We start from the raw sequence: 55,914 nt of genomic DNA, 5'->3' as shown, positions 1-55,914 counted from the left end.
CGACGACAGCGCCCTGGCGAACTCGGCCGCGGCGCCCTCGGTCACCGGGATCCGCGCTGCCCGCAGGCGCATCGTCAGCGCAATGGAGAAGGCCGCCAGGTCGATCCCCCTTGCCAGTGCCGGTTCGGCCATGACCACGGCTCAATGTCGCCACAGGAATCGAATGGCCAGCCCGACCACGAGACCGGCCAGCAGCGCCGCCGCGAGTGGGAGCAGCCGCTTCGCGAGGGCCGGTCCGGCCAACCCGAGCAGGTCGAGCGGCTCGGGCTCATGGGCCGGTTCCGGCGCCGCGACGAGCGCACCGGGTGCCTCCTCTGCCTGCGCCGCCGTCTCCGGCTCGCTTGCCTGCTCCCCCGCGGCCAGCTTGGCCTCGAGCGAGGCGGCGAACTGGTTCATCATCTTCTCCGACACCTGTGCGATGACGCCGCTGCCGAACTGCGCCAGCTTCCCGACCACCTTCATGTCGGTGTCGACGGTCACCCTCGTCGCGTCGCCCTCCTCGACCAGCCGCGCGGTGATGGTGGCGGAGGCGTTGCCCGCGCCCCGCGAATCCCGGCCGTTGGCCTCGATCACGGCTCGATGCGCCGCTCGGTCGGTTTCCCTGAACGCCGCCCGGCCGGAGAACTCGCTCGTCACGGGGCCGACCTTGACCTTCATCTTGCCCAGGTACGCGTCGCCGTCGCGCCCCGTCAGCTGCGCACCCGGGAGCAGAGGCGCGACCACATCGAGATCGGTCAGGGTGTCCCAGGCCGTCTCGATCGGCGCGTGCACCGTGAACTGATTTTCCAGCTTCATCGCCCTTGACCTCTCATGTGGTGACATCGGGTGCCGCGCACGGCGTGGCCCGATCGCGTTCGTTGTGGTCGAGCAGCGCGACGATCGAGTCCCGGTCGTCCGGGGTCTTGGCGATCGCACCGAGGCTCGTGACCGCCTCGGCGCGGCCGAGTTCGGTCGCGCCCAGTGCCGCGAGCGCCGACACCCAGTCGATCGACTCGGCCAGACCGGGCGGCTTGTCGAGGTCGAGCCCGCGGGCTTCGCCGACGAACTCGGTGACCTGTTTGATCAGCGCTGTGTTCGCCTCCGGTACGGTGCGCCGCAGGATCGCCACCGCGCGTTCGGGTTTCGGATACTCGATCCAGTGGTAGAGGCAGCGCCTGCGGAGCGCGTCGTGCAGATCGCGGCTGCGGTTGGAGGTGAGGACCACCACGGGCGGTCGCTCCGCGGCGAAGGTCCCGAGCTCCGGCACCGTGACGGACGACTCGCCGAGGAACTCGAGCAGCAATGCCTCGAATTCGTCATCGGCACGGTCGATCTCGTCGACCAGGAGCACGGGTGCCCCTGCGCCCCTGTGCCGCACGCACTGCAGAATCGGGCGCGGCAGCAGGAACTCCTCGGTGAACAGATCCGACTCGTCCAGCCGGCCGGCGCGCGACTCGGCCATCCGGATCGCGAGCAGCTGCCGTTGGTAGTTCCAGTCGTACAGGGCCTCACCGGCACCGAGCCCCTCGTAGCACTGGAGCCGGATCAGCGTGGTGTCGAGCGCGGCGGCGAGCGCCTTCGCCGCGGTCGTCTTACCCACTCCCGGCTCGCCTTCGAGCAACAGTGGCCGCCCGAGCGCCAGTGCCAGGTAGATCGCCGACGCCGTGCCCTCGTCCAGCAGGTAGTCCTGCGCGTCGAAGCGCCCGACGACGTCGGCGAGATCGGCGAACCCGGGCCGGCTCATGGCTCACCGAGAATCCTGCGCCTGCAGCGCCAGGTAGTCGTCCCAGGTGTCGACATCGAGCGGGATCTCGGCATCGACCGGCACCTCCAACACCGGGATCCGGCCCGATTCGAGCAGTTTCCACACCCCCTTGTCGCCGTGCAGCCCCCGCAGCTCGGGAAAGATACTGCGACCGAACCAGAGCGGGTGCCCGCGGCCGTCCCGGTATCGGCAGACCGCACTCGCGTCCGACGTCGCGACGTCGAGCAGTGCCGCGACCGTCGCCGACCGGACCCCGGGTTGGTCGCCGAGCATCAGGACGATGCCCCGCGCGTTCGGGTCGACCTCGTCCAGCGCGCGCGAGATCGTCGAGGCGCAGCCGGAACCGAAGTCGGGGTTGTGCACGACCTGTACCCCGGACAGGTCGACGGCGGCCTCCACCTCGGCCGCCGCCCCGCCGAGGGCCACCAGCACCTGGTCGAGGCGGCACTCGCGCGCGACCCGCAGCACCGCCGCCAGTAGCGGGGCGCCCCGGTACTCCAGCAGCTGCTTGGGCCTGCCGAGGCGGGCCGATCCCCCGGCCGCGAGGACGATGCCGGTGACCGTCACGGGGACCGCTCCCGCGCGTACTGGTCGCGGCACCCGGCGCTGCAGAACCAGTAGGTCTGCCCGTCGAGCTCGACCCGCGGGGTGTCCGCGCGGACCGTCACCGTCATGCCACAGTTCGGATCGGTGACCGTGTCCTGCGCCGCGGCGGCGAGTGCGGCGTCCAGAGCCGGGCTTCGGCGGGCCAGCTCGCCGAGCCGAATGCCATGCACGATCTGCGCGAGGATCGACAACGCGATCTCGGCAGGGGTGCGCGCGCCGATGGGCAACCCGGCCGGGGTGTGGACCCTGGCCCGCTCCGCCTCGTCGAGTTCGAGCTGATCCAGCACGCTCGCGCCGCGGATCCTGCTGGCGACCAGCCCGATGTATCCCACGCCGGCGTCGAGCGCGGACCTGATGGACTCCGCCTCGTTCCCCCCGAGTCCGACGATCACCGCCGCCACCGCGTCGCCGGGCCTGCCGCCCTCCTCGACCCGCTCGATCTGGAACCCCAGCATCCGGGCCAGCTCGGCGACCGCGTCCGCGGCGGGGTTGGTGCCCATCAGATACAGCCGCGCGGCGGGCAGTCGCGGCGCGAGGAAGATCTCCAGTGCGCCCCCGGACAGGCACGGGTTGACGACGACCGTCGCCCCCGGCGCCTCCGGGAACTGGGCCTGGCCGTCCGGCAGCACCCGCAGCAGCACGCTCTCCTCGGACTGCAGGGCATCGAGCGCGGCCCTGCGCACCGAACTCTCGGCGCACTGACCGCCGACGAAACCCTCGATGGTGCCGTCCGGCAGCACGATCGCCTCGTCGCCGGTGTGCGCGGAAGTCGGCGGCTCGGCCCGCACCACGGTCGCGTGCACGAACGGTTGCCTGCGGTCGATCAGCTCGGCGATCCGCGCGTTCGTCTCCATGCCCGCACCCTCCTGCGCTGTGCTGGGTCCTGCCCGGTCTCCGGCCGCGGGCTAGATCGGTGGTGCCGCTCTGCCCTGCATCGCCTCCCACACCCGCGAGGGTGTCAGCGGCATGTCGGCGTGCCGGACGCCGAACGGCTTCAGCGCGTCTACCACGGCGTTCACGACGGCGGGCGGCGAACCCACGGTCGCCGACTCGCCGACACCCTTGGCGCCGATCGGATGGTGCGGCGACGGCGTCACCGTGAAACCGGTCTCGAGGTGGGGCACCTCGAGCGCCGTCGGGATCAGGTAGTCCATCAGCGAGCCACCCAGGCAGTTCCCGTCCTCGTCGAACGCCATGATCTCCATCAGCGCCATCCCGATCCCGTCGGTGATGCCGCCGTGCACCTGTCCCTCGATGATCATCGGGTTGATCCGGGTGCCGCAGTCGTCCACCGCGAGGAACCTGCGCACTTTTACCTCGGCGGTGCCGGGATCGATGTCGACGACGCAGAAATACGATCCGTACGGGTAGGTGAGATTCTCGGGGTTGTAACAGATCTGGGCTTCGAGCCCGCCCTCGAGACCCTCCGGCAGGTCGCCGGCACCGTACGACCGCATCGCGATGTCCTGGATCGTCACCGCCGTCGTCGGATCGCCCTTCACGTGGAAGGAACCCTTCTCCCATTCGAGGTCGGCCACGGACACCTCGAGCATGCCCGACGCGATGATCTTCGCCTTGTCCCGCACCTTCCGCGCGACCAGCGCCGCGGCCGCCCCGGACACCGGCGTCGACCGGCTGCCATAGGTGCCGAGGCCGAACGGGGTGTTGTCGGTGTCGCCGTGCACCACGTCGATGTCGTCCGGCGGGATGCCGAGCTCCTCCGCGACGATCTGCGCGAAGGTCGTCTCGTGCCCCTGCCCCTGGCTCTGCACCGACAGCCGAACCACGGCCTTGCCTGTCGGGTGCACGCGGAGTTCGCAACCGTCCGCCATGCCGAGCCCGAGGATGTCCATGTGCTTGCGGGGCCCGGCACCGACCGCCTCCGTGAAGAAGGACATGCCGATGCCCATCAGCTCGCCCCGCTCACGCTTCTCGGCCTGCTCCCGGCGCAGGTCGGCGTAGCCGATCATGTCCATGGCCTTGCGCATGGTCACCTCGTAGTCGCCCGAGTCGTAGACCCAGCCGGTCTTCGAGGTGTAGGGGAACTGGTCCGGCTTGAGCAGGTTCTTCAGCCGCAGCTCGGCGGGATCCATGTCGAGGTCGTACGCGAGGCAATCGACTAGTCGCTCAACGAGATACACCGCCTCGGTGATCCGGAACGAGCAGGCATACGCCACCCCACCCGGAGCCTTGTCGGTGTAGACGGCGGTCATCTTGCAGTAGGCGGCCTCGAGGTCGTAGCTGCCCGTGAACACCCCGAAGAAACCGGCCGGGTACTTCACCGGAGCCGCGGTGCCGTTGAAGGCGCCGTGGTCGGCGAGCACGTTCGTCCGGATCGCGAGGATCTTGCCCTCCCTGGTGGCGGCGATCTCGCCCTGCATGATGTAGTCCCGCGCGAACCCGGTGCTCATCAGGTTCTCGCTGCGGTCCTCCATCCACTTGACCGGCTTCCCGGTCACCAGCGAGGCGACGATGGCGCACACGTATCCGGGGTAGATCGGCACCTTGTTGCCGAACCCACCGCCGATGTCCGGCGAGACGACCCGGATCTTGTGCTCGGGCAGCCCGGCCACCAGTGCATACAGGGTCCGGTGGGCGTGCGGCGCCTGGGAGGTGGACCAGAGCGTCAGTTTGCCGTTGACCGCGTCGAAATCCGCTACGGCGCCACAGGTTTCCATCGGCGCCGGGTGCACGCGGGGGTAGACGATCTCCTGGGTGGTGATCACCTCCGCCCTGGCGAACGCCTCCTCCGTCGCCTTCGGATCGCCCGCCTCCCAGTCGAAGACGTGGTTGTCGGTCTTGCCCTCGAGGTCGGTTCGGATCACCGGGGCGTCGGGCGCGAGCGCCTTGCGGGCGTCGATCACCGGATCGAGGATGTCGTATTCGACGTCGATCAGCTCGAGCGCATCACGCGCCGAGTACCGGTCCTCGGCGATGACGCACGCCACCTCCTGCCCCTGGAAACGCACCTTGTCGGTGGCGAGGACCGCCTGCACGTCGTTGGAGAGGGTCGGCATCCAGGCCAGTCCCTGCTCGGCCAGGTCGGCGCCGGTGATGACCGCCTTCACCTTCGGATGCGCCTGCGCCGCCGTCGTGTCCACGCGCACGATGCGTGCGTGTGCGACGGGCGACCGCAGGATGGCCAGGTGCAGCATGCCGGGAAGCACGATGTCGTCGACATAGTTCCCGCGGCCGCGGATGAAGCGGGGATCCTCCTTGCGGAGCATCCGCCCGTACCCGACCGGCTTCTTGTTGTTGTCGAAGTGTTCGTTGTCCGACTCGTCCGTCACTGGTCCGGTCGGTGGATGGTCGACGGTGGTCATGATGCACCTCCGGCGTGCTCGCTGACGCGCGGCGGTGAGGAGGTCTCGGGCTGCGCCGCGGTGGGACCGGTGCCGCGCTCCGGTTCCGGTTCGCGGGCCGCGCCCTCTTCGTGCGCCGCGGCCCACTGCACGGAACGGACGATCGTGGTGTACCCGGTGCACCGGCAGATCTGTCCGGAGATCGCCTCGCGAATGGCCTGCTCGTCCGGATGCGGGGTGCTGTCGAGCAGGGCCCTTGCGGTCATCATCATGCCGGGGGTGCAGAAGCCGCACTGCAGGCCGTGACATTCCATGAAGCCCTGCTGGACCGGGTCGAGTTCGCCGTCGCGTTCGAGGCCCTCGACGGTGCGCACCTCGTGCCCGGCGGCCATCGCGGCCAGCATCGTGCAGGACTTCACGGGCTCGCCGTCCACCAGCACCACGCAGGTGCCGCAGTTGCTGGTGTCGCAGCCCCAGTGGGTTCCGGTCAGCCGCAGCTGATCTCGCAGGAAGTGCACCAGGAGCATTCGGGGTTCGACGTCCTCCGTGACCTCACTGCCGTTGACGGTCATCGTCACCTGCATGTCTTTCGTCCTTCCCTGGTCCCCCGACCTGTCCTCGCTAGTGGACCCGTCCGGCAGCCGTGCGCAGCGCGCGGCGGGTCAGTTCCTTGGCCAGGTGCCGCTTGTACTCCGCGGTACCCCGCTGGTCGGTGACCGGTTCGCAGTGCCGGGACGCCAGATCGCCTGCATAGAGCGCGACCTCGTCGGTACACGGCTTGCCGATGAGGAACTCGTACACCTCGCCGAATCCGGACGGGTCGGCATTCACCGCGGTGAGACCGATCCTCGCCTCTACGACGACCGGGCCGTCCAGCCACACCGCGGCGCCCGCCGCCGCGATCGCCCAATCCCCTACGCGTCTTTCCACTTTCGCGTAGGCATTCGACCCGTGATCACGGAAGGGGATCCGGATCTCGGTGAGGATCTCGTTGTCCGCCGCGGCGGTCTCGTACGGCCCGAGGTGGAACTCGGACATGGCGATCGAGCGCTCACCGCGCTGCCCCTGCAGTACGCAGGTCGCGTCGAGCACCTCGCACACCGTGCTGAGGTCCTCGGCCGGGTCCGCCTGACAGAGCGATCCGCCGATGGTGCCGCGGTTGCGCACCACCGGGTCGGCGATCACCCGCTCGGCGTCCCGGAAGATCGGCCACAGCGCGGCCAGCTCCGCGGACTCGAGCAGTTCCCGGTGTCGCACCATCGCACCGATCCGCACGCCCGACGGCTCCACCGTGATGTGACCCAGCTCGTCGTGCAGCGGGTTGATGTCGATGAGGTACTCGGGGTTCGCCAGCCGCAGCTTCATCATCGGGAGCAGGCTGTGGCCGCCGGCCACCAGTCGGGCCTCGCTCCCCAGCCGTTCGAGCAGTCCGATCGCGTCGACCACGCTCGTCGCTCGCTCGTATTCAAAGGGTCCAGGGACCTGCATCTGATCCACCTCGCATCGCATGGGGACAAATCCAGACTCGACCGGTCCACCGGGGGTGTCAAGCGCCCCGAGCGATCAGCGCAAACGATCCGCACACGACTCGTGCAGGCACCGGTCAGGAGGTCTCGTCGTGGTGGATCCGGCCCTCGATCGCGGTCAGCCGTTCGCCGCCCCCACCCCAGCGCAGCTCGATGATCTCGGCGGCGATGGACACCGCGGTCTCCTCAGGCGTGCGGGCCCCGATGTCGAGTCCGATCGGGCTCGACAGCCGCGCCAGCTCCGCCTCGCCGAGCCCGGCCTCGCGCAGGCGGTGGAGCCGATCGCGGTGGGTACGCCGCGACCCCATCGCCCCGACATAGGCGACCTCGGGCAGCCGGAGCGCGAGCGCCAGCAGCGGGACGTCGAACTTGGGGTCGTGGGTGAGCACGCAGATCACGGTGCGCCCGTCGATCGCCTCGGCGTCGATCTGCGACTGCAGGTAGCGGTGCGGCCAGTCCACGACCACCTCGTCCGCGGTCGGGAAGCGGGCGTGGGTGGCGAACACCGCCCTGGCGTCGCACACCGTGACGCGATAGCCGAGGAAGGCTCCCTGATGCGCCACCGCCGCGGCGAAGTCGATGGCGCCGAAGACGAGCATGCGTGGACTCGGGGCATGACTCGCGACGAACACGCGCATTCCCTCGCCCCGCCGCTGGCCGTCGGGGCCGTAGGTGAGCACCCCGGTCCGTCCCGCCGCGAGCAGACCTCGGGCGTCATCGCCGATTGCGGCGTCGGCGCGCGCCGAACCGACCGTTCCACCGATCCCGTCCGGCCGCACGATCATCCGGCGACCGACCCACGCGGTCTGTGGGTGGTCGATCACGGTCGCCACGGCCACCGGGCGTTCGTGCTCGATGTCCTCGGCGACCTCGGCGAGCTCGGGGAAGGTGCGGCGGGAGACCGGCTCGACGTAGACGTCGAGAATGCCGCCGCAGGTCAGCCCCACCGCGAAGGCATCATCATCGGTGACGCCATATCGCTCGAGCTCCGGCCTGCCGGACTCGACCACGTCCCGGGCGAGCTCGTAGACGGCGCCCTCCACACAGCCACCCGAGACCGAGCCGGCCACGGTGCCGTCGGGGGCGACCACCATCGCCGCGCCAGGGGGCCTCGGTGCCGACCTGAAGGTCTGCACCACCGTGCCGACACCCGCGGTCCCACCCGCACGCCAGATCGCCATCAGTTCGGTGAGGACATCGCGCATCAGACGTCACCCCCCCGCGTGGCACAGCTGGTTGCGGGCGCCCTGGGTGGTTCCCATGGCTGGACGCTACGCCGAATGCGCTCGATAGAGTGTGGCTTCCTGGACGGTGGACGAGGCGGGGGCATTGAGCACACTGGATCCGGCTCGGCGGCGGCACGACGAACTCGAGTCCAGGCGCGGCAGCCCCACCTTCTTACTGTGGCTCTGCTTCCGGTTCGCGGTGTTCGTGGCCTGCGCGGCGCTGCTGGGGTACGGCCTGGCCTGTGTCGCCGACATCTTCCGGCACGCCGTCATCGACACCGCGTTCGCCGACGAGGCCCGGTTCGACGAGGCTCCGACGTGGCTCTGGTGGCCGTTCGGGGCGGCCTTCGGCTACGTCCTGTTCGGAGTCGGGATGTCCGACGACCTCGCGACCTTCCTGGGGCGCCACCGCTGCCCCGGCCTCATGGCCGCGGCCGGCTGGGCGGGAATCACCCTCGGCTTCTCGGTGTCCACCCTGAACTGGTGGCCACCGGCGCAGGTCGGCGCGGCCATCGACCCGGTCACCATGACCGAGACGCCGTGGAGCCCGCTCGCCTGGGTGGGCTACTACACCGAGATCTGGATTCCCCTGCTCCTGCTGGTGACGACCGGAGCGGCGGTGTCGCGGACCGTGTCCGGGTTCCGCAGGCAGAACGTCCAACTCAGGGAGCGTGACCGGCTGTTGGAACGCGGGCTACGGGTGCCGGGCATCGTCGCCGACGTCAACGTGCTCGTCGACAGCCCTCAGGAGGACGGCTCGGTGTCGATCGCGGGTATCGACGCGACGGTGACGTTCACCGACGCCCAGGGCGTCACACGGTGGGTCACGCGAAGGGTTCCGAGCCTGCACCGGGCACCGGACCAGGGCACGACACAGGTCCTGTTCGACCCGGAACGCCCTGGCGACGAGGGCTCGATATTCGTCGCTTTCCACCGGGACCCGGCGACCAGCGACTGGATTCCGTTCGACTGGCCCTAGGTGGCGTCGGCGTCGTACGGGGGACGCTCGCCGGAGGCGAGGGGTGTCGATTCGCGTTGCACCGTAGGGGGCAGGCCGGTGCTGGCGGGCCCGCCGCTGCTCTGCGGCTTCGCGTCGAAGTTCCCGGTCAGGATCGAGTCGTCGCCGTCGAGCAGATGCTTGGTGATCATCGAGCGCGGCGTCATCCCCCGCAGCTGCTGCAGATCGGAGAGCGGCTTGCGCAGGTCCTCGAACTCGGGACCGAGCTCGTCCTTGAGCTGCTGCGTCGCGCCGCCCGCGTAGTCACGGACCTGGCGCAGCGACTTCGTCACCCACGAGACGGCACCGGGCAACCGCTCGGGTCCGAGGATCACGAGCGCCGCGACGAGTAGGACCATGAACTCGCCCCAGCCAATGTTGCCAAACACCGGGTCAGCCTACGTGCCCGCGGCGATCCGCGCCGCTATCGGTGCCGAATTCACATCGCATACCGCTGCCCTCCGAGGGAACCACTCAGTCCGAAGCGGGTGTGACCTGGACTTCGACCGTCCGGCCCGCCCGCACCAGTTGCACCGGGACCGGCTGGCCGACGGCCTGCTGGTGCACCGCGACCACCAGCTCGTCCGCGCTGGTCACGTCGCGGTCACCGACCTTGACGATGACGTCGCCCTCGATGATCCCGGCCTGCTGCGCGGGCCCGCCGTCCTTGACGTTGGCCACCTCGGCGCCACTGGTCTGCTCGTTGGTCACCGACCGCGCGTTCACGCCGATCTCGGGGTGATGCATGGCTCCGGTCCGGATCAGTTCCTGCGCGACCGCGGTGACGTCGTCGACGGGGATGGCGAACCCCAGGCCAACCGATCCCCCGCTCTCGCTTCGGATGGCGGAGTTGATCCCGATCACCCGGCCCTCGCGGTCCACCAACGGTCCACCGGAGTTGCCGGGGTTGATCGCGGCATCGGTCTGGACCGCATCGATGACCGCATCGGTGTCGGTGCCCTCGCCGGACAGCCGGACCGGGCGGTGCAGCGCGCTGACGATCCCGCTGGTGACCGTCTTGCTCAGACCCAGCGGCGATCCGACCGCCACCACGTCGTCGCCGACCTTCAGGTCCGCGGACCGGCCGAGCTCGGCGACGGTCAGGTTTCCGACATCCACCCTGAGCACCGCGAGGTCGGTCTTCGTGTCGCGACCCACGACGCGCGCTGGCGCCTTGGTGCCGTCCGCGAAGACGACGCGGAGCGTCGCCGCGTCGGGGTTCGTCGCGGCCATCGAGATCACGTGGTTGTTGGTGACGATGTAGCCCTCGCCGTTGATCACGACACCCGAGCCGGTGCCGGACTGCTCACCGAGCGCGACCTGGATGGACACCACCGACGGGAGCACCGCCTCGGCGACCTTCGCGACCTGGCCGAGTTCGGCGTCGTCGCCGCTCGACTGCGTCAGCTCGACCCGCTGGCTGGTCAGTGCGCCGACGTTCTCGGCCGTGACCCGGCCGATGATGCCGCCGACCAGGCCGATCGCCAACGCGACGCCTGCCAGCGCGGCCAGTGCCCGCGGCGCGATGCGCTCGCCGAGCAGGACGTCGCGGATGCCGAGTGCGGGCGCGGGCGGCAGGTCCCCGGCCGCGGGGGCATCGAGGGCGGGCGAACCGAGCCGTGCCGGTGCGTCCGGGTCCCGCCACGGATCGGCAGGCGCCTCGTCCGCCGCCTCCTCGGAGTCGCTCGCGGACGGATCGCGCTGGATCGAATCGGTTTCGCCTGCCGGACGGCCGAAGGCCTCGGCGAGCACCGGGTCGGGACGCCGAACGGCGACCTTCGGATCCGCGGTGCGGTCCGTGCCGGGCGCGAAGGAGGAGTCGACGCCGTCGGGCCGTCCGAAGGCGTCGGCGGCCGCGGGGTCGACGGTGGGACGGTAGAGCGGTCGCGGCGCCAGCCGGGGCGGTGCCGAATCCTGTTCGGCTGCTGCATCCAGCGCGCCTGCGGCCGGGGATGTGGGATCCGAGTTCACGCGGCTGTGTACCCCTCGTTGGCGTCAGTCACGGATCCCAGTATCACCGACGCGGTGCGTGGCATCATCACCGACGCGGTGGCGACTAGCGGCGCCTGCGCCACGACGACGCGAACGAGTACGACGTGACCATCGCCGCGAGCACGGCGCCTGCCTTGCCGTCGGCACGCCGGAAGCCGGATCGCTCGGCGAAGCGACGACCGCGGCCCTGTGCTGTTGCGTCGGCGTCCGGGAGCGGGTTGCACATCGGGATCTGGCTCAGAATGCCGAGAAGCGAACTGGGCATGCTGATCTCCGAGGCCTCACGGAGCGCGCCGCGCGCGTGGTGCTGGGCGTCGACCTCGGCAGCGCACTCCGGACACATCGACAGGTGCTGCGCGGCCCGCAGGTAGGCGTTCATCTGCAGCTCGCCGTCGACGTACGCCGCGATCGCCTCACTGGCCAGATGCTCGGTAGAGCTGAAGCGGCGCGGTTTCCGAGCCTGCGTCATCCAACCCTCCTGCACGGTCATGCGAATGTCATCTTCCCTGTCCCCGACACCGCGGTCAGATATTCCTTCAGCGCCTGCCGTCCACGGTGGATTCGGCTGCGTACGGTACCGAGCTTGACTCCCAGTGTGGCACCGATCTCCTCGTATGACAGGCCTTCGACGTCACAGAGCACCACAGCGGCACGGAACTCGGGCGCGAGCGAGTCCAGCGCGGACTGCAACTCCGGATCGAGCCGGGCGTCGTGATAGATCTGCTCGGGGTTCGGACGGTCGGACGGGACCCGCTCGTAGTCCTCGGGCAGCGCCTCCATCTTGATCCGGTTGCGGCGCCGCACCATGTCGAGGAACAGGTTCGTGGTGATCCGGTGCAACCACCCCTCGAAGGTGCCCGCCTGGTAGTTCGAGAGCGACCGGAACACCCGGATGAAGGTCTCCTGGGTGAGGTCCTCGGCGTCCTGGGCGTTGCCCGAGAGCCGGTAGGCCAGCCTGTACACCCGGTCGCCGTGCTCACGGACGAGCTCGTCCCATGACGGCATGCTGGTCTGATCGCCGGTGGCGTCAAAGGCGGCGGTGCCGCTCAGATCGGCGGCGTCGGGGCCGCCCGTCGGCACCGACTCGGTGAATTCCGCATCGAAGGCGGGTACGGCGTTGACCATCGAGATTGTGGAAACCTCCTGCTAAGGACAGCTGGTGAGCGAGCACAGGACGATACGAATAAAAGGCACAACCCCCACAATGTCGGGTTTGTTCCCTTCTCGCCGGGTTCGTCCGGTACCCCCTTCCTGGGCGGTCAGCGATCTCGTGTGCCCCTACCTTTTCCGATCCAAATGTGTGAGATGTGTGAGCAACCTGAGGTTCAGCTGAGAATCTGCGGGTCAGCGGCCAAAATCACGTGCGCGCCTCGACTCCACCGCAGCGTGTCGGCTATAACCTCGGATTCGTGCACAACAACGCCGAGCAGCTGCTGGCTCACACCGAGGAATCGGTCCTGGAGGACGCGGTCCTCACGCTCGCACGCGAACGGGCGGAGGATCTCGGCGCGACCCCGGTTCCTCCGTCCGTCGGCGCGCTGTTGAGCCTGTTCACCCAGATGCTCGACGCCAAGACCGTGGTCGAGATCGGGACCGGCGCGGGGGTGAGCGGGTTGTGGTTGCTCGACGGCATGCGTGCCGACGGGGTGCTCACCACCATCGACACCGAACCCGAGCACCAGCGGGCCGCCAAGGACGCGTTCCGGTCCGGCGAGATCGCGCCCGGCCGAACCCGGCTCATCAACGGCTGGGGCCTGGACGTGCTGCCCCGCCTCGCCGACGCCGCCTACGACCTGGTGTTCGTGGACACCTCGCCCGCCGACCACCCGCAGTTCGTCGCCGAGGGGGTTCGACTGCTCCGGCCCGGAGGGGTGATCGTGCTGCACAACGCGCTGCTCGGTGGGCGCGTGGCCGACCCGAACCAGCGCGACGCGACCACCCTGGCCGTGCGCGCGGCCGCCAGGGCGATCGCGGAGGACGACCGCCTGACGAAGGTGCTCCTGCCGGTCGGCGACGGCCTGCTCTGCGCGTCGCGTTCGGAGTAGCGCCACCCGCTCGCACCTGCGTCGGCGAATTTTTACGGCCTCTTGACGGGAGACCTCTTGCCGCACGACTGAACGAGTGTTTAATCTACTAAACATGCGTTCAGCAATGGCCGACTCTTCCACCCCCGACCGGGACATGACCGCCCGTGCACGGATCCGCGACACGGCGATCCGGGTCTTCGGCGAGCAGGGTTTCGTCACCGGGGTCCGCGCCATCGCGACCGCAGCCGGGGTCTCCCCCGGACTGGTGAACCACCATTTCGGCTCCAAGGACGGACTGCGCGCCGAGTGCGACGCGCACGTTCTCGAGATCATCCGGGAGCAGAAGGCTCAGGCCATGTCGACGCCCGGTCCTGCGGGCGCGATCGCGGCGCTGAGCGAACTCGAGCAGTACGCGCCCGTCGTCGCGTACATGGTGCGCAGCTTCCAGGCAGGCGGCCGGCTCGCGGAGTCCCTCTTCGAACACATGGTGGCCGACACCGAGGAGTACCTCGCGATCGGCGTGCGCTCCGGCAAGCTGCGGGCCAGCCGCGACCCGAAGGCGCGGGCGCGGTACCTCACCCTCAACAACGTCGGCGCGCTGCTGCTCTACCTGCAGATACGGGCGGACCGGGAGGGGACGCTCGACTACGCCACGGCCATCCGCGACCTGTCGGACGAGATCACCCTGCCCGCCCTCGAGATGTATGCCGAGGGGATCTTCACCGACTCCTCGCTGCTCGACGCGTTCCTGGCCACCGAGGCCGACGACCCCACCACCCATCCCGACACGGAATCCCCGACCGAGGAGATGCCATGACGACCCCACTGATCGACGTTCGCGACCTGGTCAAGACCTTCGGCCAGACCCGCGCCCTCGACGGCCTCGACCTGCAGGTCGCACCCGGCGAGGTGCACGGCTTCCTCGGCCCCAACGGCGCGGGCAAATCGACAACCATCCGGGTGCTGCTCGGCAGCCTGCGGGCCACCGCGGGCAGCGCAACGGTTCTTGGCCGCGACCCGTGGCGCGACGCCGTCACCCTGCACCGCGACCTGGCCTACGTACCGGGCGATGTCACCCTGTGGCCGTCGCTGACCGGCGGCGAGACCATCGACATGCTGGCCCGGATGCGCGGCGGCATCGACGAAGCCAGGCGCTCCGAGCTCATCGAGCGCTTCGACCTCGATCCACGCAAGAAGTCGCGCACCTACTCGAAGGGCAACCGGCAGAAGGTGTCCCTGATCTCGGCGTTGTCGTCCAACGCCCGGCTGCTCCTGCTCGACGAGCCGACCTCCGGCCTGGACCCGCTGATGGAACAGGTATTCCGCGAGAGTGTCGCCGAGGCGGCCCGTCGCGGCGTCACCGTGCTGCTGTCCAGCCACATCCTGTCCGAGGTGGAGGCACTGTGCGATCGGGTGACCATCATCCGCGCGGGCAAGACGGTGGAGAGCGGCTCGCTGTCGTCGATGCGACACCTGAGCCGCACCTCGATCAGCGCCGAGCTGACGGGCGACCCGGGCGACCTCAGCCGGCTCGCGGGTGTCGAGGACGTCTCGATCGACGATCACACCCTCCATTGCCAGGTCGACAGCGAGCACCTGGGTGAGCTGATCCGCGTGCTCGGCGATGCCGGGGTGCGCAGCCTGGTCAGCAAGCCACCGACGCTCGAGGAACTGTTCCTGCGCCACTATCAGGTCGAGGGACCCGAGCACACCGGGGAGAAGGTGTCGGCATGAGCACCGCGACGGTCGCGGGCCCCCGGCATCCGGCCGCGGCGGTCCCGCGCGGGACATCGAATTTCACCGGAACCCTCGGCTTCGTCCGGCTCTTCCTGCGGCGGGACCGGATCGTGCTGCCGCTGTGGGTACTGCTCCTCTCGTTGCCGTTGGCGCCCGTCTACATGGGCAGCATCGAGAGCATCTACCCCACCGAGGCGGACCGTGCGGCCTTCGCGGCCACCATCATGGGAAGCCCGGCGCAACGCGCCATGTACGGCGAGATCTACAACGACAGCCTGGGCGCCGTCGGCATCTGGAAAGCCGGGATGTTCTACACGCTGATCGCGATCGCGGTGATCCTCACCGTCATCCGGCACACCAGGGCGGAGGAGGAGAGCGGTCGGACGGAACTGCTCGATTCGACCGTCGTCGGCCGGTACGCCGGCCTGACCGCCGCGTTGCTGGTGGCCTTCGGCGCGTCGATCGCGACCGGGCTGATCGGCTCGGTGGGACTGCTCACCACCGACGTGCCACACGCGGGCTCGATCGCGTTCGGGCTCGCGCTGGCGGCGTCGGGGATCGTGTTCACCGCCGTTGCCGCCGTGGCGGCCCAGCTGAGCACCAGCGCCCGCACCGCCCGTGGCATCGCCTTTGCCGTGCTGGGCACCGCCTTCGCGCTCCGTGCCGTCGGCGACGCCGGCCCGTCCGCGCTGTCCTGGCTGTCGCCGCTGGGCTGGTCGCTGCAGGTGCGCCCGTACGCGGGCGACCGCTGGTGGGTGCTCCTGCTGCACCTGACCACGGCGATCGCGCTGACCGCGGCGGCCTATGCACTGCTGCGCAGGCGGGACGTCGGCGCCGGGTTGATCGCCGAGCGTCTGGGCTCGCCCACCGCGACGCGGTCGCTGAGCGGCCCGTTCGGCCTGTCCTGGCGGCTGCAGCGCGGCACGCTGATCGCCTGGACCATCGGGATCAGCCTGTACGCCCTGCTGATCGGCAGCGTCGTACACGGGATCGGCGACGAACTCGGTGGCAGCGACGCGGTCCTGGAGATCATCAGCCGGATCGGCGGAACGCAGGCACTCGAGGACGCGTTCATCACGATCTCGTTCACCATGCTCGCCGTCGGCGCCGCGGCGCTCGCGATCTCCTCGGCGCTGCGACTCCACGGCGAGGAGACCGCGCAGCGCGCCGAGTCCGTGACTTGCGGCGCAGTCGGCCGGACCCGATGGGCCGCAAGCCATATCGTCTTCGCAGTCGCGGGCCCGGCCGTCGCCCTGCTCGCCGCCGGGCTGGTGGCCGGGCTGACCTACGGAATCGCGGCGGGCGATATCGGAGGGAAGCTACCCCGGGTGCTTGCCACCGGGCTCGTGCAGTTGCCCGCGGTCTGGATGCTGGCGGCGATCACGGTGCTGCTCTTCGGACTGGTTCCGCGTTTCACCCCGGTGGCGTGGGGAGTGCTGGTGACCTTCGTCGCCCTCTTCCTGCTCGGCTCCATCTCCGGCGTCCCGCAGTGGGTGCAGGGCCTCCAACCCTTCAGCCACACACCCAAGTTGCCCGGCGCGGAATTCGAGGCCACCCCGCTGGTGTGGCTCCTGGTGATCGATGCGGCGCTGCTCGTCGCCGGCCTGATCGCGTTCCGACGGCGCGACCTCCGGCAGTAGGTTCGCCCGGCTCCCGGCTCCCGGGGCCCGCCGGAGCCGCACCGTTACCCCGAGATGGACAGTTGACCAACTTCCGGTCAACTGTCCATCGCGCGGGCCGGATCCGGGGCAGCATGAGACCTCGTGATCTGCTCAGACCGCCCCCGACCGGAGTCGGGGGGCTTCGCCCCCGCCGACTGCGACTACCCACGCCTCGCCCTGCCGCACGCCTGGGTGGAGCGTGCGCTGTGCCGCGCCGAGCACCCCGATCAGATGTTCGTTCGCGGCGCCGCCCAACGCGAGGCGGCCGCCGCGTGCCGCCGGTGCCCCGTCATCGTCCAGTGCGGCGCCGAGGCCCTCGACAACCGCGTGGAGTTCGGTGTCTGGGGCGGGATGACCGAGCGTCAGCGCCGGGCACTGCTCAAGCGCCACCCGAACGTCGAGTCCTGGGCCGAGTTGATGAGGTCCACCGAGCCGGTGCGCGCGACCGCCGGCTAGATCCGGGTGGCCCTCGCCGACGGCGACGACGCCACCGGGATGGACCAGTTTCGCGAGATCTTCGACGAGTCAGCGCGATATCGACCGAACGTCGGGGCCGCTGCGTACGATCAAATCATCTCGCTGGAACACCTCTCGGAGGCCGACGTGAGCGGACTTGGTATCGATCTCGGAACCACCAACACTGTCGTCGGCACCCCCGAAGACGGCATCGTCCTGAACGAGCCATCGTTCATGCTGGTTCGAGAAAAGGAACCGCACCACGCTCTCTCGATCGGTATCGACGCGCGGGACCTGGTCGGCCGCAATCCCGTGGGGGTCACGCCCGTTCGTCCGATGCGCGATGGGGTGATCGTCGACCTCGAGTCGGCCAGGGCATTCGTCACGGCCGTCATCAAGCGCGCGGCCCCGAGCAGGCACTACGGTCTGCGGCCGAAGGGCGTCTTCGCTGTTCCTGCGGGCGCCACCTCGCTCGAGCGTCGGGCACTGCTCGAGGTCGGGCACGAGGCCGGTCTGCGCAAGGTCGGGCTTATCCCGGAGCCGGTCGCGGGGGCACTCGGCTGCGGGATCAACCCGCTCGAACCCCGCGCCCACCTCGTCGTCGACATCGGCGGCGGCACTTCGGAAGTCACCGCATTCTGTTTCGGTGGCATGCTCTCGCATCGCAGTTGCCGACTCGCGGGGGATGAACTGACCAACGCGCTGTCTCACTACCTGCGGACCGAGCACAACATCATCGTCGGCGAGCTCACCGCCGAGCGGGTGAAGGTCGGTGCGCCCGAGACTGCCGAGGGGCAGTCGCTCGTCGTCGAGGGCCGCGACGCCGTGACCGGCCGGGCACGTCTGGTCACACTCGAGACCGAGGAGATCGTGGATGCGCTGCGGCCGACCGCAATTGGGATCGTGCAGACACTGGCCGAGTGCCTGGAGGACATTCCCGCGCAGGCGATCGGTGACGTGATGTCGGAGGGACTCCTGGTGCTCGGCGGTGGGTCGCTTCTGCGCGGCCTGTCGCAGCTGCTCGAAGAGTCCTTCGGGCTCCCGGTGAAGACGGCCGAGCGCCCGCTGACCTGTGTCGCCGAAGGTGCGACTGCTTGTCTCGACCACCCCGAAGTCGTTGCCGCCTACAGCGACTGATCAGCGCACATCAGGAGCATCCCCGCGGTGGATCGGGGATCAGCGGTTCGGCACCGCCCGGGGTTGCGCGAGGTAACGCTCGAGGAGTTTCTTGGCGACGGGCCCGGATGTCGCCGATCCGAAACCACCGCCACGGACCAGCACCGAGACCACGATCTCGGGAGCGTCGAAGGGCACCACCGCGGAGAACCAGGCATTGAGGCCCTTTCCTGGCGCCGACGGATCCTCCGCCGTTCCGGTCTTGGCGCCCGCCGCGACCGGCAAGGTGGCCAGCTGCCCGGCGGTACCGGCTGCGGCGGATGCCCGCATCCCCGCTCGCACGGGGCCGAGTTGGTCCGCGAAGGACAGTCGACGAGGCTCCGCGGTGGGAATGGGCAAGGCGTCCGGCCCGTACGCCGCGGCGAGCTGCGGTGTCACCGTCGAGCCCGTGGCGATGCCCGACGTCCAGCGCGCCAACTGCACCGGAGTCGCGCTGACGGTGCCCTGACCGATACCCATCAGCAGGGTCGACCCCGGATACCAGGTTCCCCCGATGCTGGCGACGTTCTCCGGTGTGCCAAGGAAACCCGCGGACTCGCCCGGCAGGTCGATCCCCGATTCCTCACCCACCCCGAGCTCCGTAGCGGTCGCCGCGATTCGCTCGGGGCCGAGGAGCTCGGCGAGCTGGTAGAAGTAGACGTTATCCGACCACTGGATCGCCCCGATCAAACTGTTCGGTCCCATCGGCTGCCAGTTCGCGAATGTGTGCCCTCCATAGGTGTATGACGCACCGCCTGCGAGTACGGCGTCCGGCGACAGCACGTTGTACTTCGCATTCGCCGCCGCGACGACGATCTTGAAGGTCGAGCCCGGCGGGGCCGCGGACTGGGCGGCGTGGTTGAGCATCCGTCCCGGCCCGGGCCCCTCGGTTTGTGCCGCCAGCGCGACCGTGTCGACCGGAGGGCCGTAGAGGTTGTTGTCGAATCCGGGCACGCTGGCCAGCGTCAACACCGCCCCGGTGCGGGCGTCCATCACGATCGCCGCGCCCATGTCGCCCCCGCTGGTGCGCACCGCGTCGGTCAGCGCGTCGGTCGCGAGCCGCTGCAGCCCCATGTCGAGGTGCAACCGCAGGTCGTGTCCTCGCACCGGGTCCACCCGCTCGCCGGTGGCCACCAGACGCCCAGAGGGAGCGACGTACATGCACTGCCTGCCGTCGGTGCCGCGGAGCAGCGCGTCGTACCGCTTTTCGAGTCCCGCTTTGCCGACCCGTGATCCGAGGGCAAGTTGTGGCCAGCGTTCCATGTCCTGCGGGTCCGCGAGCCCGACGTGCCCGAGGATGGATGCCAGCGATGCTCCGTCCGTGTAGTGCCTGCGCCCGGTCGGGTACACGAGCACCCACGGGATCTGGGCGTCCACGATTCGCCGAGCCTGCTCGGGCGTCACCCGTCCAAGAACGACCTCCAACTCGTCGCCGCCGCTCTCCAGGGTCGCCGCCAGCTGTTCCGGCGCGACGCCGAGCAGCGCGGCCAGTTCGGCGCGCACGGGCCCGTCGTCGCGATCGAACATTCGGGCAACCACCGCAACGGCGTATTCGGGGACGTTGTACGCGAGCGGCTCGCCGTTGCGGTCGAGGATGTGACCCCGCTCGGCGGGTAGGCGGATGCAACGCTCCATCTGCCGGTCGCTCATCGCGCGAAACTCCACACCCCGGCCGCTCTGCAGCTGCCACGCGAACACCGACAGCACGAGGAGCATCGCCGTGACCGTGACGGCGCCTGCCGACACTCCTCGGGGTAGGCGGCGCCGTCTGGACTCGGTGGCCCACAGGGGACGCGTGACGCCGTCGCGGCGGATCGCGAGCACCAGCCCGATCGCAACGAATCCGAGGATTGCGGCCGTGCCCCCGTAGCTGAACAGCGGGATCGGCATGCCGGTGTGTGGCAGAAGCGACAGGCTCTGAGCGATCGAGACCACGGCCTGCACTCCGAACAGCCCACCGATCCCGGCTGCGACGAGGGCAGCTTCCCGGGTCCGCGCCGTTCGGGCGGCCAGCGCGGCTCGCCACACGATGACCATCGTGGCGATCACGACTGCCAGACCGGCGAACAGACCCCATCCGTACACGAGGCTCGCGAAGGCGAGGTCGTGCTCCGATTCGGGAAGGTACTCGGCCCTCAGGTCGTAGAACGGTTCACGCCCCAGACCGAACCAGCCGCCGCTGCCGATCGCGATGTCCGCCTGCAACGCAGCCCAACCCGACCCCTGCGGGTCGGCGTTGCTCGAGAGGAACACGTGAATGCGCTCGAGCTGGTAGGGCCGGAGAAACAGCACGGCAAGGGGCAACGAAGCGATCCCGAGCGCGAACAGCGGGAGCAGTGGCAGCAGCGGCACCCTGGCCAGGATCAGCATGAGTATCACGGTCGAGGCGAGCACCACGGCGGTCGACAGGTCGGGCTGCAGCGCGACCAGGCCGATCGGCACACTCGAGATCAACAGGGTCGCTGCGAACCGGCCGAGGGTGTACCCACCCGCCAAGATCGCCGCGGGGACAAGTACCAGTGCCAACTTGGCGAGCTCGGAGGGTTGAACGGTGAACAGGCCGAAGTTCAGCCAGCGCTGGGCACCCTTGGTCGCGACCCCGATGAGTGGCACCGCCGCGAGCAGGACAACCGAGGCGGCGAACAACGTCCAGCCGAATCGTCGGAGGTTGCTGGGCCGCAGGCGCGAGATCGCGTACATCGCACCGAGGCCGACGGCGGCGAAGAGTGCGTGGCGCACCGCGTCCGTCGACTTCCCTGTCGAGATCAGGTTGAGCAGGCCGAGAACGACGAGGGTGATCGCCGCCCCGACGAGCCAGGGATCGGATTCTCGTTGGTGCGCCTGCATGCGACCACGCCTCAGCAGGTTGCGTTCTCGGCGGGCACGAATGCCGGCTCCGACGCGGCTGCCGCCGGGGCGCTGGTCAGCCCGGCGACGGCGAGCGCGGGGGCGTGCGGCAGGACGACGCTTGCGATGCCGTACACCTGCTGCCCACCCGGCGGCACGGGCATCGTGACGTCATTGCCCGGATGGACGGCTCCGGAGCATCGGTCGTACACGCTCACGTGCCAGGTCACCGCTTCGACGTTCGCCGCGGGATCGACGTGGACGTCGACCCGCATGGTGCACGGTTGTCCCGTCGAGCATTCGCCGTTGGCGAAGGTGGCGGTGACCCGGGTGATCGGCCCCGCGCTGCCAGGAAGACCGGTACGAACCGGACCCGCCTCGGCGGTTCCTTGCGCGGTCGGCGAGGTCTCCTGGTCGGCTTCGGGCGCGGGTGGCGGCGGCGAGACCGGACTGATGTGATTCTGCTCCGACGGATTCACCGGATGGAGAACGGTATCCCAGCCCCGGCGCAGCTCCGACCACGCACCGGGCGCTACCCACACTGCCCCGACGAGCAACAGGATCGTTATCAGGCCGAGCACACCCCGGCGACGCGACAGCCGTCTCCGTCGCCGATGCCACGGATTCCCGATGGGTGGATACCAGCCCTTCGGGGCGAGCGACGATCCGACCGCCGGGGCCGGCAGGCTCTGCGAGTTCGCGCGGTCCGTGACCACCCGATCGTCCGAGAGCGTCCGTCCCCTTGTCGCCGAGACGAGCTCCGCGAGCTGACACCGCGTCCTTCCCACCGTGGAGGGGTCGAGCGACGGTGCGACCGCGCCGCGAACCCCGCGGGCCAGGTCGGCCAGATCTGTTGTTCGGTCGATAGATTCGTCCAGCCGGTCGGCGAGCGCGCGATCACGACAGTTCGTCGCGATGCTTCGAAGCAGACTCGCCACCGCATCCTGCACGTCGTGCCAGGACGCCGCACTCCCGGTGCGATCGATCGCGAGCTGTCCCCGGTCGGATACCGTCACCGCCTGGTCGCGGAGGATCGGGTAGCCGTCCCGGCTCCGCACCAGCTCGAGCTGATCGATCACATCGGTGACGAGAAGCGCGGCCTGCGCAGGTTTCAACGTCGCAATCGCGAGCAGCCCGCGGAGAACGATGCGACCGCCGCCTGCCTCGATGTCGATTCGCTGCACCGGCTCGAGGCGGGGTTGCGCCGGCTCGCTTCTGCTCACGGAGAGCCCCAGCACTGCTTCGCTCATCGCGCGTCCCGAAACTCTGGGCCCCCGCGCGCGTGTACGACTGACCGGTACGGGTGGCCGGCGGATCTTGGGTTAGGGCGTACTCGCTGTCGAAATCTATTCTGTCTCTGAGCATTCCATTAGACCAGGCAGACGGGGTTCATGGATTGCGGACGAAGATCTCGTTACTCACCCGAGACGCCGCGGCGAACCGGCGCATCGAACCGTTACCCGACCAGGACGACGCGATTGGGAGAGATGCCCTAGATCCAGACGCCCTTGCCGATCGCGACGACACCACCGGGGCTGATCGCGAACCGCTGCCGGTCGCGCTCGAGGTCGACGCCGATGATCTCGCCCTCGCCGACCACCACGTTCTTGTCCAGGATCGCGTGCCGCACCACCGCGCCCTTGCCGACGCGCACGCCCGGCATCAACACGCTGCCCTCGACGGTGGCGCCGTCGTCGACCATCACGTTGGAGCTGAGCACGGAGTTGCGCACGGTCGCGGCGGACAGGATGCAGCCGGCGCCCACCACCGATTCCTGGGCGAGCCCACCCTGCACGAACTTGGCGGGCGCCAGGTTCTCCGCCGCGCCGCGGATCGGCCAGCGCCGGTTGTAGAGGTTGAACACCGGGTGCACGGACACCAGGTCCATGTGTGCCTCGTAGAACGCGTCGAGGGTGCCGACGTCCCGCCAGTACCCCCGGTCCCGGTCGGTGGCGCCGGGCACCACGTTGTCCTTGAAGTCGTAGACATTGGCCATCCCCGCGGCGACCAGCGCCGGGATGATGTCGCCGCCCATGTCGTGGTCGGAGTCCGAGTTCTCCGAGTCGGCGCGGATGGCGTCCACCAGCACCTTCGTGGTGAACACGTAGTTGCCCATCGACGCGAACGTCGCGTTCGGGTCGTCCGGGGTGCCGGGCGGATGCGCCGGCTTCTCCAGGAACTGGGTGATCCGGCCCGACTCGTCGCTGTCGATGCAGCCGAACGCGAACGCCTCGCTGCGCGGCACCCGGATCCCGGCCACGGTGACCCCCGCGCCCGAGTCGATGTGGTGCTGGACCATCTGCTCGGGATCCATCCGGTACACATGGTCGGCGCCGAACACCACGATGTACTCGGGGTCCTCGTCGTAGACCAGGTTGAGCGACTGGAAGATCGCGTCCGCGCTGCCGGTGTACCAGCGCGGGCCGAGCCGCTGCTGTGCCGGGACAGGGGTGATGTACTCCCCCGCAAAACCCGACAGCCGCCACGTCTGCGAGATGTGGCGGTCGAGGGAATGCGACTTGTACTGGGTCAGCACACAGATCCGGAGATAGCCGGCGTTGACCAGGTTGCTGAGTACGAAGTCGATCAGGCGGTAGGCCCCGCCGAACGGCACCGCCGGCTTGGCCCGGTCAGCGGTCAAGGGGTACAGACGTTTCCCTTCGCCTCCGGCGAGCACGATTCCGAGCACATGCGGCTGGCTCCTCACCCTGTCAACCTATCGGCCGCGCCTGACCCCCGCCAGCGGTAGCCCCAAGTCGGCTCGGCGGCTACGTTTATCGCGTGCGGGTTGCGATGATGACCAGGGAGTACCCCCCGGAGATCTACGGGGGCGCGGGGGTCCACGTCACCGAGCTCGTGGCCCAGCTCACGCGGCTCTGCGATGTCGAGGTGCACTGCATGGGCGAGCCCCGCGAGGGCGCCATCGTGCACCGGCCCGATCCCGCTCTGGCCGGCTCCAATCCCGCGCTGACCATGCTGTCGGCGCAGCTGCGGATGGCGCAGGCGGCGGGCGCGGCCGACGTGGTGCACTCACACACCTGGTACACCGGCCTGGCGGGTCACCTCGCAGGCGAGCTCTACGGGGTGCCGCACATCATGACCGCGCACTCGCTCGAGCCCCGGCGCCCGTGGAAGGCCGAGCAGCTCGGCGGCGGCTACCGCATCTCCTCCTGGTCCGAACGCAACGCGGTCGAGTACGCCGACGCCATCATCGCTGTCAGCGCCGGCATGCGCCTCGACCTGCTCGACGCCTATCCCTTCGTCAATCCGGATCGAGTGCACGTGGTGCGCAACGGGATTGACACCGATGTCTGGTACCCGGACTTCGGCGGCGAACGCCCGACCTCGGTCCTGCGCAATCTGGGCGTCGACCCGGACGCTCCCATCGCGGCGTTCGTCGGCCGGATCACCCGGCAGAAGGGGGTCGGCCACCTGATCGCGGCGGCCCACGACTTCGACCCGGACGTGCAGCTGGTGCTGTGCGCCGGCGCGCCCGACACCGCGGAGATCGCCGAGGAGACCGAGCGGGCGGTCGCGAAGCTGTCCGAGGCACGGCGCAACGTGTTCTGGGTCAGGGAGATGTTGCCCACCGCGCAGGTCCGGGAGATCCTGTCCGCGGCAACGGTGTTCGTGTGCCCCTCGGTGTACGAGCCGCTCGGCATCGTGAACCTGGAGGCGATGGCCACCGAGACCGCGGTGGTGGCCTCGGACGTCGGCGGCATTCCCGAGGTGGTCGAGGACGGCGTGACCGGGACGCTGGTGCACTACAACTCCTACGAGCCGGAGGCGTTCGAGCATGCGCTGGCCACGGCGGTCAACACCGTCGCCTCCGACCGCGACCGCGCGGCCGCGATGGGCCGGGCGGGCCGGGCACGGGCGATCGCCGAGTTCTCCTGGGAGGAGATCGCCAAGCAGACCCTCGCGGTCTACCAGGCCGCGAGCGAGGGCTACACCGGGCGTCGGCCCGCCGCAGGGACCGGGCGGTAGCTACTGATCGTGACAGAGGCCGTCACCGTCGAGGTCTCGGGCAGCCGGGCGATACGCTGCGCTCGCGCCTCGTCGCCGAGGTGACGCGCCGACGGGCCCATCGCGATCAGGCTGTCGACATCGGTGCGCGAGAGTGTCATCGGGTACTCGACGGCGACCCGGTCGGCCCGCTCGAAGTACCCGGACATGCTGGCGCCGAGGCGCACCGTCTTGTTCTCGTCCACCCGAACCAGGCCGAGCAGGTCCACGAGTTCACGCAGGTGCCGATCCGTCGGGGTCAGCACGATCAGCGTTCCGTCCGGCCGCAGCACCCGGCGCAATTCCGCGGCGTTGCGCGGGGCGAAGATCGACAGCACATGGCTGAGGGCGTGCGCGCGGACCGGCAGCTGGGTCCAGATGTCGGCGACCACCGAGCCCGCCCGGGGATGGCTGCGGGCGAGCCATCGCGCGGCGGCCTTGGAGACGTCGACACCGATACCCCGCGCGGCGGGCAGCGCGTCGAGGACGGCGGCGAGGTAATGCCCGGTGCCCGCGCCGACCTCGAGCACCGCCGGGTCCACCGGGACATCGGTGGCGCACGCGCGCGCCACCGCGTCCATCAGCGGGTCGAAATGCTGGCTGTCGAGGAATCGAGCACGGGCCGCGATCATCTCGGCGCTGTCGCCGGTGAACTTCGCGGCCCCGGACAGCAGGCTGACGTAGCCCTGCCTGGCGATGTCGAAGCTGTGTCCCTGTTCGCACAGCAGGGTGCGGTCGGCGACGTCCAGTCCGCCGCCGCAGTGTGGGCAGGCGAGCAGCCCGACGACCTCGGCCAGCATCGGTCCGCCTCTCTGTCGATTGCACCGCAAAGACCCCGCGAGCCGAGGTGGCAAGCGGGGCCGTATGCCTGAAGGTTCGCGTCCGGCAACGTGCGCCGCACCGAACCTTGCGAGGAGTTAGCTGGTGACGCCCTTCAGCTCGTCTCCGAGCGCGGCGGCTTCTTCCGGGGTCAGCTCGACGACGAGCCGACCTCCACCCTCGAGCGGAACCCGCATGACGATTCCTCGCCCTTCCTTGGTGGCTTCGAGGGGACCGTCACCGGTCCGGGGCTTCATGGCCGCCATTACCTGCTCCCTCCAGATCTGCGCTGACAAGCTCTGCGCCTAGGCTTACCGTCGGTACCCCGACAGCTGTTGTCGGGGATCACATGTGCCATTCTTCCCTATTGCAAGGAATGCCGGGAACCTGAGTCTCGTTTCCGATCGAATGCGGACCGGAAACCGGGCTCAGCGGCGCACCCCGACCCAGCAATCGAGCAGGTGATCGTCGACCATCCCGGTCGCCTGCATCAGGGCATATGCCGTGGTGGGACCAACAAACTTGAACCCCCGACGCTTGAGTTCCTTGGCCATGGCCGTCGATTCCGCGGTCACCGCGGGCACCTCGTCGACGGTCCGTAACCGGCTCGGGCGTGGCTCGGGTGCGAACGACCAGAGCAACGAGTCGAGATCGGTGTCCGGCATCTCGAGCACGGCCCCCGCGTTCGCGACGCAGGCCTCGATCTTCGCCCGATTGCGGACGATCCCAGGATCGCCGAGCAGCCGCTCGACGTCGTCGGCTCCGAACGCGGCCACCGCCTCGACGTCGAACCCCGCGAACGCGGAGCGGAAGGCCTCCCGCTTGCGGAGCACGGTGATCCAGGACAGCCCCGACTGGAAGGCCTCCAGGCACAACCGCTCGAAGAGCTCGTCTCGACCTCTCAGGGGCACGCCCCATTCCTCGTCGTGGTAGTCGCGGTAGATCCGCGATCCCGACCCGTCGACCGCCCACGGGCACCGGGTCCGGCCGTCGTAGGACGCGTCCTCGCTCATGGCTTCTCCGGCCCGGGAACCGGCGCCTCGCGCAGGCTCGCCAATTCGCCCCGCAGCGAATCGATCTCGCGACCCAGCCGATCCAGTGCCCAATCCACCTCGGCGGCCTTGTATCCGCGCACGGTCTGCTGGAACCGCAGCGCGCGGACGTCGGCCCCGGTGACGTCCTCGGCCGGGAGCATGGTGGCGGTGGTCCCCGGCGGCAGCGGGGCCATCTCCTCACCGCGCCCGAACACCGCGGAGGCGGCCAGGAACAACAGCCCACCGACCAGCGCCATGATCAGCAGATAGAGCAGCACCGTGAACATGATCCGATCCTGTCACGGCGGTCCGACATGCGCCGCAACCCGGTGACCCGCCTGCCTTATGGCCTGAGCGTGTTCATCGGCGGCCGGTCCGCCAGCGACACCTCGGTGGTCACCGGCACGAACGAGTCACCCTCGGCCAGGAACTGCGTCAGCCCCGCTCCGGAATCCTCGATGCCGCACCGGCGGAGCATGGTGCCGATGATCTGCCTGCTCATCACGCCGAGCTCGACCAGCGGCCGGTTGCGGTGCTTGCGCACCCCCAGGTTCACCTGGCCGATGGCGCTGAGCCCGAGCCGGTCGTAGGTGTCGAGCAGCAGCCCGATCTCCACCCCGTACCCGGGCGCGAACGGGACCGCGGACAACAGCTCCCTCGTCCCCGCGTACTCACCGCCGAGGGGTTGCAGCACCGAGGTCAGCTCGGGCCGCATCGCCGCCAGCAGCGGTCGCGCGACCAACTCGGTGACCCTGCCGCCGCCGTTCGCATCCTCGGTCCCGCTGACCCGCAGCGGCCGCCGGTAGTACCCCTTCACGAGGTGGATGCCGTCGACCGTCAGCAGCGGGCCGAGCAACTTCGGCACGAACTCCGGGTCGGGGTTGATCAGATCGGAATCGACGAAGGCGATCAGGTCGCCCGTACTCGCCGCGATCGAGCGCCAGAGCACCTCGCCCTTGCCGGGGACCGGCGCGAGGCCGGGCACCGCCTGCTCGCGACTGACCACGGTGGCCCCCGCGGCGGCGGCCCGTTCCGCGGTCTCGTCGGTCGACCCGGAGTCGAGCACGATCAGCTCGTCCACCAGGCTGCCGAGCAGCGGATGGATGGTGTCCACCACCGCGGAGACCGTCTTCTCCTCGTTCAGTGCGGGCAGCACGACGGACACCGTCCGGCCTGCCTTCGCCGCGATCAGGTCGGCGATGCTCCACGCCGGATGGTCCCAGCTGTTCGCCTCCGACCAGACACGCTCACCGCTCGTGCTCGTCCTCATGCCAGCCCCCTGACCGTGCGGGCCGGCGCCCTGGTGCCGATGATCGCGGCGACCATGTCGACCACTCGTCTGGTGGATGCGACCTCGTGGACCCTGAAGACTCGGGCACCTTCTGCGGCTGCCAATGCTGTCGCTGCCAACGTACCCTCCAACCGCTCGGCGAGTTCTACACCTAGAGTCTCCCCGATAAAATCCTTGTTGCTCAGTGCCATCAGGACAGGCCACCCGGTGTTTACAAGAACGTCCACGCGCCGCAACAACTCGAGCCCGTGGAAGGTGTTTTTGCCGAAATCGTGGGTCGGATCGATGAGGATCCCGTCGGCTGGAACGCCGAGATCGCGCGCCCGCTGCGCAGCCGTCACCACCTCGTCGACCACATCCGCGACCACGTCCGTGTAGCGGACCCGGTGCGGCCGGGTCCGGGGCACGGCGCCGCCGGTGTGCGAGCAGACGTATCCGGCGCCCAGTTCGGCCGCGACCTCCACCAGCGTCGGATCGGCACCGGACCAGGTGTCGTTGATCAGGTCGGCGCCCGCACCACAGGCCAGCCGGGCGACGGGGCCGCGCCAGGTGTCCACGGAGATCAGCAGGTCCGGGTACCGGCCGCGGATCGCCTCCACGAACGGCACCACCCGGCGGATCTCCTCGGCGGTGTCCACCTCGTCTCCCGGGCCCGCCTTGACGCCGCCGATGTCGACCAGGTCCGCACCCTCGTCGACCGCCCGGTGGACGGCCGCCATGGCCGCCTCATCGGTGAAGGTGGCGCCCTTGTCGTAGAACGAATCCGGGGTGCGGTTGACGATCGCCATCACCAGGGCCCGATCGGTCGCCACCGGCTTGCCGCACAGGGTCGGCGAGGCCGCGACGTGGGGTTCGGTCATGGGCTTCATAGTGACATGCAGGCACCGACGATCACGGGGTGGTGCAGGCGTCGAGCGCCTCGCCGACCCCGGACGTCACCAGCAGCCCGTCGAGGGCCCGCTGCTGCACGAAGCCGCCGTCACGCAGTCCGTCCAGCCAGCTCAGGAGCCCCGAGTAGTGGCCGACCGGGTCGAGCAGGACCACCGGCTTGGCATGCATGCCCAGGTAGCCCGCAGTCCAGGTCTCGAAGAGCTCCTCGAGCGTGCCGATCCCACCGGGCAGGGTGATGAAGGCGTCGGCCCGGTCCTCCATGATCTGCTTCCGCTGACGCATCGTGTCGGTGACGATCAGTTCGTCGGCATCGGTATCGGCGACCTCCCTGTGCACCAACGCCTTCGGGATGACGCCGATGGTCCAGCCGCCGGCCTCGCGGGTGGCCCTTGCCACCGCGCCCATCATCGAGACGTTGCCGCCGCCCGAGACCAACCGCAGCCCCCGCCGGCCGATCTCGGTGCCCAGTTCCGCCGCGAGCGCAAGGTACGAATCGTCGACCGGCCCGGAGGCGCAGTACACACAGATGGTGCGGATCGGGAAGATCACCACTCCTCCTCGGTTCCCATCAGCTCGGCGGCGTCGACGCCGTGCTGCGACTCGACGACGATGCGCACGGCCTCCTCGACGCTGTCGGTCACGTGCAGCAGTTCGACGTCGCTCTCGGAGATCTTGCCGCTCTCCACCAGCGTCGTCTTGATCCACTCGAGCAGGCCGGACCAGTACTGGGTGCCGAACAGCACGATGGGGAACCGGGTGACCTTGCGGGTCTGCACCAGGGTCAGCGCCTCGAACAGTTCGTCGAGGGTGCCGAAGCCGCCCGGCAGACAGATGAAGGCCTGCGAGTACTTGACGAACATGGTCTTGCGGGCGAAGAAGTAGCGGAAGTTGATGCCGAGGTCGACCCACTCGTTGAGGCCCTGCTCGAACGGCAGCTCGATGCCGAGACCGATCGAGTAACCGCCCGACTCGCTGGCACCACGGTTCGCGGCCTCCATCACGCCGGGGCCGCCCCCGGTGATAACCGCGTACCCGGCCTCGGCCAGTGCGGCACCGAGGTCACGGCCCGCGGTGTACTCGGGGTGATCGGACCCGGTTCGCGCGGAGCCGAAGACCGTCACCGCGCGCGGCACCTCCGCGAGCGCTCCGAAGCCCTCGACGAACTCGCTCTGGATCCGCAGCACCCGCCACGGATCGGTGTGCACCCAGTCGGTCGGCCCACGCTGGTCGAGCAGCCTCGAATCGGTGGTTGTCGTCTCCACCTTGCGATCGCGGCGGAGCAGGATCGGTCCGCGGTGCTTGACCGAGGCACTGCCCCGCTTCGAGGTGTTCTGCTTCGCGGCCCGGCCGGGCGTCTTGTCGGGTGCCATGCGAGCAAGGCTATCCCGACGCGGGTGACCCATTTCACTGGGTAAACGCCACAGCAAGCGATTGCAAAGTAGTTTAGCCTTCGCTAACTTCTTGTTCGCGGTGGCAACGATATGTCCCCGCCCGCCTCGGTCACCCGAGTTGCCCGGTCGAGATTCCTTGTGAGGGGATTGCTTTGAGCGTGAAGAACATGTCCGTGGTGCGCGGCGCCCGCATGGCGGGCGCAACCGCGGTCGCCGCGGTCGCGATCGGCCTGATGTCGACCGGTGCGGCGCATGCCGACACGTTTGTGCCGCTGCCGGACGGGCAGAAGGCCGGGCCGGGCGCTGTCGTCTCCCGCACCGGCGAGAGCGCCCTGATCTCGCCGTCGCTGGCCGCCAACGGTGCCGGCCGCACCGCGTGGGTCTCGGGCACGGTCACCGCCGATGTCACCGGCATCACCAAGGAAACAGAGGCCGGCCCCTCGAACGGTGCGACCAACGACAAGGGCACCAACAACTCGTCCACGCACGGGGTCTCGCGGATCAGCACGGGCTACATCGTGGGCTGCCAGGTCGACATCACCGGCCTCGGTGGGTCCATCGGCGCCTCGATGGACCTCACGGGCCCGTCAGTCTCGGGGTCGTTGACCGTCCCGGTCTCGGCCGGCCAGGTCAAGTTCGTCGGCGTCTCCGGCAAGGACATCAAGAAGAACGGCAAGTACTCCGTCCAGTACCAGGACACCCAGCTCGAGATCCAGAACTGCGGCGGCTTCGCCCAGGCCCGCTCCTACACCGTGGTCGAGATCGTCGGCGGCAACTACTCCAAGACCACCCTGTACGGCCAGCCCTTCAGCATCGGATGACAAGGGAAATCATGAACTCCAGCAACACCGGCCTGCGTCACGGGCTGCAGATCTCCGCTGTCGGCGCGGCCACGGCCGTCGCGGTCGGCTTCCTGTCGGCGGGTGCGGCCAATGCCGACACCTTCGTCCCCTTGCCGGACGGCAGCATCACCGAGATCCTCGCCGACGGCACGGTCGTCACGATCACCCGTACCGGCGAAAGCGCCAACATCTCGCCGTCGATGGGCGCGACCCCGCTGCACCGCAATGTATGGGTGTCCGGCCGGATCGGCGCCGAGGTCACCGGGCCGAATGCCAAGGGCGGCAGCATCACCGCGGGCTACGTGGTGGCCTGCCAGCTGACACTCGGCGGCAAGGGCGGCGCCGACGCCGGGATGTCCTCGGGTTGGGAGGGTGAGAGCGCCAAGCAGACCGCCAAGACCGCGGGCACCGTCAGCATCGGCCCCGGCCAGGCCAAGAACGTCAAACTGCTCGACCTCGAGAAGGCCGACGGCTTCGGCGGCGAGATGCACAGCGGTGCCAACAGCTTCAAGGGCAAGAGCGGCAGCGTCACCTACGCCGACTCCACCATCGGCGTCGAGGGCTGCGCCGGCTACGCGCAGGCCCGGTCCTACGCCACCGTCTCGGTGAGCACCGACAACATCACCAGCAGCACCACGCTGTGGGGACAGCCGTTCAGCATCGGCTAGTCACCGCGGCCGGCCTCACCCGTCGACCGCCTGGGTGAGGCCGGCCGCGTTCCACCGGCGGCGCCGGTTCGCGTGTGCCACGATTGACCGATGCGTCTGGGGCTCCACGCGCTGGGAATCGGCACCGGCGCTCGCCGCGAGGTGATCGACGCCGTCGCGGTCGCCGCCGACGACTCCGGCTTCGCGACGCTCTTGGCGGGCGAACATGTCGTGATGGTGGACCGTCCGACCTCCCGCTACCCCTACGCCGACGACGGCAGGATCGCCGTGCCCGCCGTCGCGGACTGGCTCGACCCGATGATCGGGCTCAGCTTCGCCGCCGCGGCGACGCGCAGGATCCACATCGCGACGGGCATACTCCTTCTCCCCGAACACAACCCCGTGCTGTTGGCCAAGCAGGCGGCGACACTGGACCTGATGAGCGCTGGCCGGTTGACGCTCGGCGTCGGCGTCGGCTGGTCCGAGGAGGAATTCGCCGCGCTCGGCGTTCCCTTCGCTCGGCGTGGCCCGCGCGCCGCCGAGTACGTCGCGGCCATGCGGACACTCTGGCGGGACGACGTCGCCTCCTTCGATGGCGAGTTCGTCAGCTTCGACGCCGTTCGGGTCAATCCCAGACCGGTTCGCGACCGTCGCATCCCCATCGTCGTCGGCGGCAACAGCGACCCGGCGCTGCGACGGGCCGCGACCTGGGGCGACGGGTGGTACGGATTCAATCTCTCCGGCGTGGAGCAGGTCGCGGAACGGATCGACACCCTCCGCGGACTGTGCCGCGCGGTCGGGCGCGACCCCGGCGAGTTGCGGATGGCCGTGGCGCTGCGCGACGTCGATCCCGGCGACGTCCCCGCGCTCGCCGGGGCGGGCGTCGATGAACTGGTGCTCGTCGAGGCTCCGCCGGACGACCCCCGCGCGGCGGCCGACTGGGTTCGGTCGCTCGCCGACCGCTGGCTGCCTGCGATCGACGGGACGGACGCATCCGCGTGAGACGTCAGGTGCTGAGGTAGCCGCGCAGCACCCGGGTGACCTCGGTGATCTGCGAGGTCGGGACGTGCTCGTCCCGCTTGTGCGCGAGGTTCGGGTCGCCGGGGCCGTAGTTGACGGCCGGGATGCCGAGCGCCGAGAACCGGGCGACATCGGTCCAGCCGTACTTCGCGCGGAACTGTCCGCCCGCCGCTCCGATCAGCGCGGCGGCGGCCGGGGCACCCAGACCGGGAAGCGCCCCCGCCGAACTGTCCGTCACCTCGAAGCCGAGGCCGAGTCCGTCCACCACCTCCCTGACGTGCTCGATCGCCTGGTCCACGCTGCGGTCGGGTGCGAACCGGAAGTTCACGTCCACCTCGGCGGCGTCGGGCACCACGTTCCCGGCCACTCCCCCGGCGATGCGCACCGCGGACAGACCCTCGCGGTAGACACAGCCGTCGATGTCCACCGAGCGCGCCTGGTAGTCGGCGAGCCTGGCCAGCAGCGGCCCGAACTTGTGGATCGCGTTGTCCCCCAGCCAGGATCGCGCCGAGTGCGCACGGGTGCCGGAGGTCGTCAGCCGCACCCGCAGGGTGCCCTGGCAGCCGGCCTCGATGAACCCGCCCGACGGTTCGCCGAGCACCGCGACGTCGGCCTGCAGCCATTGCGGCAGCTCGCGCTCGATGCGGCCGAGGCCGTTGTGCACGGCCGCGATCTCCTCGCAGTCGTAGAACACCAGCGTCAGATCGTGCGCGAGTTCCTCGATCGTCGCGGCCAGGTGCAGGAACACCGCGTCACCGGACTTCATGTCGACGGTGCCGCAGCCGTGCAGCAGCTCCCCCTGCACGGGGTCGAAGGTGCGAGTGCTCGGCACGTTGTCGGCGATCGGCACCGTGTCGAGGTGGCCGGCCAGCATCACCCGGCTCGGCAGTCCCAGGTCGGTGCGGGCGAGCACCGCGTTGCCGTTGCGGATCACCTCGAAGCCGATGGTCTGCTCCCGCAGCGCCGCCTCCACCGCATCCGCGATCAGTGCCTCGTCATGGGAGACGCTCGGGATGTCGACCAGCGCGGCGGTGAGCTCGATCGGGTCGGCGTGCAGGTCAAGGCGCGGCGTCGGGGTCACCCGATCAGACTAGGCGGCTCCGCCGCCCGTGCGCGGTAAGCGAGTCCAGGGACTCGTCAACCGCGCACGGGCGCTACGCGCCTATCTCGTAGATGTCGCCGTCGAAACCGGCGCGGAACAGCCGGCCTGCGGAGAACCCGGAGCCGCCGCTGCCGAAGGTCAGCACGCTGGAACCCGGCAGGCCGCCGGCGAGGGCGCAGTACCGGTTCGGCCCGTCCACCCGCAGGATCTCGCCGCTGATGTCGGTGGGCACGATCGGACGGCCCGCCGCGTCCAGCACCAGCCCGTCGGGCGCGACGAAGGCGTCGCCGCTGCCGAAGTCCACCAGCGACTCGGGTGCGGCCGGGTTCGCCAGCGGGATCCGGCTCACGCCCGGATTCACGAAGGTCCGCGACACGTAGAGATAGCGGTCGTCGGCGCTGAGCGCGGCGCCGTTGGCGCTGGGCAGCACGGCCCAGTCGGGCTGCACGACACCGTTCGGCAGCACCCGCCCGACCAGCGATGCGAGGTCGTTGGTGGCGTACACGGTGCCGTCGCGGGTCACGGCCAGGCCGTTCGCCGCGGAGAGTCCCGACGCGAACGGGTGCACCGCGCCGGTCCCGACGTCGATCCTGACGATCCCCGCCGGCCGCGCGATGTCGCCGACGAACACGCGGGCATCGCCGTAGCCGACCAGCAGGGCGCCGTCCGGCGCGAAGACCAGGCCGCCGCCGATCGGGCCGGGCAGGGTCGCGAACGGCACGGCCGGAGCGCCTGGCCGGTCGATCCGGAGCACCCGGTTGCTGCGCAGGTCCGTGAGGTAGAGCCGGCCCGCGCCGTCGACGGCAGCACCCTCGATTGCCGCGCCCGGCACCCGGCCGACCAACGCGGGCGCCTGCCTCGCGCCGGGGCAGAGCGGCGCGGCGCCCGCCTGCGGCGTCGACAGCAACGAGAGGGCCGCGGCCACCGCTGCGCCGGCCGCGGCGATCCTGACCGAACGGGCGAATCCGATTCCACGCATGCGTCCCCACATCCATTCGGCCGGTACGACGGTCTGCGCTCAGCCTTGCACGGGATGCGCGCGGGTGACGGTTCAATTGCTCCAGCCGGTACCCTGACTGCCCGTGAGCACTCAGGGAGCAACGGCAGTCGGTATCGCAAACGTGACCACGGGCGGGGTCGTCCTCGACACCTGGTACCCGGAGCCCACGCTGGGCGATGTGGCCGAGACGGGCACCGTCGTGCTCGAGGGCGCCGACATCCCGGCCGAGCTGGCCGCGCTGGTCGGCGACGACGAGGCCCGCGGCGTCAAGCAGGTCGCGGTGCGCACCTCGATCGCCGATCTGGCCGCCGCGCCGGTCGACGCGCACGACGCCTACCTGCGCCTGCACCTGATCTCGCACCGTCTCGTCCAGCCGCACGGCGCCAACCTCGACGGCGTCTTCGGCCTGCTCGCCAACGTGGTGTGGACCAACTTCGGCCCCTGCGCGGTCGACGGCTTCGAGCTGGTACGCGCCAAGCTGCGCGCCCGCGGCCAGGTCACCGTCTACGGCATCGACAAGTTCCCGCGCCTCGTCGACTACGTGGTCCCCTCCGGCGTCCGGATCGCCGACGCAGACCGGGTCCGCCTCGGCGCGCACCTGGCCAGCGGCACCACGGTCATGCACGAGGGCTTCGTGAACTTCAACGCAGGCACCCTCGGCAACTCGATGGTCGAGGGCCGCATCTCCGCGGGCGTCGTCGTCGACGACGGTTCCGATGTCGGTGGCGGCGCGTCGATCATGGGCACCCTCTCCGGCGGCGGCAAGGAGGTCATCTCGGTGGGCAAGCGCTGCCTGCTGGGCGCGAACTCCGGCCTCGGCATCTCCCTCGGCGACGACTGCGTGGTCGAGGCGGGTCTGTACATCACCTCCGGCACCAAGGTCTCCGGCCCGGACGGCACGGTGATCAAGGCCAAGGAGCTCAACGGCCAGTCCAACATCTTGTTCCGCCGTAACTCGGTGTCCGGCGCCGTCGAGGTGGTGCCGTGGAAGGGCACCGGCGTCGAGCTCAACGCCGCGTTGCACAAGAACGACTGACGATGACGACGAGCGACCCAGCACAGGACACCGCTACAGCCCTCGCCGAGGAGGGCGACACCTCGCACCTCGGGCACGGGCTCAAGGTCCGCCATCTGACGATGATGGGCCTCGGTTCCGCGATCGGCGCCGGGTTGTTCCTCGGCACCGGTGTCGGGATCGCGAAGGCCGGCCCGGCCGTGCTGATCTCGTACATCATCGCCGGCATCATCGTGGTCTTCGTGATGCGGATGCTCGGCGAGATGGGCGCCGCGATCCCGGCCAGCGGCTCGTTCAGCCACTACGCGCGCATCGGCATCGGCGAGTGGGCCGGCTTCACGATGGGCTGGCTGTACTGGTTCATGCTGATCATGGTGCTCGGCGCCGAGATCACCGGGGCCTCGGCGATCGTGCACGGATGGCTGCCCGGGGTGCCGCAGTGGGTGGTCGCGCTGGTCTTCGTCACCTTCTTCGCGGTGGTGAACCTGGCCAAGGTGAGCAACTTCGGTGAGTTCGAGTTCTGGTTCGCCGCCATCAAGGTCGCGGTCATCATCGCCTTCCTGGTGATCGGCGTGCTGCTGGTCTTCGGGCTGCTGCCGGACACCGACCCGGTCGGGTTCACGAACCTGTTCGGCCAGGGCGGCTTCATGCCGAACGGCTTCGCGGGCATCGCCGCGGGCCTGCTCGTGGTCGCGTTCGCATTCGGCGGCATCGAGATCGTGACGATCGCCGCGGCCGAGTCGAAGGACCCCGAGCACTCGATCGCCACGGCCGTGCGCAGCGTGGTGTGGCGCATCAGCGTGTTCTACATCGGCTCGATCGCGATCATGGTGCTGGTGCTGCCCTGGAACTCGCCGCAGCTGCAGAGCGGTCCCTTCGTGGCCGTCCTGAACCAGGCACACATCTCCTACGTGGCCGGCTTCATGGAACTGGTGGTCGTGGTTGCGCTGCTGTCGGCCTTCAACGCCAACGTCTACGGCACCTCCCGGATGGCCTATTCGCTCGCCCGTCGCGGCGACGGCCCGGCGCTGCTGGGCGGCCTGTCCAAGACGGGGGTGCCCACCAACGCGGTGCTGCTCTCGGTGTTCTTCGGCTTCGTCAGCGTGCTTTTGAACTGGCTGCTGCCGGACTCGCTGCTGTCGATCCTGCTCAACGCCGTCGGCGCCGCGCTGCTGGTGATCTGGATTTTCATCGTGGTCTCACAGCTGCGGCTGCGACCGCGGCTGGAGGCCGAGGGCAAGCTCAGCCTCCGGATGTGGGGCTTCCCCTACCTGAGCTGGTTCACCCTCGCCGCGCTCGGCGGCCTGATCCTGCTGATGCTGACCGACGCCGACGCCCGCAAGCAGCTGATCTCCACGGCCGTGCTGTTCGCCGTGATCGCCGGCCTTTCGGTGCTCAATGCGCGCAGGCGGCGTGCGGACGCCTAGGCCAAGGCGTCCGCACGCGCGTCCGGTTCCGCTCAGCGCGCCGTGAAGCCCCCGTCGATCGCCAGCGCGGCGCCGGTGACGAACGACGCCTCCTCGCTCAGCAGGAACGCGACGAACGGCGCGATCTCCTCCGGCTGGGCGACGCGGTTCACCGGGTGCATGGCCGCGATCTGAGCCATCGCCTCGTCGGTGGGGGCCATCGATCCGCGGGAGAGCGGGGTGTCGACCCCGCCGGTGGTGATGGCGTTGACCCGCACTCCGCGCTCGGCGACCTCCAGCGCGACGGCCCGGGTCAGCCCCACGACGGCGTGCTTGGCCGCGACATAGGGCGCGACCTCGGGCAGCCCGACGGCTCCCAGGTTGGACGCGTTGTTGACGATGGCCCCGCGGGTCTCGAGGACCGCGGGAATCTGGTGCTTGAGGCAGTGGAAGACGCTGGTGGCGTTCTGCGCGAGCTCCGCGTCCCAGTCCGCCCCGTCGATCCCGGACACCGGGCCGGACGCGTTGACGCCGCCCGCGTTGTTGAAGGCCCCGTCCAGCCGCCCGAACTCGGCGACCGCGGCGTCGACCAGTGCCGCGGCGTCCGCCTCCACCGACACGTCCGCGGGCACGAAGATCGCGGTGCCGCCCGCGGCGCGGATGCCCGCGGCGGCGTCCGCACCGACATCCCGGCGGCGAGCGCCGAGCACGACCGCGGCGCCCTCCGCCGTGAGCCGACGGGCGACCGCGAGGCCGATGCCGGAGGTACCGCCGGTGACGATGAAGACCTTGGAGTCCAGGCGCGAAGACATGATGAGTCCTTTCGGGAGATCTGCTGAAAGTGGTGCGGTGAGCACCTGATTCAGACTGCTGAATCCCGGGACTCGGTGCTGGCGGGAATCGGACGACGCGTTTCCGGAGGAGTCGGCCGGGGTGGACACCTCCACGGGGCGCATCCTGCACCTGGTGCCAGAAACCGCTCCGCGGCGGCCAGGCAGGACGTAGTGTCGGCGCGACCTACGTCCGTCGTCGAGCAGGAGAACGGCCATGAGTTTTGTCCTCGTCGAGCGGCCCCGCGAGAACGTGGCCCTGGTGACCCTCAACCGTCCCGAGCGGATGAACGCCATGGCGTTCGACGTGATGGTTCCGCTCAAGGAATCGCTCGAGGCGATCAGCAACGACAACTCGGTGCGCGCGGTCGTCCTCACCGGCGCGGGCCACGGCTTCTGCTCGGGCGCCGACCAGTCCTCCGCGGGCAGTCCCCCGCACATCGACGGCCTGACCCGTCCGTCGATCGCGTTGCGCGCCATGGAGATCCTCGACGACGTGGTGCTGGCGATCCGCCGGATGCACCAGCCGGTGATCGCCGCGGTCAACGGCGCCGCGATCGGCGGCGGCTTCTGCCTGTCGCTGGCCGCCGACATCCGGATGGCCGCCCCGGAGGCGTACTTCCGGGCGGCGGGTATCAACAACGGACTGACCGCCAGCGAGCTCGGGCTGAGCTACCTGCTGCCGCGCGCGATCGGCTCGTCCCGCGCGTTCGAGATGATGCTGTCCGGTCGGGACATCGATGCCGCGGAGGCGGAGCGGATCGGGCTCGTCTCCCGCATCGTCGACGGCAAGGACCTGGTCGAGGAGTGCTTCGACCTGGCGACGCGGATCGCAGCCTTCTCCCGGCCCGGCGTCGAGCTCACCAAGCGCACCCTCTGGTCGAGCCTGGACGCCTCCTCGATGGCGCAGCACATGAACCAGGAAGGCCTGGGTCAGTTGATGATCCGGCTGATGACCGACAACTTCGAGGAGGCCACCCTGGCCCGGCGTGAGAAGCGGGAGCCGGTGTTCCGGGACAGCAAGTAGCGCTCAGGCGCCCGCGCCGGAGTCAAGCCCGAATGCGATCACCCGGTCGGGGTGGATGCGGATCAGCTCCGGCGACATCCCCCTCCCCCACGGCTCCACGTCCGTCAATGCCTCCGCCCTGCCGCGGATCTCGATGCACCGCACCACCCACGGCTGGATCGACGCGAGGTCGTCGACGACGAAGGCCACCCGGTCGTTGCCCGCGAGGTTGCGGAACTTCCTGCTCGCGCCGAGGTTGTGGCCGCCGATGTCGATGGTGCCGAGCTCGGCGTTGTACCGATATCCCACCGGGTTGTTCTGCGGGGCGCCCCGACGATCGACCGTCGCGAGACGGCCGAGCCGCTGGCTGCCGAGGTACTCGATCTGAGCGGGTGTGAGGGCGGACGCTGTCGCGGTCATGGGGGCTCCCGTCGTCGGTGCGATGCACCCGCGACGCTATGACCTCAACCGCGGTTCAGGTCAAGAACTGCGGTCACGCGACCTTGATGATCAGCGTGCCGAAGTGTTGATGATCCGGCTGATGACCGACAACTTCGAGGAGGCCACACTGGCCCGGCGAGAACCGGGAGCCGGTTTTCCGCGACAGCAAGTAGAGGCCCTGCCGAGAACAACCGGTTCGACGGTGGTCCTATGCGGTGCGCCGCTCCCGCCTGCACAATTCTGCGAACACGACCGCGGACACCACGAAGAAGGCCGCGCCGACCAGCCAGCCGAGGAACAACCCGACAGTTGTCCCGACCACCGCGAACAACGTGACCTGCGCGTAGAGCCGGGACGGATTGGCAAGCCTGTGGCGGGACGTCGGTGCCATCCAGACAGACCAGATCCCCGCCGCCGCGGCCGGCAACGCGACCGTCGCGAGCACCCGACCGAGCAGTGAATCCGTCGCGGCGACCCCGGTCATGGCAAGGAGAACGAGCATCGCCAGCTCACACAGGAACGCGATCAGTTCGAGCGGCCCGACCTTTTCCTGGGGCCGCTCTCCCAGCCCCGTCACGAGCCGGCCTCGGCCACCTTGATGATCAGCTTGCCGAAGTTGCGCCCGGCCAGCATCCCGTTGAAGGCGGCGGGCGCATTCTCCAGCCCCTCGACGATGTCCTCGCGGTACGCGATGCGGCCGTTGTGCATCCAGCCGGACATGTCGGCGACGAACGCCTTGAAGTCGCTCTTGACGAACTCGCTCTGGATGAAGCCTCGGATCGTCAGGCTCTTCTTCAGCACGTCGTTCATGAAGCCAGGCAGCCGGTCCGGACCCGCGGGTGCCGCGGTCTCGTTGTAGTGCGACACCAGCCCGCACACCGGAACCCGGGCGAAGTCGTTCAGCAGCGGGCACACCGCGGCCCACACCGCACCGCCGACATTCTCGAAGTACACGTCGATGCCATCGGGGCAGGCCGCCGCGAGCTGCTCGGCGAAATCCGGTGCTCGGTGGTCGATCGCGGCGTCGAAGCCGATCTCGCGCAGGTAGGCGACCTTCTCGGGCCCGCCCGCGATGCCGACCGCCCTGGCGCCCTTGATCTTCGCGATCTGCCCGACGGCCGATCCGACCGGCCCCGTCGCGGCGGCGACGACCACCGTCTCCCCCGGCTTGGGGTCGCCGATGCGCAGCAACCCGGCGTAGCCGGTGAAGCCGGGCATCCCCAGCACGCCCAACCAGCTCTGCACCGGCGCGGCCTGCGGGTCGAGCTTGCGCACGTGATGCGCGTCGATCACCGAGTGCGTCTGCCAGCCCGAGAAGGACAGCACCACATCGCCCGCGTGGAAGGCGGGGTCCTTCGATTCGACCACCTCGCACACGGTGCCGCCGACCATCACGTCGCCGAGCTCGACCGGATCGGCGTACGACTTCGCCGCGCTCATCCGGCCCCGCATGTACGGATCGAGGGAGAGGTAGAGGGTCTTGAGCAGCAGCTGCCCGTCGCCGGGAACCGGGACCGGGACGGTCTCGATCCGGAAATCGGACGGCTGGGGTTCGCCGACGGGGCGTGACGCGAGCACGATACGGGTGTTCTCGGCTGGCTTGGTCATGGTTATCGAGGTTAGTCGCGTCGGGCCCAAAAGGAGCCGTCTCCGCCAACGGTTCGCCTCGGCGCGCGAGATCGCCTCAGCTGTCATAGCGTGTCGCCGTGCGCTCGCCCCTCACCCGCCGGTCCCTGCTACTCGGCCTCGCCGGTGGCGTCGCGGTCGCCGCGCACCGATTCGCCGTGGTCGGCGGGCCCACCGTCGCCAGTTCCGAGCCGCTCCCGGTCGGGCCTGCCGACAGCCTCACCGATTACCCGTTGTTGAGTCCGGTCCGGCCCGCCGTGGCGACGGTGCAGGCCAGGTACGCGGGCGCGGTCCCGCGGGAATGGGGCGTCGCCGTCAGCGGGACCAGGACCCGGCTCGCGCCGCCCGACCGCAGGCTCGCCCTCACCTTCGACGCCTGCGGCGGCCCGGGCGGTACCGCGGTGGACGCCGATCTGCTGGTCCTGCTGGAGCGGGAAAGGCTGCCGGCCACGCTGTTCCTCAACGGTCGCTGGATCGACGCCAATCCGGCGCTGACGGTGCGCCTCGCGGACAACCCGTTGATCGAACTCGGCAACCACGGGACACAGCACCTGCCGCTGTCGGTGACCGGACGATCGGCGTACGGGATCGCCGGGACCCGTTCCGTGGCGGAGGTCATCGACGAGGTGCTTGTCAATCACCGACGGCTGCAGGAGATCACCGGCGTCGCGCCGCGCTGGTTCCGGCCGGGCACCGCACACTGCGATGAGGTCGCGGCCGCCATCGTCCGGGATCTCGGCGAGGAGGTCGTCGGTTTCACGATGAACGGCGACTCGGGCGCGACCATGCCCACCTCGAAGGTCCAGGGCGCGTTGACCTCCGCTGCGCCCGGGTCGATCGTGATCGCGCACGTGAACCGCCCCGCGGGTGACACCGCGGAGGGACTGGCCGCGGCCCTGCCCGCGCTGAGGGCGCAGGACCGCGAGTTCGTCACGCTCGGTGGTGCGGGCGCGTTGGCCTAGGGCCAGCCGGTTCAGCCGAGCTGGTTCTTCTGCACCTTGCCGAGTGCGTTGCGCGGCAACGAGTCCACCACCCGGATCTCGCGGGGCCGCTTGTGCGCGGACAGCTCCGCGACCACGTGCTCGATCAGGTCCTCGGGCGAGGGCACCTCGCCGACCACATAGGCGACCAGCCGCTGACCGAGGTCGGCGTCCGGCACCCCGACCACCGCGACCTCGCGGACCGCCGGGTGCCCCAACAGCGAGGCCTCCACCTCGCCCGCCCCGATCCGGTACCCACCGGACTTGATCAGGTCGGTCGATTCGCGGCCGACGATGCGATGGAATCCGTGCTCGTCGATCACCGCGACATCCCCGGTCTTGAACCAGCCGTCCTCGGTCCACGACGCCGCGGTCGCGTCCGGGCGGTTCAGATACCCGTCGAACAGCATCGGCCCCCGCACCTGCAGTCCGCCGATGCTCTCGCCGTCGTGCGGGACCGGGGTCCCGTCCTCGTCGATCAGCCGGGTCTCGGCGCCCGCCACCGGCAGCCCCACCCAACCGGGGCGGTGCTCGCCGCCGACGCGGGTGCTGACCGTGATCATGGTCTCGCTCATGCCATATCGCTCGATCGGCACCAGCCCGGTCAGGTCCGCGAGCCGCTCGAACACCGGCACCGGGAGCGGGGCGCTGCCGGAGACCAGCAGCCGGGCGCCGCTCAGCGCCTTGGCCGACACCTCGTCCTCGACGATCCGCGACCACACCGTCGGCACGCCGAAGTAGAGCGATCCGTGGGCCTGCGCATACGCCTCGGGCGTGGGCCGCACGGTGTGGACCAGCCTGCTGCCGACCCGCAGCGGGCCGAGCAGCCCCAGGATCAGTCCGTGCACGTGGAACAGCGGAAGTCCGTGCACCAGTGTGTCGTTCGCGGTCCATTTCCAGGCATCCGCGAGCGCGTCGAGGCCGGCGGCGATGGCTCCCCTGCTCAGCAGCACGCCCTTCGGCGGACCCGTGGTGCCGGAGGTGTACAGCACGAAGGCGATCGAGGACGGGGGCGGTTCTGGGTGAGAGTGCCAGTCACGGGTGTGCAACCGCACCGGCACGACCGGCAACCCGCTACCGTCAGGAGCGTTCCCGAGCCAGGCCTGGGCCCCCGAATCGGACAGAATGTGGCTCAACTCGGTCTGACCGGAGTCCGGCGGCACCGGCACGACCGTGACGCCAGCGAGCAGGCAACCGACCACCGCGATCACCGTCGACGCGGTCGGCGTGGCGAGGACGGCGACCCGCTCGGCGCCGCCGATGCGCTTGGCGAGCGCTCCGGCAGCACCGAGGAGGTCGCTGCGCGAGAGCGTGGTGTCGCCGATCCGGACGGCGTCGGCGACATCGTCGCCTCGGGCGACGGCGAGGGCGTCTAGCGATCGAAGCAGCACCAGCCCAGCGTCTCACACGGAGCGTTCACCAAAAGGGCAACACGACGACGCCCGAGCCGCAACCATGGAATCGACGCCTGTGACGGTCAACCCGAGGAGTCCCGTGACCACTGTGATCGCCGTTGCGCTGGCGTTGATCGTCGCCGCGATACAGGTCCGCAGGCATCGGACGGACACCAGGCCCGCGGCGGTGATCGACACCTACCTCGTGTGGTGGCTGGTGCTGGCGATCGGGCTGAGCTCGGTGGTCGGCGCCGCCTTCCACGTGTTCGACGGACCTGCCATCGCCGAGATGATCGGATACACCAGGGGCGACGGCGGATTCCAGTTCGAGAACGCGATGGGTGACCTCGCGATCGGCGTCACCGGCGTCCTGTGCTTCTGGTTCCGCGGTTACTTCTGGCTGGCGCTGCTGACAGTCACCACGATCCAGTACTTCGGCGACGCGGCGGGCCACGTGTACTTCTGGATCGCCGAGGACAACACCAAGTCGGGCAACATCGGTGCACCGCTGTGGTTCGACATCATCCTGCCCGTCGTCGGGTTCACGCTCTACGCGCTGTCCTACCGGCGCGGCGGCGACGCGCGGCCGGTCGGCGCTCGAACCTGATCGCTACGCCGTGGGGCTACCAGCTCACTGCTCGGACAGCTCGGTCACCGTCACGGAGAACTGCCCGGCGCCGACCGGGAACACGGTGCATTCGAAGGTGCTGCGGACACTCGCCCCGGACCCGTCTTGCGAATCGACCACGCCACGGACCTCGTGGCCGAGCCCCGCGAGACTCGTCTCGTGCGCCTCCGGGAATCCCGGGGTCACAGGCGAATTCAGTCGCTCCGCAACTGCTTTCTCACAGTGCGTTTCCGCATCGAGGGCGGCCTGCGCCGCGGAGGCGCGATCGCCTGCGTCCGCCGCCCGCGGGGCGGCCGACTCCCCGACGGTCGGCTGCGGTGTGTCCTCGCCGCGGATGACTGGAGTGATGACCACATAGCCGACGACGGCGCCGACGACGACGCCGAGGACACTCAGGACTCGGCTCTTCCGTTTCCGGGGTGCCGCGACGTCTTGGACTTGCTTGGGTGCACTCATCCCCAAGGGATATCAGACAAACCCGGCAATCCAGGAATCCGATGCAGGCCTGCGAGACTCGCCGGGCGCGGCGTGCTCACGCCGCGCCCGGCGAGGGCGGTAGCTCATTCCGGAACGGGGATGCGTCCGTCCAGGACGGCCTTGCGGATCGATTCGCGCAACGCCGAACAGCGCCCGATACGCGCACCGCGCTGGGTGAGCGAAGGGTCCTGCTGGTACTCCTCGCAGATTACCTCGGGGTGGTCGGTGCTCCACTGGACAGTGGTGTGCTCCCAGCTGTTCTTCTCGACGAGCACCCGGTTGCCGCAGCGTTCGCAATCGACCGGCTCCATCAGGCCGAGGCCTCCGCGTCGGCCTTGCGGGCGATGTTGTCGGCCACTTCCTGCTTCCACGCCTCGACCGGCCTTGTGGTGTCGAGCTCGAACTCGAAGCGGTCAACCATCTCCGGCTTGACGTCGGCGACGTCGACGTAGAACTGCTCGTACCAGCGGCGCAGCTGGTAGACGGGGCCGTCCTCGTTGGTGAGCAGCGGGTTGTCGATCCGGGTCTTGTTCTTCCAGATCTCGATGTCCTGCTCGAAGCCGATGCCGATGTAGCCGATCATCGCCTGCACCATCTGGTCGGCGATCTCCGCCGGGACCTCCGGCGTCTTCTTGACCTTGATGCCGTACATCAGCACGAACTGGTCCGGGCCGACCGGGTAGTGGCAGTTGATGAGGATCGACTCGGCCTTGAAGTGCTCGTAGTGGTAGGTCAGGTCGTCGATCATGAACGACGGGCCGTGGTAAGCCGCCGTCGAGGTGGTCGAGACCAGCTGCGGGACGTCCGGGTCGTCCCACTCGGTGATGTCCTCACGGCCGACGCCCTCGTACTCCTGGATCGCGACGTGTCCCTCGAAGATGTTCTTGAAGTACGTCGGGAACGAGTAGTGCACGTAGAAGAAGTGCGCCATGTCGACGACGTTGTCGATGATCTCGCGGCAGTTGGTGTCGATGACGATCGACTTCCACACCCAGTCGGTCCACTCCGTGCCCTCGGGGCACATCTGCGGGATCGTCACGTCCGCGGGCGGCGGGTTGCCCTCCGGGTCGTTCCAGACGAACAGCAGCTCGTCCTGCTCCATGATCTTCCAGGCGCGGGTGCGGGCCAGCGGCGGGACGCGGCGGGCGTAGGGGATGGCGGTGCACTTGCCGTTGCCGCCCCAGCGCCAGTCGTGGAACGGGCAGGCGATGGAGTCGCCCTTGACGGTGCCCTGGCTCAGGTCGCCGCCCATGTGCCTGCAGTAGGCGTCGAGGATCTTGATCTCGCCGTTGCGGTCGGCGAACACGACGAGCTTGGTCCCGAAGGCCTCGATGGAGTGCGGCTTCCCGTCGCGGAACTCCTCCGCCAGCCCCAGGCAGTGCCAGCCACGTGCGAAGCGAGCGGGCGGGGTGCCCTGGTCGATGACGCGGACCTCATCGGTTATCTCGGTTTCCACGTTGGTCATGAAGCGTCCTCTCGTTCAGCGGCCCCCGGGGTGACCGCAGTGATACCGGTCACAGCTCCCTTCAATCTCCTTGGCCGAGAACCCGTTCTCCATAGCCGTTCCCACCCACCGGGCGGTTATCCCTCCTCAGTCCCTCGTGAAGACCGAACGGACGAAGAAGCCCAGGTTGGCGGGCCGCTCCGCGAGCCTGCGCATGAAGTAGCCGTACCATTGGCCGCCGTACGGCAGGTAGACCCGCATCTGGGCGCCGAGCCCGGCAAGGCGGAGCTGTTCGCCGTCCCTGATCCCGTAGAGCATCTGGTGTTCGAAGTCCGCCGCGTCCCGCCCCGACCCCGACGCCATCGAGTCGGCCTCCGCGATGATGACCGGGTCGTGGGAGGCCACCATCGGGTAGCCGCCGCCCTCCATCAGCACCCGCAGGCAGCGCAGGTAGGAGGCGTCCACGTCCGCCTTGGCCTGGAAGGCGACCGATTCCGGCTCCCGGTAGGCGCCCTTGCACAGCCGGATCCGCGATTCCGGGCCCGCCAGGTCGCGGCAGTCCGTTTCGGCGCGGCGCAGGTACGACTGCAGCACCGCGCCCAGCCACGGATGGTCAGCGCGCAGTTCGCGGACGATGGACAGGGTGGAGTCGGTGGTGGTGTGGTCCTCGGCGTCGACGGTGATCCAGACCCCGGCCCGCTCCGCGGCGGCGCACAGCGTCCTCGCGTTCGCCAACGCGATCTCGCGGCCGTCGACCGGCAGCGCCTGCCCCAGCGCGGACAGCTTCACCGACACCTCGAGTGGGCGCACCCCGCCGGGCTCCCTCGCCTCCGGCAGCTCCGCCAGGTCGGAGAGCAGGGCCAGGTACTCGGCGACGGCGGCCCCCGCCTTGGCCTCGTCGGTGGTGTCCTCGCCGAGGTGGTCGATGCTGATCAGCCTGCCGGTGTCGAGGATCGCGCGCGCGGCCGTCAGCGCCTCCGCCCTGGTCTCCCCCGCGATGAACCGTTTGACGATGGATCGGGTGACGGGCGCCCTGGTGATCGCGGCCTTGAGCGTCGTCGATCGCGCAGCCGCCAGGATCGCGGGCCGCAGCGGGTTCTCGAACACCTGCGCCACCACGGCTATTCTTCCGGCTCCATGTGCGGATAGCGGTGGTCCGTCGGTGGGACGAAGGTCTCCTTGATGGTCCGGGCGGATGTCCAGCGGAGCAGGTTGATCGGCGAGCCGGCCTTGTCGTTGGTGCCGGACGCGCGGGCCCCACCGAAGGGTTGCTGTCCGACCACGGCACCGGTCGGTTTGTCGTTGACGTAGAAGTTGCCCGCCGCGAATCGCAGTGCCGTGGACGCCTTGTCGACCGCGACCCGGTCGTCCGCGATGATCGATCCGGTGAGCGCGTAGGGAGCACTCGAGTCCACCACCGCGAGCAGGTCCTCGAACGCGCCGGGCTTGTCGTCGTCGTAGACGTGCACCGACAGGATCGGCCCGAAGTACTCGGTGGCGAAGGCCTCGTCGCGCGGATCCCCGGCGAGCAGCACCGTCGGCCGGACGAAGTATCCCTCGCTGTCGTCGTACTTTCCACCGACCGCGACCTGCACCCCGGCGGCGTCCCGCGCCCGCTCGATCGCGGCGACGTTCTTGTCGTAGGCCGCGCGGTCGATGAGTGCCCCTCCGAAGTTCGACAGGTCCGTCACGTCGCCGTAGCTGAGCTGATCGACCTCGGCCAGGAAGGACTCTCCCATCCTGTGCCACACCGACTTCGGGACGTAGGCGCGGGACGCCGCGGAGCACTTCTGGCCCTGGTACTCGAAGGCGCCGCGCACCAGTGCGGTGCTCAGCACCTCGGGATTCGCCGAGGAATGCGCGACCACGAAATCCTTGCCGCCGGTCTCGCCGACCAACCGCGGATAGCCGCGGTACGAGCCGATATTGGCCCCCACCTCCCGCCAGAGATGCTGGAAGGTCCTGGTCGAGCCGGTGAAGTGGATGCCGGCCAGGCGCGGATCGCTCAGCGCCACATCGGAAACCGCGGCGCCCGAGCCGGTGACCAGGTTGATCACGCCCGGCGGCAACCCCGCCTCCTCCAGCAGCCTTATCGTCCAGTAGGCGGCGACGGTCTGCGTGGTCGACGGTTTCCAGACGACGGTGTTGCCCATCAGCGCGGGTGAGGTCGGTAGATTGCCCGCGATGGCGGAGAAATTGAACGGCGTGATCGCGTAGACGAATCCCTCGAGCGGCCGGTACTCGAGCCGGTTCCACACCCCAGGACCGGAGACCGGCTGATCCGCCAGGATCTGCCGGGCGAAGTGCACGTTGAACCGCCAGAAGTCGATCAGCTCGCACGGCGCGTCGATCTCGGCCTGCTGGACCGACTTGGACTGCCCGAGCATGGTCGCGGCGGCCAGCGTCTCCCGCCAGGGACCGGAGAGCAGGTCCGCGGCCCGCAGCAGCACGGCGGCCCGGTCGTCGAAGGACAGGGCCCGCCAGCCGGGCGCGGCGGCGACCGCGGCCTCGATCGCCTCGTCCGCGTCCTCGTGGGTGGCGTTGGTGAGCGTCCCGAGCACGGCCGAATGCCGATGTGGTTGAACGACGTCCACCCGCTCACCGGCGCCCTGCCGGTGTACGCCACCGATCACGTGCGGCAACTCGAGCGGATCCGAGGCCAGCACGGTGAGCTTGGCGGTGAGCAACAGCCGCTCGCGGCTACCCGGTGCGTACGAGTACACCGGTTCGTTGCTGGGCGAAGGAACCCGAGTGACGGCGTCCATGCTGCCTCCTGCCCGCGAGGGGACGCTGCAGGGGCGGTACCCCGGCAACGAGGAACTCCGCCCCCAGGCTAGCGCCGTGGCGGGTCCGCGGCCAGGTAACGAGGGTCAGGCAGTGAGTCGCGTCGCGGCGGCGGCGATCCGCTCGTCGGTCGCGGTGAGCGCGATCCGCACGTGCCGCCTGCTGCCGGGGCCGTAGAAGTCACCGGGCGCGACCAGGATGCCGCGGTCCGCGAACCAGTCCACGGTGTCCCGGCAGGCCTCCTCGCGGGTGGCCCACAGGTACAGGCCGGCCTCCGAACTGTCGACCGTGAACCCGGCGGCGCGCACGGCGGGCAGCAGCACCTCGCGGCGCGCGCGGTACCGCTCGCGCTGCGCGTTCTCGTGCGCGTCGTCGTTCAGCGCCGCGGTCATCGCGGCCTGCACGGGGAACGGCATGATCATCCCGGCGTGCTTGCGCACCTCGAGCAGTTCCGCGACCAGGGCGGCGTCGCCGGTGATGAAGCCGGCCCGGTAGCTGGCCAGGTTCGAGGTCTTCGACAGCGAGTGCACCGCAAGCAGGCCGGTGTGGTCGCCGTCGCAGACGCGGGGGTCGAGGATCGAGTACGCCTCGGCCTCCCAGGTCAGGCCCAGGTAGCACTCGTCGGAGACGACGATCGCGCCGCGCTGCCGGGCGAAGTCGACGACCTTGCGCAGGTGGTCGATGCCGAGCACCTTGCCGGTCGGGTTCGACGGCGAGTTGATGAAGATCAGCGCCGGGCTCTCGGGGCCGAGCCGCATGGTGCCGTCGGCGCGCAGCACCCTGGCGCCGGCGAGCAGCGCGCCCACCTCGTAGGTGGGGTAGGCGACCTCGGGGATCACGACCAGGTCATCGGCGCCCAACCCCAGCAGACGCGGCAGCCAGGCGATCGCTTCCTTGGTGCCGATCGCGGGCAGCACGGCCGCCGGATCGAGCCCGGTGACCCCGTACCGCCGGGTCAGCGCACCGACCGCGGCCGCGCGCAACTCGGGGGTGCCGTGCGTGGTCGGGTATCCCGGCACCTCCGACACGGAGGCGAGCGCCTCGCGGATCAGCGGGTCCACCGGATCGACAGGCGTGCCGACGGAGAGGTTGACGATCCCGTCGGGGTGGGACTCGGCCTTGGCCTTGGCCTCTGCCAACGAGTCCCAGGGGAAGTCGGGCAGCCCCGCGGACACGGGAACCCGGGTGCGACCGGTCACGGTGGTACCGAGCAACTCAGTGCTCGCCCATCGGCGGCAGCGCCTTGATGAACGGCGGGTCGTAATCAACCTTGCCGAGCTTGGCGGCGCCACCGGGAGATCCGAGCTCGACGAAGAAGTCGACGTTCGCGCTCACGTAGGCGTTCCACTGATCCGGGACGTCGTCTTCGTAGAAGATCGCCTCGACGGGGCAGACGGGCTCGCAGGCGCCGCAGTCCACGCACTCATCGGGGTGGATGTAGAGCATGCGGCCACCCTCGTAGATACAGTCGACAGGGCATTCCTCGATGCACGCCTTGTCGAGAACATCCACGCACGGTTCAGCAATCGTGTAGGGCACTGCTGCTCTCCCTGCCTTTCGTCAAAAACCATCACGCCGGGCGAACCCCCATGTCCGCCCACGAGTTACCAGTATCTCCTCCCCGAGCCGGGCACACCCGCTTAGGGTGCCCTGACCGCCGGATTCGACGCGAAACCGGGGAACACCCACAGACTACTGCGGAGCGGCCCGGGGCACCGGGTCGAAAGTCAGACGCTCGACAGGCCCTGCAAGCCCGATCTGCCCGCCGCCGTCCGCACCGTGTGGCCGTCGATCCAGCGCTGCCCCTGCGCGGCCGCCCGGGCGAGGGCGCCCCGCTCACCGAGGTAGTCCGCCACCGCGCCGACCAGGGGCAGCTTCCCGAGGGTCCGATAGGGCTGGCCCGGCCTCGGCCGCTTCCCGAGCTCGTCGGGGATCGCCCGGAGCATCCGGGAGGTGGTCCACATCGCGCCGAGCAGGGCGAACGGCCGCCAGGACGAACCGGCCTCGGGGGGCGTCGCATCCGGGTGCGCGAGCAGCGTCCTGGCGTCGGTCTGCCTGCGGCAGAGCACCGAGGCGAGCAGATCCACCTGGGCGCTGCGATCGGTGACGCCGAGCTCCCTGGCCACCGCGACCAGCACCAGCGTCTGATTCGCGAACGCCAGCAGGTCCTGGATCGGCAGCCGCCGGACGAGCGGGCCGAACACGCCGGGAAACGCCACCGCGATGGTGTTCAGCGCGCCTAGCCGGGTCACCCACCATCGGGCGCGACGCTCGTCGCTCGCCCGCTCCCACGCCGCGGTGCCGGGCACCTCGGCGACATCGAGCAGCCAGGCCGCCGCGTCGAGCACCTTCTCGAGAACGCCCCCCGTCGCTTCGCTCGTCCCGACGATCGTGCGCTGCTCGGCGGTAGGCGTGAACGTCCTCGCCTTGATCCGCAGCGGATCGGTGCTCATCAGATCGAGCACCGGGTTGATCCCCCAGGCCGCGCGGTCGAGCACCGCGACGACCCTGCCGTCGCCGATCCGAACCGTCTCGCTCATGCCACTCCCACCCTTTCGGCATAACCGGTCGTGCGCTGCCGGGCCGGGCGTCCGATCCCCTCGGCGATCGCCCGCAGCTCCGCGACCGTCATCTCCGATCCGTGCTGCGAACCGGCCATCCGCGAGATGGTCTCCTCCATCAAGGTGCCGCCCAGGTCGTTGGCGCCGCCCTGGAGCATCGCCTGGGTCCCCGCGACCCCGAGCTTGACCCAGCTGGTCTGGATGTTGTGGATCCGCCCGTGCAGCATGATCCGGGCCAGCGCGTGCGCGGCCCGGTTGTCGCGCTGCGTCGGCCCCGGCCTCGACGCCCCGGCCAGGTACAGCGGGGAGCTCTGGTGCACGAACGGCAGCAGCACGAACTCGGTGAATCCGCCGGTGCGGTCCTGGATTCCGCGCAGCACGTTGAGATGCCCCACCCAGTGGTGCGGCTGGTCGACGTGCCCGTACATCATCGTCGAGCTGGATCGCAGACCCACCTCGTGCGCGGTGGTGACCACGTCGATCCAGGTGCTCGTCGGCAGCTTGCCCTTGGTGAGCACCCAGCGCACCTCGTCGTCGAGGATCTCCGCCGCGGTGCCGGGGATCGAGTCCAGGCCGGCCGCGCGCAGGTCGGTCAGCCAGTCCCGCACGCTCTGCCCGCCGCGTGAGGCGCCGTTGACGATCTCCATCGGGCTGAAGGCGTGCACATGCATCGACGGCACACGCGCCTTGACCGCGCGGACCAGGTCCGCGTAGCCGGTGACGGGCAGCTCGGGATCGATGCCGCCCTGCATGCACACCTCGGTGGCCCCGGCGACGTGCGCCTCCCAGGCCCGGTCGGCCACCTCGGCGGTGGACAGGGTGAACGCGTCGGCGTCGCCCTTGCGCTGCGCGAAGGCGCAGAACCGGCAGCCGGTGTAGCAGATGTTGGTGAAGTTGATGTTCCTGTTCACCACGTACGTGACGTCGTCGCCCACGGCGTCACGGCGCAGGGCGTCGGCCAGCGCGACCATCGCCTCGAGGCCCTCGCCGTCTGCGGTCGCCAGGGCCCGGTACTCGTCGTCGGTGCAGGCGCCGGGGTCGCGCTCGGCGCTGCGCAGCGCCGCCAGCACCTCGGAGTCGAGCCGCACCGGCGCGCCCTGGTTGGACAGCTCGAGGACCTGTTCGCGGACCGAGTCCCAGTCACCGAACGCGCTGCCGAGGTCGCTGCGGGTCTCGGTGTTGCGGCCCTCGGTGTCGATCGCGGTGTTCAGGTCGATGCGCCCGGCCGACACCCACGCCTCGTCCGGCTCCTGCCAGGGCAGGCCGGTCGGTCGGGTGTCCGGCCTGGCCAGCCCGGTCACCGGGTCGGCGAGGGCCTGGACGTGCGCGGAGATGCGGGGGTCGATCCACGGCGAGCCGGCGAGCACGTACGGCGGCTGCGCGGCCGTCCGCTCGGTGAGGGTGTAGCCCGCCTCGGCGGTGATCGCGGCCAGCGTGTCGAGGTTCGGCCACGGCCGCTCGGGGTTGACGTGGTCCGGGGTGAGCGGCGAGACGCCGCCCCAGTCGTCGACGCCCGCGGCGATCAGGGCGAGGCACTCGTCGGCGGACACCAGGTTCGGCGGCGACTGGATCCGCATGCCGGGCCCGAGCAACAGCCGGGCGACGGCGATGGCGGCCCGGAACTCCTCGATTCCCGCGTCCGGCGCGTCGCGCATCGCGGTGTCGTCCTTGGCCAGGAAGTTCTGGATGATGACTTCCTGGATGTGACCGAACGCCTTGTGCGACTTGCGGATCGCGAGAATGGACTCGGCACGTTCGGTCATCGTCTCGCCGATGCCGACCAGGATGCCGGTGGTGAACGGGACCGAGAGCCTGCCCGCGTCGGTGAGCGTGCGCAACCGCACGGCCGGATCCTTGTCGGGGCTGCCGTAGTGGCATTCGCCCTTCTCGGTGAAGAGCCGGGTGGACGTGGTCTCGAGCATCATGCCCATCGACGGCGCGACCGGCTTGAGCCGTGAGATCTCCTCCCAGCTCATCACGCCCGGGTTCAGGTGCGGCAGCAGTCCGGTCTCCTCGAGCACCCGGATCGACATCGCGCGCACGTAATCCAGGGTGGAGTCGTAGCCCCGGGACTCGAGCCACTCCTGCGCCTCCGGCCACCGCTCCTCGGGCCGGTCACCGAGGGTGAACAGCGCCTCCTTGCAGCCGAGTTCGGCGCCGCGGCGGGCAATGTCGAGCACCTCGTCCGGGTCCAGGTACATCCCCCGGCCCTCGGCCCGCAGCTTGCCGGGGACGGTGACGAACGTGCAGTAATGGCACTTGTCGCGGCACAGCCGGGTCAGCGGGATGAACACCTTGCGCGAGTAGCTGACCGTCTTCGGCCGCCCCGCCGCCTCGAGGCCCGCGTCGCGGACCCGTGCCGCCGAGGTGCACAGATCCTCGAGGTCGGCACCGCGGGCGTGCAGCAGCACCGTCGCCTCGTCGACGTTGAGGGTGGCGCCGTCGCGAGCGCGGCGCAGCGCCCTGCGCATCGCGGACGCCGAAGGGGCCGCCAGACCTGCGGGCGGAGCCGGTGCACCCACCTGCGCGGATCCCGACGGCATCGCGGGATCGGGCAGCATCGCGGGCGTGGTCGAGGGGGCGTCGTCAGTGCTCACGCGTTCGATCATGCGCCATCACCCGTTGGACCTGCCAGGGGGAGGCCTCCCACCGCAGCAAACGCGCCCCGTCACCCGTGCGGATACTCGTCGTCGTCCGGCACGACACGCGCCTGTTCGGCCGCGTCGGCGTCGTTGACCTCGAGCGAGCCGGGCGCCACTTCCGCCGTGGTGTCCGCGTCGTCCTGCTCGACGACAGGTGTCTCCTGCTCGGCGTGGTCGGCCTCGGGGACCTCGGGTCCGGAGGCGGGATCGAATCGGTCCATGGTCGTTCCTTCCCTCGCCTCTCCCAGGCTAACCCTCCCGAGGACCCGTGGGCGTGGGGCGACATCGGCCGAAACCGACGGATGATCGCACTGCGACGGCACCAGATCGGGCAGGCTGGAGAGGTGAGCACTCCCCCGCCCCCCGTCGTCACCATGGCCGACCCCCAGTGGCGACCCAGCACCCGCGCCCCGCAGTTGTGGGCGATCAACGCCGCGCTGATGTGGATCCCGGTCTTCATCGCCCAGATCGTCTGGGGATTCGTCGACGGGCGCTGGACCACGTGGCCGCACGTCGCGGTGTTCGTCGTCAGCCTCGCGGTGGCGGCGACGCACGTCCTTGTCGTCCCGCAGTGGCGGTACCGCGTGCACCGCTGGGAGATCAGCGCCGACGCGGTGTACACGAAGACCGGATGGTTCACCCAGGAGCGCCGCATCGCCCCGATCTCCCGGGTGCAGACCGTCGACACCGAGCGTGGACCGCTCGACCGGATGCTCGGCCTCGCCACGGTCACCGTCACCACCGCCTCGTCCGCGGGTGCGGTCACCATCACCGCGCTCGACCGCGAGGTCGCGGACCGGACCGTCGCGCAGCTCACCGAGATCGCGGGCCGCAACGTCGGGGACGCGACGTGACCGCACCAGGGCATCCTGCCCCTCCGCACTACGCGACACCGCACCCCGCGCCCGGTACCGCCCCACCGGAGGCCTCGGGCGCAGCCGCGTTGGCGGCCGAGCAGGAACAGCCGTGGCTGCGGCTCGACAAGCGGATGTTGCTCGTCCATCCGGTCGACGAGGTCGTCAAACTGCTACCGGTGCTGCTGATCTCACTGGTCGTCGGCACCCAGAGCGGCAACCACACGTTCGGTCTGATCGTCGTCGCCGTCCTGGTGGCGTACGCGCTGCTGCGCTGGTTCACCACCAGTTACCGGATCGGCCCGGTCCACGTGCAGCTGCGCACCGGGGTGTTCCAGAAGAACCTGCTCTCGGTTCCGCGCAACAGGATCCGCTCGGTCGACGTGGAATCCGGTGTACTGCACAGGGTTCTGGGCCTGTCCGTCGTCCGGATCGGCACCGGCCAGCAGTCCGGACACGGCGACTCCAAGAGGTTCGAACTCAACGCGCTCGATTCCGCCCTTGTCCC

General features: G+C 69.7%; 59 protein-coding genes (2 of these 59 running past the window's edge). 18 read left to right on the top strand and 41 right to left on the bottom strand.

The features are described 5' to 3' along the window. The 9 genes from ABIC28_RS12535 to ABIC28_RS12495 all read right to left on the bottom strand — a co-directional run. Positions 1-132, bottom strand: partial view of a vWA domain-containing protein gene (locus ABIC28_RS12535; RefSeq protein ID WP_097212618.1) — the 5' end (the start) only. The gene continues 1,080 nt to the left of window position 1, outside the view; the window shows 132 of its 1,212 coding nt (coding positions 1-132); its start codon is at positions 130-132; the stop codon falls past the left edge of the window. Positions 133-141: 9 nt separating this feature from the next. Then, positions 142-795 (bottom strand): SRPBCC family protein, encoded by a 654-nt coding sequence (locus ABIC28_RS12530; RefSeq protein ID WP_097212512.1) that lies wholly within the window; start codon positions 793-795, stop codon positions 142-144. 13 nt (positions 796-808) lie between these two features. After that, positions 809-1,723: an AAA family ATPase gene (locus ABIC28_RS12525; RefSeq protein WP_097212513.1), complete on the bottom strand. Its 915-nt coding sequence runs from the start codon at positions 1,721-1,723 to the stop codon at positions 809-811. A gap of 3 nt (positions 1,724-1,726) precedes the next feature. After that, positions 1,727-2,311, bottom strand: coding sequence for a nucleotidyltransferase family protein (locus tag ABIC28_RS12520; protein ID WP_097212514.1), 585 nt, complete (start codon positions 2,309-2,311; stop codon positions 1,727-1,729). Continuing rightward, positions 2,308-3,204 carry an XdhC family protein gene (locus ABIC28_RS12515; RefSeq protein ID WP_209927205.1) on the bottom strand — a complete coding sequence of 299 codons (897 nt, stop codon included), beginning with the start codon at positions 3,202-3,204 and terminating at the stop codon, positions 2,308-2,310. The genes ABIC28_RS12520 and ABIC28_RS12515 overlap by 4 nt, the downstream gene beginning before the upstream one ends. A 51-nt stretch (positions 3,205-3,255) precedes the next feature. Then, positions 3,256-5,673: an aerobic carbon-monoxide dehydrogenase large subunit gene (locus ABIC28_RS12510; protein ID WP_097212516.1), complete on the bottom strand. Its 2,418-nt coding sequence runs from the start codon at positions 5,671-5,673 to the stop codon at positions 3,256-3,258. Next, complete coding sequence (locus ABIC28_RS12505) at positions 5,670-6,236, bottom strand: (2Fe-2S)-binding protein (protein ID WP_097212517.1); 567 nt, start codon at positions 6,234-6,236, stop codon at positions 5,670-5,672. The genes ABIC28_RS12510 and ABIC28_RS12505 overlap by 4 nt, the downstream gene beginning before the upstream one ends. 37 nt (positions 6,237-6,273) lie before the next feature. Next, positions 6,274-7,140 (bottom strand): FAD binding domain-containing protein, encoded by an 867-nt coding sequence (locus tag ABIC28_RS12500; protein ID WP_354579098.1) that lies wholly within the window; start codon positions 7,138-7,140, stop codon positions 6,274-6,276. A gap of 115 nt (positions 7,141-7,255) precedes the next feature. Beyond that, the gene (locus ABIC28_RS12495; RefSeq protein WP_097212518.1) at positions 7,256-8,383 is read right to left on the bottom strand and encodes an XdhC family protein; all 1,128 of its coding nucleotides are present in this window, start codon (positions 8,381-8,383) and stop codon (positions 7,256-7,258) included. Positions 8,384-8,507: 124 nt separating this feature from the next. Between ABIC28_RS12495 and ABIC28_RS12490 the strand changes: the two genes are divergently transcribed. Beyond that, the gene (locus ABIC28_RS12490; RefSeq protein WP_354579095.1) at positions 8,508-9,383 is read left to right on the top strand and encodes a hypothetical protein; all 876 of its coding nucleotides are present in this window, start codon (positions 8,508-8,510) and stop codon (positions 9,381-9,383) included. On the opposite strand, the gene tatB is transcribed toward ABIC28_RS12490, so the two are convergent. The 4 genes from tatB to sigE form a co-directional block, all read right to left on the bottom strand. Then, positions 9,380-9,790: a Sec-independent protein translocase protein TatB gene (gene tatB, locus ABIC28_RS12485; protein WP_097212520.1), complete on the bottom strand. Its 411-nt coding sequence runs from the start codon at positions 9,788-9,790 to the stop codon at positions 9,380-9,382. The two genes, ABIC28_RS12490 and tatB, sit on opposite strands and share 4 nt — an antisense overlap. Positions 9,791-9,875: 85 nt before the next feature. Beyond that, the gene (locus ABIC28_RS12480; RefSeq protein ID WP_502945012.1) at positions 9,876-11,372 is read right to left on the bottom strand and encodes a S1C family serine protease; all 1,497 of its coding nucleotides are present in this window, start codon (positions 11,370-11,372) and stop codon (positions 9,876-9,878) included. 85 nt (positions 11,373-11,457) lie between these two features. Further along, on the bottom strand, positions 11,458-11,862 hold the full coding sequence (locus ABIC28_RS12475) for a zf-HC2 domain-containing protein (RefSeq protein ID WP_108168841.1): 405 nt from the start codon (positions 11,860-11,862) through the stop codon (positions 11,458-11,460). 17 nt (positions 11,863-11,879) lie between these two features. Further along, positions 11,880-12,518 carry an RNA polymerase sigma factor SigE gene (gene sigE / locus ABIC28_RS12470; protein ID WP_245221021.1) on the bottom strand — a complete coding sequence of 213 codons (639 nt, stop codon included), beginning with the start codon at positions 12,516-12,518 and terminating at the stop codon, positions 11,880-11,882. 284 nt (positions 12,519-12,802) lie between these two features. On the opposite strand from sigE, the gene ABIC28_RS12465 reads away from it, so the two are divergent. The 6 genes from ABIC28_RS12465 to ABIC28_RS12440 all read left to right on the top strand — a co-directional run bounded on the left by ABIC28_RS12465 (position 12,803) and on the right by ABIC28_RS12440 (position 18,411). Continuing rightward, entirely contained in the window at positions 12,803-13,438 is a 636-nt protein-coding gene (locus ABIC28_RS12465; protein ID WP_174562886.1) for an O-methyltransferase, read from the top strand. Between the two features lie 94 nt (positions 13,439-13,532). Further along, on the top strand, positions 13,533-14,237 hold the full coding sequence (locus ABIC28_RS12460; protein ID WP_354579092.1) for a TetR/AcrR family transcriptional regulator: 705 nt from the start codon (positions 13,533-13,535) through the stop codon (positions 14,235-14,237). Beyond that, positions 14,234-15,154, top strand: coding sequence for an ABC transporter ATP-binding protein (locus ABIC28_RS12455; RefSeq protein ID WP_354579090.1), 921 nt, complete (start codon positions 14,234-14,236; stop codon positions 15,152-15,154). The genes ABIC28_RS12460 and ABIC28_RS12455 overlap by 4 nt, the downstream gene beginning before the upstream one ends. Beyond that, complete coding sequence (locus tag ABIC28_RS12450) at positions 15,151-16,797, top strand: ABC transporter permease (protein ID WP_209927210.1); 1,647 nt, start codon at positions 15,151-15,153, stop codon at positions 16,795-16,797. Before ABIC28_RS12455 ends, ABIC28_RS12450 begins: the two co-directional genes overlap by 4 nt. Positions 16,798-16,995: 198 nt before the next feature. Continuing rightward, positions 16,996-17,274 carry a WhiB family transcriptional regulator gene (locus tag ABIC28_RS12445; protein ID WP_245221623.1) on the top strand — a complete coding sequence of 93 codons (279 nt, stop codon included), beginning with the start codon at positions 16,996-16,998 and terminating at the stop codon, positions 17,272-17,274. Positions 17,275-17,421: 147 nt separating this feature from the next. Continuing rightward, entirely contained in the window at positions 17,422-18,411 is a 990-nt protein-coding gene (locus ABIC28_RS12440) for a rod shape-determining protein (RefSeq protein ID WP_209929068.1), read from the top strand. 39 nt (positions 18,412-18,450) lie between these two features. Here ABIC28_RS12440 and ABIC28_RS12435 read toward each other — a convergent pair whose 3' ends face one another. The 3 genes from ABIC28_RS12435 to glgC all read right to left on the bottom strand — a co-directional run bounded on the left by ABIC28_RS12435 (position 18,451) and on the right by glgC (position 23,983). Continuing rightward, positions 18,451-21,276 carry an FtsW/RodA/SpoVE family cell cycle protein gene (locus ABIC28_RS12435; RefSeq protein WP_209927211.1) on the bottom strand — a complete coding sequence of 942 codons (2,826 nt, stop codon included), beginning with the start codon at positions 21,274-21,276 and terminating at the stop codon, positions 18,451-18,453. A gap of 11 nt (positions 21,277-21,287) precedes the next feature. After that, positions 21,288-22,526, bottom strand: a complete 1,239-nt coding sequence (locus ABIC28_RS12430) for a hypothetical protein (RefSeq protein ID WP_354579087.1) — start codon at positions 22,524-22,526, stop codon at positions 21,288-21,290. Between the two features lie 242 nt (positions 22,527-22,768). Beyond that, complete coding sequence (gene glgC / locus ABIC28_RS12425) at positions 22,769-23,983, bottom strand: glucose-1-phosphate adenylyltransferase (RefSeq protein WP_077042446.1); 1,215 nt, start codon at positions 23,981-23,983, stop codon at positions 22,769-22,771. 74 nt (positions 23,984-24,057) lie between these two features. Here glgC and glgA point away from each other — a divergent pair, with 74 nt between their 5' ends. Beyond that, on the top strand, positions 24,058-25,263 hold the full coding sequence (gene glgA / locus ABIC28_RS12420; RefSeq protein WP_354579084.1) for a glycogen synthase: 1,206 nt from the start codon (positions 24,058-24,060) through the stop codon (positions 25,261-25,263). On the opposite strand, the gene ABIC28_RS12415 is transcribed toward glgA, so the two are convergent. From ABIC28_RS12415 to ABIC28_RS12380, 8 genes are all read right to left on the bottom strand, one after another. After that, a complete protein-coding gene (locus ABIC28_RS12415) occupies positions 25,224-26,081 on the bottom strand; it encodes a putative RNA methyltransferase (RefSeq protein ID WP_354579082.1) in 858 nt (285 codons plus the stop codon). The two genes, glgA and ABIC28_RS12415, sit on opposite strands and share 40 nt — an antisense overlap. Positions 26,082-26,198: 117 nt before the next feature. Beyond that, positions 26,199-26,366, bottom strand: a complete 168-nt coding sequence (locus tag ABIC28_RS12410; RefSeq protein WP_003931055.1) for a DUF3117 domain-containing protein — start codon at positions 26,364-26,366, stop codon at positions 26,199-26,201. Between the two features lie 162 nt (positions 26,367-26,528). After that, on the bottom strand, positions 26,529-27,113 hold the full coding sequence (locus tag ABIC28_RS12405; protein WP_209927216.1) for a DNA-3-methyladenine glycosylase I: 585 nt from the start codon (positions 27,111-27,113) through the stop codon (positions 26,529-26,531). Beyond that, positions 27,110-27,421: a DivIVA domain-containing protein gene (locus ABIC28_RS12400; protein WP_097212531.1), complete on the bottom strand. Its 312-nt coding sequence runs from the start codon at positions 27,419-27,421 to the stop codon at positions 27,110-27,112. The genes ABIC28_RS12405 and ABIC28_RS12400 overlap by 4 nt, the downstream gene beginning before the upstream one ends. 56 nt (positions 27,422-27,477) lie before the next feature. After that, on the bottom strand, positions 27,478-28,404 hold the full coding sequence (locus ABIC28_RS12395) for a glucosyl-3-phosphoglycerate synthase (protein WP_077042451.1): 927 nt from the start codon (positions 28,402-28,404) through the stop codon (positions 27,478-27,480). Next, positions 28,401-29,294 carry a dihydropteroate synthase gene (folP, locus tag ABIC28_RS12390; RefSeq protein WP_097212532.1) on the bottom strand — a complete coding sequence of 298 codons (894 nt, stop codon included), beginning with the start codon at positions 29,292-29,294 and terminating at the stop codon, positions 28,401-28,403. Before folP ends, ABIC28_RS12395 begins: the two co-directional genes overlap by 4 nt. Before the next feature lie 22 nt (positions 29,295-29,316). Further along, positions 29,317-29,865, bottom strand: a complete 549-nt coding sequence (locus tag ABIC28_RS12385) for an LOG family protein (protein ID WP_257017539.1) — start codon at positions 29,863-29,865, stop codon at positions 29,317-29,319. Beyond that, the gene (locus ABIC28_RS12380; protein WP_097212534.1) at positions 29,862-30,686 is read right to left on the bottom strand and encodes an LOG family protein; all 825 of its coding nucleotides are present in this window, start codon (positions 30,684-30,686) and stop codon (positions 29,862-29,864) included. The genes ABIC28_RS12385 and ABIC28_RS12380 overlap by 4 nt, the downstream gene beginning before the upstream one ends. Before the next feature lie 173 nt (positions 30,687-30,859). On the opposite strand from ABIC28_RS12380, the gene ABIC28_RS12375 reads away from it, so the two are divergent. From ABIC28_RS12375 to ABIC28_RS12365, 3 genes are all read left to right on the top strand, one after another. Further along, positions 30,860-31,528, top strand: a complete 669-nt coding sequence (locus tag ABIC28_RS12375; protein WP_257017540.1) for an MspA family porin — start codon at positions 30,860-30,862, stop codon at positions 31,526-31,528. An 11-nt stretch (positions 31,529-31,539) separates the two neighbouring features. Then, the gene (locus ABIC28_RS12370) at positions 31,540-32,217 is read left to right on the top strand and encodes an MspA family porin (RefSeq protein WP_209927217.1); all 678 of its coding nucleotides are present in this window, start codon (positions 31,540-31,542) and stop codon (positions 32,215-32,217) included. A 90-nt stretch (positions 32,218-32,307) separates the two neighbouring features. Further along, positions 32,308-33,198, top strand: a complete 891-nt coding sequence (locus ABIC28_RS12365; RefSeq protein ID WP_354579079.1) for an LLM class F420-dependent oxidoreductase — start codon at positions 32,308-32,310, stop codon at positions 33,196-33,198. A 4-nt stretch (positions 33,199-33,202) separates the two neighbouring features. Here the strand turns inward: ABIC28_RS12365 and dapE are convergent, their stop codons facing one another. Further along, entirely contained in the window at positions 33,203-34,297 is a 1,095-nt protein-coding gene (gene dapE, locus ABIC28_RS12360) for a succinyl-diaminopimelate desuccinylase (RefSeq protein WP_097212537.1), read from the bottom strand. 73 nt (positions 34,298-34,370) lie between these two features. Continuing rightward, positions 34,371-35,297, bottom strand: coding sequence for an SMP-30/gluconolactonase/LRE family protein (locus tag ABIC28_RS12355; protein WP_354579076.1), 927 nt, complete (start codon positions 35,295-35,297; stop codon positions 34,371-34,373). 103 nt (positions 35,298-35,400) lie between these two features. Here ABIC28_RS12355 and dapD point away from each other — a divergent pair, with 103 nt between their 5' ends. Both dapD and ABIC28_RS12345 read left to right on the top strand, forming a co-directional pair. Then, positions 35,401-36,354 (top strand): 2,3,4,5-tetrahydropyridine-2,6-dicarboxylate N-succinyltransferase, encoded by a 954-nt coding sequence (dapD, locus tag ABIC28_RS12350; RefSeq protein ID WP_097212539.1) that lies wholly within the window; start codon positions 35,401-35,403, stop codon positions 36,352-36,354. Positions 36,355-36,455: 101 nt separating this feature from the next. Beyond that, positions 36,456-37,760, top strand: a complete 1,305-nt coding sequence (locus tag ABIC28_RS12345) for an amino acid permease (protein WP_245221630.1) — start codon at positions 36,456-36,458, stop codon at positions 37,758-37,760. Between the two features lie 32 nt (positions 37,761-37,792). On the opposite strand, the gene ABIC28_RS12340 is transcribed toward ABIC28_RS12345, so the two are convergent. Next, positions 37,793-38,551: an SDR family NAD(P)-dependent oxidoreductase gene (locus ABIC28_RS12340; RefSeq protein ID WP_354579074.1), complete on the bottom strand. Its 759-nt coding sequence runs from the start codon at positions 38,549-38,551 to the stop codon at positions 37,793-37,795. A gap of 235 nt (positions 38,552-38,786) precedes the next feature. On the opposite strand from ABIC28_RS12340, the gene ABIC28_RS12335 reads away from it, so the two are divergent. Further along, a complete protein-coding gene (locus ABIC28_RS12335; protein WP_354579072.1) occupies positions 38,787-39,596 on the top strand; it encodes an enoyl-CoA hydratase in 810 nt (269 codons plus the stop codon). Between the two features lie 3 nt (positions 39,597-39,599). Here ABIC28_RS12335 and ABIC28_RS12330 read toward each other — a convergent pair whose 3' ends face one another. The 3 genes from ABIC28_RS12330 to curA form a co-directional block, all read right to left on the bottom strand. Then, positions 39,600-39,995 carry a PPOX class F420-dependent oxidoreductase gene (locus ABIC28_RS12330; RefSeq protein WP_097212543.1) on the bottom strand — a complete coding sequence of 132 codons (396 nt, stop codon included), beginning with the start codon at positions 39,993-39,995 and terminating at the stop codon, positions 39,600-39,602. Positions 39,996-40,224: 229 nt separating this feature from the next. Further along, positions 40,225-40,593, bottom strand: coding sequence for a DUF2568 domain-containing protein (locus ABIC28_RS12325; protein WP_354579069.1), 369 nt, complete (start codon positions 40,591-40,593; stop codon positions 40,225-40,227). Then, a complete protein-coding gene (gene curA, locus ABIC28_RS12320; RefSeq protein ID WP_209927224.1) occupies positions 40,590-41,624 on the bottom strand; it encodes an NADPH-dependent curcumin/dihydrocurcumin reductase in 1,035 nt (344 codons plus the stop codon). The genes ABIC28_RS12325 and curA overlap by 4 nt, the downstream gene beginning before the upstream one ends. A gap of 98 nt (positions 41,625-41,722) precedes the next feature. On the opposite strand from curA, the gene ABIC28_RS12315 reads away from it, so the two are divergent. Then, on the top strand, positions 41,723-42,604 hold the full coding sequence (locus ABIC28_RS12315; protein WP_354579067.1) for a polysaccharide deacetylase family protein: 882 nt from the start codon (positions 41,723-41,725) through the stop codon (positions 42,602-42,604). 11 nt (positions 42,605-42,615) lie between these two features. On the opposite strand, the gene ABIC28_RS12310 is transcribed toward ABIC28_RS12315, so the two are convergent. Beyond that, positions 42,616-44,013 (bottom strand): acyl-CoA synthetase, encoded by a 1,398-nt coding sequence (locus ABIC28_RS12310; RefSeq protein ID WP_354579065.1) that lies wholly within the window; start codon positions 44,011-44,013, stop codon positions 42,616-42,618. Positions 44,014-44,116: 103 nt separating this feature from the next. On the opposite strand from ABIC28_RS12310, the gene ABIC28_RS12305 reads away from it, so the two are divergent. Beyond that, the gene (locus tag ABIC28_RS12305; protein WP_209927225.1) at positions 44,117-44,623 is read left to right on the top strand and encodes a DUF6790 family protein; all 507 of its coding nucleotides are present in this window, start codon (positions 44,117-44,119) and stop codon (positions 44,621-44,623) included. A 24-nt stretch (positions 44,624-44,647) separates the two neighbouring features. Here ABIC28_RS12305 and ABIC28_RS12300 read toward each other — a convergent pair whose 3' ends face one another. The 10 genes from ABIC28_RS12300 to ABIC28_RS12255 form a co-directional block, all read right to left on the bottom strand. Next, positions 44,648-45,100: a hypothetical protein gene (locus ABIC28_RS12300; protein WP_097212549.1), complete on the bottom strand. Its 453-nt coding sequence runs from the start codon at positions 45,098-45,100 to the stop codon at positions 44,648-44,650. Between the two features lie 104 nt (positions 45,101-45,204). Then, positions 45,205-45,432, bottom strand: coding sequence for a hypothetical protein (locus ABIC28_RS12295; protein ID WP_097212550.1), 228 nt, complete (start codon positions 45,430-45,432; stop codon positions 45,205-45,207). Then, complete coding sequence (locus ABIC28_RS12290; RefSeq protein ID WP_354579062.1) at positions 45,432-46,586, bottom strand: 3-ketosteroid-9-alpha-monooxygenase, oxygenase component; 1,155 nt, start codon at positions 46,584-46,586, stop codon at positions 45,432-45,434. Before ABIC28_RS12290 ends, ABIC28_RS12295 begins: the two co-directional genes overlap by 1 nt. Positions 46,587-46,712: 126 nt before the next feature. Further along, the gene (locus ABIC28_RS12285) at positions 46,713-47,684 is read right to left on the bottom strand and encodes a proline dehydrogenase family protein (protein ID WP_420030241.1); all 972 of its coding nucleotides are present in this window, start codon (positions 47,682-47,684) and stop codon (positions 46,713-46,715) included. Between the two features lie 2 nt (positions 47,685-47,686). Then, on the bottom strand, positions 47,687-49,330 hold the full coding sequence (gene pruA, locus ABIC28_RS12280; protein ID WP_354579059.1) for an L-glutamate gamma-semialdehyde dehydrogenase: 1,644 nt from the start codon (positions 49,328-49,330) through the stop codon (positions 47,687-47,689). A 105-nt stretch (positions 49,331-49,435) separates the two neighbouring features. After that, the gene (dapC, locus tag ABIC28_RS12275; RefSeq protein WP_097212623.1) at positions 49,436-50,524 is read right to left on the bottom strand and encodes a succinyldiaminopimelate transaminase; all 1,089 of its coding nucleotides are present in this window, start codon (positions 50,522-50,524) and stop codon (positions 49,436-49,438) included. Between the two features lie 40 nt (positions 50,525-50,564). Then, positions 50,565-50,888 carry a ferredoxin gene (fdxA, locus tag ABIC28_RS12270; RefSeq protein WP_097212554.1) on the bottom strand — a complete coding sequence of 108 codons (324 nt, stop codon included), beginning with the start codon at positions 50,886-50,888 and terminating at the stop codon, positions 50,565-50,567. A 188-nt stretch (positions 50,889-51,076) separates the two neighbouring features. Then, positions 51,077-51,889, bottom strand: coding sequence for a hypothetical protein (locus tag ABIC28_RS12265; RefSeq protein ID WP_354579057.1), 813 nt, complete (start codon positions 51,887-51,889; stop codon positions 51,077-51,079). Beyond that, on the bottom strand, positions 51,886-54,471 hold the full coding sequence (locus ABIC28_RS12260) for a bifunctional FO biosynthesis protein CofGH (protein ID WP_097212624.1): 2,586 nt from the start codon (positions 54,469-54,471) through the stop codon (positions 51,886-51,888). Before ABIC28_RS12260 ends, ABIC28_RS12265 begins: the two co-directional genes overlap by 4 nt. A 107-nt stretch (positions 54,472-54,578) precedes the next feature. Then, positions 54,579-54,773, bottom strand: a complete 195-nt coding sequence (locus ABIC28_RS12255) for an Rv3202a family protein (protein ID WP_097212556.1) — start codon at positions 54,771-54,773, stop codon at positions 54,579-54,581. Between the two features lie 153 nt (positions 54,774-54,926). Between ABIC28_RS12255 and ABIC28_RS12250 the strand changes: the two genes are divergently transcribed. Further along, positions 54,927-55,406 (top strand): PH domain-containing protein, encoded by a 480-nt coding sequence (locus tag ABIC28_RS12250; protein WP_097212625.1) that lies wholly within the window; start codon positions 54,927-54,929, stop codon positions 55,404-55,406. A 134-nt stretch (positions 55,407-55,540) separates the two neighbouring features. After that, a protein-coding gene (locus ABIC28_RS12245; RefSeq protein ID WP_354579208.1) for a PH domain-containing protein crosses the window boundary here: on the top strand, positions 55,541-55,914 show its start. The gene runs 1,087 nt beyond the window's last position; 374 of the gene's 1,461 nt are visible here — the first part of the coding sequence; its start codon is at positions 55,541-55,543; its stop codon lies off the right edge, out of view.

Origin of the sequence: Rhodococcus sp. PvR044 (assembly GCF_040548995.1) — a bacterium.
Taxonomy (GTDB): Bacteria; Actinomycetota; Actinomycetes; order Mycobacteriales; family Mycobacteriaceae; genus Rhodococcus_G; species Rhodococcus_G oryzae.
The sequence above is the reverse complement of the archived record's forward strand: the minus strand, read 5'-3'. Positions and strand labels throughout refer to the sequence as shown.

Bases quoted from the DNA above. Each gene is read 5' to 3' on its own strand.
- ABIC28_RS12530 (WP_097212512.1), bottom strand. From the start codon at position 795: ATGAAGCTGGAAAATCAGTTCACGGTGCACGCGCCGATCGAGACGGCC.
- ABIC28_RS12525 (WP_097212513.1), bottom strand. From the start codon at position 1,723: ATGAGCCGGCCCGGGTTCGCCGATCTCGCCGACGTCGTCGGGCGCTTC.
- ABIC28_RS12515 (WP_209927205.1), bottom strand. From the start codon at position 3,204: ATGGAGACGAACGCGCGGATCGCCGAGCTGATCGACCGCAGGCAACCG.
- ABIC28_RS12510 (WP_097212516.1), bottom strand. From the start codon at position 5,673: ATGACCACCGTCGACCATCCACCGACCGGACCAGTGACGGACGAGTCG.
- ABIC28_RS12505 (WP_097212517.1), bottom strand. From the start codon at position 6,236: ATGCAGGTGACGATGACCGTCAACGGCAGTGAGGTCACGGAGGACGTC.
- ABIC28_RS12500 (WP_354579098.1), bottom strand. From the start codon at position 7,140: ATGCAGGTCCCTGGACCCTTTGAATACGAGCGAGCGACGAGCGTGGTC.
- ABIC28_RS12495 (WP_097212518.1), bottom strand. From the start codon at position 8,383: ATGCGCGATGTCCTCACCGAACTGATGGCGATCTGGCGTGCGGGTGGG.
- ABIC28_RS12475 (WP_108168841.1), bottom strand. From the start codon at position 11,862: ATGACGCAGGCTCGGAAACCGCGCCGCTTCAGCTCTACCGAGCATCTG.
- sigE (WP_245221021.1), bottom strand. From the start codon at position 12,518: ATGGTCAACGCCGTACCCGCCTTCGATGCGGAATTCACCGAGTCGGTG.
- ABIC28_RS12460 (WP_354579092.1), top strand. From the start codon at position 13,533: ATGCGTTCAGCAATGGCCGACTCTTCCACCCCCGACCGGGACATGACC.
- ABIC28_RS12455 (WP_354579090.1), top strand. From the start codon at position 14,234: ATGACGACCCCACTGATCGACGTTCGCGACCTGGTCAAGACCTTCGGC.
- ABIC28_RS12450 (WP_209927210.1), top strand. From the start codon at position 15,151: ATGAGCACCGCGACGGTCGCGGGCCCCCGGCATCCGGCCGCGGCGGTC.
- ABIC28_RS12435 (WP_209927211.1), bottom strand. From the start codon at position 21,276: ATGCAGGCGCACCAACGAGAATCCGATCCCTGGCTCGTCGGGGCGGCG.
- ABIC28_RS12430 (WP_354579087.1), bottom strand. From the start codon at position 22,526: ATGAGCGAAGCAGTGCTGGGGCTCTCCGTGAGCAGAAGCGAGCCGGCG.
- ABIC28_RS12415 (WP_354579082.1), bottom strand. From the start codon at position 26,081: ATGCTGGCCGAGGTCGTCGGGCTGCTCGCCTGCCCACACTGCGGCGGC.
- ABIC28_RS12410 (WP_003931055.1), bottom strand. From the start codon at position 26,366: ATGGCGGCCATGAAGCCCCGGACCGGTGACGGTCCCCTCGAAGCCACC.
- ABIC28_RS12405 (WP_209927216.1), bottom strand. From the start codon at position 27,113: ATGAGCGAGGACGCGTCCTACGACGGCCGGACCCGGTGCCCGTGGGCG.
- ABIC28_RS12400 (WP_097212531.1), bottom strand. From the start codon at position 27,421: ATGTTCACGGTGCTGCTCTATCTGCTGATCATGGCGCTGGTCGGTGGG.
- ABIC28_RS12395 (WP_077042451.1), bottom strand. From the start codon at position 28,404: ATGAGGACGAGCACGAGCGGTGAGCGTGTCTGGTCGGAGGCGAACAGC.
- folP (WP_097212532.1), bottom strand. From the start codon at position 29,294: ATGAAGCCCATGACCGAACCCCACGTCGCGGCCTCGCCGACCCTGTGC.
- ABIC28_RS12380 (WP_097212534.1), bottom strand. From the start codon at position 30,686: ATGGCACCCGACAAGACGCCCGGCCGGGCCGCGAAGCAGAACACCTCG.
- ABIC28_RS12370 (WP_209927217.1), top strand. From the start codon at position 31,540: ATGAACTCCAGCAACACCGGCCTGCGTCACGGGCTGCAGATCTCCGCT.
- ABIC28_RS12365 (WP_354579079.1), top strand. From the start codon at position 32,308: ATGCGTCTGGGGCTCCACGCGCTGGGAATCGGCACCGGCGCTCGCCGC.
- ABIC28_RS12355 (WP_354579076.1), bottom strand. From the start codon at position 35,297: ATGCGTGGAATCGGATTCGCCCGTTCGGTCAGGATCGCCGCGGCCGGC.
- ABIC28_RS12345 (WP_245221630.1), top strand. From the start codon at position 36,456: ATGATGGGCCTCGGTTCCGCGATCGGCGCCGGGTTGTTCCTCGGCACC.
- ABIC28_RS12340 (WP_354579074.1), bottom strand. From the start codon at position 38,551: ATGTCTTCGCGCCTGGACTCCAAGGTCTTCATCGTCACCGGCGGTACC.
- ABIC28_RS12335 (WP_354579072.1), top strand. From the start codon at position 38,787: ATGAGTTTTGTCCTCGTCGAGCGGCCCCGCGAGAACGTGGCCCTGGTG.
- ABIC28_RS12330 (WP_097212543.1), bottom strand. From the start codon at position 39,995: ATGACCGCGACAGCGTCCGCCCTCACACCCGCTCAGATCGAGTACCTC.
- curA (WP_209927224.1), bottom strand. From the start codon at position 41,624: ATGACCAAGCCAGCCGAGAACACCCGTATCGTGCTCGCGTCACGCCCC.
- ABIC28_RS12300 (WP_097212549.1), bottom strand. From the start codon at position 45,100: ATGAGTGCACCCAAGCAAGTCCAAGACGTCGCGGCACCCCGGAAACGG.
- ABIC28_RS12295 (WP_097212550.1), bottom strand. From the start codon at position 45,432: ATGGAGCCGGTCGATTGCGAACGCTGCGGCAACCGGGTGCTCGTCGAG.
- ABIC28_RS12290 (WP_354579062.1), bottom strand. From the start codon at position 46,586: ATGACCAACGTGGAAACCGAGATAACCGATGAGGTCCGCGTCATCGAC.
- pruA (WP_354579059.1), bottom strand. From the start codon at position 49,330: ATGGACGCCGTCACTCGGGTTCCTTCGCCCAGCAACGAACCGGTGTAC.
- ABIC28_RS12265 (WP_354579057.1), bottom strand. From the start codon at position 51,889: ATGAGCGAGACGGTTCGGATCGGCGACGGCAGGGTCGTCGCGGTGCTC.
- ABIC28_RS12260 (WP_097212624.1), bottom strand. From the start codon at position 54,471: ATGCTGCCCGATCCCGCGATGCCGTCGGGATCCGCGCAGGTGGGTGCA.
- ABIC28_RS12255 (WP_097212556.1), bottom strand. From the start codon at position 54,773: ATGGACCGATTCGATCCCGCCTCCGGACCCGAGGTCCCCGAGGCCGAC.
- ABIC28_RS12250 (WP_097212625.1), top strand. From the start codon at position 54,927: ATGGCCGACCCCCAGTGGCGACCCAGCACCCGCGCCCCGCAGTTGTGG.